Below are 47,583 nucleotides of genomic sequence, written 5' to 3' on the forward strand. Positions count from 1 at the left end.
AGCCATCATCGTGACGCCAATCCCCATGCCTAGCGTTACAGCCAGCTCAGGGCTGCGAACGAACTCCAGGCCCCCTATCCATGCAATAACTGGGACCAGAGCCCCCCATGCCACACTGATGACAACGCGCTTGCGTAATCTGATGCGCCTCATGCCGCCCCCTCCAGCTCGATGATCTCCACCCATGTGCCTGTCTCGGCCTTTCTGTCGATGATCGGCGGCTCCAGGATCACCCGCCGCACGTACTGGCCACGGTCATCAGGCAACACACCAGCGGCAACCAGGCCGTCCTCCAGGTGTTTCATGTTGAGTGAGAAATTGCTGGTGTCCCGGCGCCTCACCCCTTTCCCCAGGCGCGGCGTAAACGCCAGGTCTACCCGAACACTGATACGTCCCAATCCTGCGCAGCGGACAGCATTGCGGACCAGCAGGTGACACGCATCCACCTCGCGCTTGCGCTGTCCCCAGTGCTGCCGGGTGCCGACGTTGGTTGAGCCAGCCAAATAAGGGATGAATAGCCTCATCGGTCGTCTCGCTCCTCGCCCTGGTCGTCCATGTCCTTCGTCACCCACCACAGGTTGCCGAGCACCACGCCGAATACCGATACAGCAAACAGGACGGCCCACCCGATCCATGCCAATACGCTCATACCGCCTTCACCAGACCGCGGCGGGCCAGTTGGTCTAGGGTGCGCACGATGGCCTCATTCATGCGCGCGCGGCGCTCGTCTCGGTTCATGTCCCGCCCGTTGTCGATTTCGCCGTGGCAGTCCGAGCACAGTGCAGCCGTGAGGCAGTCGCTGGCCTTTTGACTCATCCCCCGTTCCTGGTTGCTGTGCGCCGCCTGAACGCCTGGCCTACCGCACAACACGCAGTTCTCGATCTCATGCACGTTCGCCAACCAGGCGCGGGAACGGTACGGCTTCAGTCTCGGGAACATCAGGCAGCCTCCGTTGGCATCAGCTCGATCATTTCCTCGACCTGCTCGGGTTCGAGGTGCGGCCAATACTCACTGGCGATGAAGCGGCACAGCGCCCTCATTAAGTTGAAAAACTCGGCTTGGTCCATCTCATCGAATGCAATTGAGTGCGGAGCCCGGTGCTCGAGCACACCAACACCCGGCACCTCGGTGCGCGTGATTTCGCAGCCCTCGCCGCTCTGCTGCTGGAGCCGCTTGATGGCCTGGTGGTGGTCCAGTCCCTCGAATCCCTCGATGTTTTCCGCCACCAGTCCGCCCAGGGCGTGGGCGAGTTGATGGAATTCCGGGTTCCGGGGCAGAAACAGATCAGCACGCAGCATCTCGCCATCCTTGTAGTTGCGCCCCCGCACAATGCTGGCGTCAGCCGCGCCGGCAGGAACGAAGGCGCCGACCATCTGCCCGGTGGCCGGGTCAATCAGCTTGCGGGCGCGCATGTAGATGCGTGGCCGTTTGCTCTTACCCATCAGGCCGCCCCCTGGCCGCCACCGCCGGGCGGCAGCCACTTGTAGACATGGGCCTTGCTGCGTCCGCCGGGCACCTCATAGCTGGCAATGTTCACGCCATCCTCGCGGCGTATCTCGCGGATGCGGGCGCTGATAGCCGGCTCGCTGTCCATCGTGCCGAAGCGCTCCAGGATGGCCTGGCGGATCTCGTGCAGGTGCAGCCAGGCATCGGAGTCCCGCAGGACCATGTAGGTCCTACCATGCTGGCAATTCGGGTTGGTCAGGCGGTTGCCGCGACGATCGGCGATGTTGGTCACGTTGCTCATGGTCATGGCCTCCTGTGGTCTGCTCAGGCCGCCCGCCCGGCAAGCCAGTCAATGAGTCGCTCACGTAGCGAGGGCCGGGCTCTGCGCTTGAGATCGGAGATGGCATAGGCATAGGGGGCGCCGTCAATCAGACACAGCACCTCTCCGGTAGATGGGAAAAACCGGCTGGGCGTAATGCCTTGCCCAGCAAGCCGGGTTAGTTCTCGACGGTTGAAAAACTGCTTGGCGGGTATGCTCATAGTCAGATCTCCGCCATCGCCGAGCGTCTGGCCGGCTTGGGTTGTGGCTTGGATGCTTCGGCCAGCTGGGAGATCGCCTGGTGGTCAAGATCGCCGAAGCGGGCGTGAGCCAACTGCGCGAAGGCGTAGACGGTGCCGATGTCGCCCTCTCGCTGCTTTCCGATTATGATTTCGGCCACGCCGTGGCTGAGCTCGTTATCGGGGTGATAGACCTCGTCCCGGTAGAGAAACAGAATTAGGTCAGCATCTTGCTCGAGGCTGCCGCTCTCACGTAGATCAGCCATCATCGGTCGCTTGTCACTCCGCTGTTCTAGGGAGCGGTTGAGCTGCGATAGCGCGACTACCGGGCAGCCCAACTCCTTGGCCAGCAGCTTCATCGAGCGGCTCAGTTCAGAAACTTCCTGCTCACGACTGCCATGCCGGGCGTCCGGCCGGGCCAGTTGAAGGTAGTCCACCATCACCACGCCAAGCTCGCCGTAATGGTCTCGCCAGCGTTTAGCCGCACCGCGGATCTGGCTAGGCGTCATGCCGGCCCGATCGTCCACAATCAGAGGCGCTTCCTTCATCGCGTTCACGGCGCTGGTCAGCTTGGGCCAGTGCTCGTCGGTCATGTGGTTCCGTGGGTCACGAATAGCGTTCAGCGGCATGTCGCCAGCAGCAGCGGTCATGCGGTTGCGGAGTGCCCGGCGGTCCATCTCCATGGAAAAGACCAGCCCCGGGCGTCGATCACGGATGCAGCACGCACGCAGAATGTTGAGCGCGAAGGCCGTCTTCCCCATCGAGGGCCGGCCACCGACCAAGATCAGCTGCCCGGGGTGCATGCCCATCGTTCGCCGGTCTAGATCAGATAGGCCAAAAGACAGGCCCATGGCATCGGATTCACCATTCCACTTGCGGTCAAGCTCATCGATCATCTCGCGAAGATCATTACTCATCGGGCTGGCCTGGTCGGCATCGGCGCGTACCAGGCGGGACAGCCGACCCTGAGCGTCATCGACGATGCTGGTGAGTGGGGTCACCTTGTCACGGGCCATGGCGTCCACGTTGCCCAGCTCACCAATCAGCCGACGGCGCCCCGCCAGATCGGCCACCACTTCGGCATAGGCCAGGCCGTTGGACGCGCTGGGGGTCTGCCGGGCAATCTCAGCGAGGTAGACCAATCCACCCACGTCATCGCTGGCGTTGTCCTGCTCGAGGCGCTCAGACACGGTCACGACATCGCAAGCCTGGCCGGCATTGCGAAGCCGGTTCATGGCCGACCAAATCACCGCATTCTCTAGGCTGGCGAAATCCTGATGGGTCAGTATGTCGGCCGCCCGGTCAATCAGCTTGTTATCCAGCAAGCAGGCGCCAATGACGCTCTGCTCAGCTTCGGGGCTGTACAGGCTCATTGGGTGATCTCCTCGTGGTAACTCAGTTCCATGATCTTCACGAAGTTCTCTCGCTTGACGACCCATGCGAGCTTGAACCATCGGTTATCACCCATAAGAAACGGGGACTTACGGAGGAACTTGAAGAAGCGCCCCCACCACTCAATGCCCTCCTCACGGGTGGTGTACAGCGGCTTTCCGGTGCGCTCGTGCTTGATCGAAAATCCAGCCTTCCAGCGGGCAGCCAGATGGCGGGCACGCTCGGTGCCTTGCCAAAGATTCTTGGCGGGCTGAGGCTTGTCAGGCATGACCGCGGCCCACAGGTCGATGATTTCCATGTGCGGACAGTCGGGCAGGCTGTCGCCCTTGGCCTTCGGCTTCTCGTCACCGGATGCTTCGCGCTTCGGCTCGCCGATGCGCTCTCCCTCGTTAGAGGGAGTATTCATGTCTTTCCTTTCTTTATTAGATTCACGTTTTTCGTGAACAATCTCTTCACGTTTTTCGTGAACCATTCCCGGTTTTGGATCACCTCGGTTCACGGTTTTGGAAGCGCTATTTTTCTTCAGCCATTGGTCGTAATGCTTGTTGATACCAAGTGGCCCCTGGCTGTCGCCTACCCGGTACAGCACATTTCGGCGCAGCAGCTCAGCCACAGCCTCGGAGACCTTTGTGGGAGCCATCCCGAGTTCGCGGGCCATGAAGTCTACGCGGATGACCTTGTGCTTGACGTTCCAGCCGTAGGTTTCACGGGCGATTAACAACACAATCGGATACTCAGTGGACTTCAGGCGTGCACGCGCCATAGCGACGAGTAGCTCATTGGATATGCGTGTGAACCCATCCTCCACTTGCGGACTCCTGCCAGGCCCATCAGGGACTGGCGATTGGCCGTCATCTCGACGGTCAGGGAACTGGATAATTTCGGCTGTATCGGTCACAATGCACCTATCGTTATGTGGAAAAGCCCGGGATTGGTTTGGTCGCCTTCCGGGCTTTTTTGCGTCCGAAGATTCGCCCCTATCAGGGCCTCGCGTATCAATGACCGAGCTCACACCCGGCCACCCTCTACCACCCGCAACTCGGGCCGGCGGCGTCGCAGGGCATACAGCTGCCCCTCGACATCGGCCAGGCACTTCTCGAGCACAACGTCCTCGACACTCATCCCTCGAGCTGCTGACTCGCGGCGAGCGGCACGCTGTGACTCGGGCGACATACGCTCAAGCACCCGCCCCAGTGATTCGCGACTCAACATCGCGGCACCCCTTGGCCCTGTCAGGCCGTTTCAGATTGATCGATGCTGTTGCCAGCCAGCTGACGCTCGGCCATCTCGGCAAGCAGGTTTTCCAGCTCGTTCTGCTGGTCTGCCGCCGGCTCCTCACCATTGGCGAGCTTGGCGAGTAACTCGCGGCGGCGTTTCTGTATTACCTCGATGCCGATCAGCGTCGCCTCATGGACCAGCGGAGCCAGCCGGCCGCCATGGCGGCGCGCCGCCTCGGCCTGGATGAGCTCGAATTCGGCGTCCGTGAATCGAGGCTTCACCAAATGCTCCAGGTGCTCGCCGTCCGGTTTGCAGCGCCTGTCGGTTTCAAGGTGTGAAAGCATGGGCAAGATCCTTCTGGTGACCGCGGCCTTCACAGGCTGGCGATGGATGAATCAGGCAGCCTGGTCGCCACCAAAAACGGCAGGACACAGGTCAGCGGCCTTAAACTCTCCGGCGGTGAGTTTTTCAGCGCGAAGCGCAACAACCGGCGACATGCCATGCACACCGCGCACCCAGCCGGATATGGTCGTTTGGTCCACCCCAAGCGCCTCAGCAGCCCGAGTCTGGGTACCGAAATGACGTACCAGCTTTTCGAAGACTTCTTGCATGGCTCGGCTCCTTATGGGGATACCCATAATAGTAAATACGGTTATTCCCCTTTGCAAGCATATGGGCACGCCCCTAATACTTCGCAAATGGAATTCAAAGACCGCCTGAAGAAAGCCAGAAAAGCCCGGAAGGTCAGCCAGGTAAGGCTTGCAGAGATGACAGGCCTAGATCAGACGACCATATCGAACCTCGAAACGGGCAAGGTTCAATCAACCAGCAAGGTCGTGCAGATCGCGCACGAGCTGCAGGTGAGCTCGCGTTGGCTGGCCACAGGGGAAGGCGACATGGAGGATAACGTCGCCGAATTCAGGTCAAAGCAGGCACCGAAAGGTGACGAGTTGGAGATGCTCGACACCATCGTGACCGAGGGTGACGAGCCGTTACGGCCTGACGAGGTGATGCTGCCAGTCTTTCGCGAGGTAGAGTTCTCTGCCGGCAGCGGCAGCACGCAGGTAATCGAGAACCACGGGGCTCAAGAGAGGTTCAGCCTCCCTCGCCTATCACGAGCGGGTGTGCAGCCTGAGAATGCGGCACTAGCGATCGCCAAGGGTGACTCGATGGAAGACACCATCCTCGACGGCGCCACCCTGGGGATCGACAAAGGCACCCGCCATGTCATAGACGGCAAGATCTATGCGCTCGACCACGGCGGCATGCTGCGCGTGAAACGGCTATACCGGATGCCGATCGACCGTATTCGACTATCCAGCGACAACAGCGACGAATATCCCGATGAGGTCTACCATGTGCACTCAGAAGAGGCCCCGCGCATCATCGGGCGTGTGTTCTGGTGGGAGAACTTTGACTGACCTGTTTCGCTCAGACAGCTAATCGCAGGGGAAGCAACTTGCCTGAGAGCAGTTACAAAGACGTCGCCATGACCACAGCCAAGACGTTCTTGGATCATATAAACCGATTCAAGAGCACGTTTTTCTGCCCTTGCTGTGGTAAGCAGGAATGGGGGATTCAAGTCATGTCTGTTGATCCGTCTCTTGTAGATAACCAAGGAGACTCGGAACCAGACCTCGACTTAGTGATGCCACGCCATGTGCCCGGCATATCGATTCCGAAGGTCTTTGACCCGCCACTGTTACAGGCCCTTCCAGCTATATGTCAGTCCTGCGGTTATGTGGCACTCTTTGATGCAACCATAGTTTCTGCCAGGGAAGGTAACGATGAATGAGGCCAAGGTGATAGGATTGGATGGTACACCTTACAAACCTCATGGCCGTGGAGGTGGCGGAGGAGGAGAACCACCGATGAGTGACCTGCAACATCGTGTCGAGCAGCTTGAAACCGATATGCGCTCAGTACGCGAAGATGTAGCGGTAATGAAGTCCAATTATGCGACCAAGTCGGATATTTCGGAGCTTCGAGCGGAGCTTCACTCATCGCTACGCCAGCAAACCATGTGGAGTATTGGCACCATCATCGCCATGGCAGGCCTGGTCTTCGCCATCATGCGCTTCCTGCCGGCCTAAGCCGCCAGCCCCTCCTGTATTACTCCCACCCACCCCAGAGGTGGGCTTTGTGTCATTCAGCCAGGAGTAGACGAGTGAGATTTATTGGCCGCATTATCAAGTACTTAGGTATTGCGATTTCATTGTGGGTGCTATTTGGTGCGGCCAGCCTGATCTATCAGCTATGGGGGATCATAGCTCTACTCGCGGCGATATTCTTGTTCCCTGCGGCTGCTGCCATATTCCCATTTTATGCTGGCTTTGCCTTAGATAACTGGGGCTACCTGCAGTGGGGGCTGATTGGCGCTTTCCTGACCTACATCGGTTTCTTCATACAGGGCATCGCATCACCGGATACTTGACCCCCCCTTCCTTCCAATCTAACTACGCTCCAGCCAGCCCGTCACAGCGGGCTTTTTTTGTGCCCCCATGAAAAATATGGGTATTCCCCTTGACTGATAATATGGTTTACCCCATATTTGCACTCGCAGACACGGCGCAGCCGGTCGAGGCCCCACCAGGGCCGAAGCTCTTTAAAAACCGGATAAGCCCAGCCGCCCGTAGCGTTGAGAGCGTGAGAGGTCGCTGGGAGTACGCGAGGCCGGCGCTGTCGAAATACCGGCACATCTCGCAGCGCCTTCATCGAGGGCGCTGCCGGATGGCCAATAGGAGAAATCAGCGATGAGCACATACAGCGATGACAGCAAGCACCTGCAACTCCAGATTGCCGCCCGGCAGGCGGCGGAGGATGAGCGCCTGGCGGCTGAACAGTTCGAGCGGGGCGTCATCAGCGAGCAGCAGCTCGTGAGTGCGATGGATGCGACAGAGATGGCAGTCAAGCACGCGATCCGGCATGGCGTGTCACGCCGGGACCTGCCGGCCGCATAAGCAAGACGCAGGCCATCGAGCGAATCGGTGGCCATCGGGAAGCCGGTTTCGCCCAAAGGGGCCAGGTGCTTCGCAAACCTGAATAACCGGCGGGAAGCGACGGAGCCGGTTTCCCGATGCGGAGCGGGCCAGGCCGACCCAGCGCGTAACACCTGGATGAAGGCATACCGCTGGAACGCCGCATCACTCCCTCAGTTCCCCTGCGTATTGCCCGCCTTCCCGGCGGGCCTTTTTTCGAGTCTCTAGCAAATGCCTGGCCGTCGCTCAGGTATCCGCTAGGTACCCTCGACCAGAGGAGATAACGACATGGAGCCGAAGACCAAACAGGACCGGCGCGACGAGATCGACCGCGCCGCATCGGAGCACAGCCGGATCATCGAGATTGACCGTTGGCACGAACGACAGCGGCTCGAACGAGAGCTGCAGGAGGTATGGGATGAACCCGCTTAGAGACGCCGCCATCTGGGCAGTCGGGTTGCTGCCTACTTCCGCGCCGGAGTGGCTGGTCGGAACGACGGTATTCGTTGCCCTGATTGCCGCATTGGCGGCCATCACCGTGCCGCCATGTCTTGTCGTCGGCTATTGGATCAGCAGGAGGTCACGGTGACGTTTCATACCCACATTGCCGGCATCCCCTGCCTGTGTGAGGTCACGCACTACAGTACCGCACGCCCGATGCGCATCACTGGTACAGGGTTCGGAGACGCCGAGCCACCAGAGCCGGTGGAATTCGAGTACCGCATCCTCGACCGCCGAGGGCGTTTGGCCGAATGGCTGGAAAGGAAGGTGACTCAGGAGGACGAAACACGCTTGCTTGCTGAGTACCGCGCCGAAGAAAGCGAAGCCGCATAAGAAGGCCCCGCCAGTTCGCACCTGACGGGGCCTATTGCTGTGACCGAAGCCGAATCGAATCACAAAGAGAGAATATCACTATGACTATGACACTTGAAGCAGCTCGCCAGGAGCTGGAAGCCAACGGCCGAGTATCCACGCTCAACATGCCCGAGGATGTCTGGCTCGAGCTGCGCACACTCGGCATCGGCGCCAGTGAAGCAGCCGCCTCCGTCGGGGCCAGCGAACACCGCACCCCATATGAGATCGCCGAGCGGAAGCTCGGCATGGTGGACGACGAGCCGGAAGCCCGGTATCGGCGCCGGCAGAAGATGGAGATGGGCCACGTCATGGAGCCAGTCACCGCCGCTCGGTTCGCCGAGTTCACTGGCCTCAATGTCCAGAACCACAACTGGACGCAGGCTCACCCTGACCACCCCTTCATGCTGGCCAACATTGATCGCCGCATTGTCGGCGTTACCGATGCCCAAGCCGATTGGCTCGAGTTGCTCATGGGGCGCGCCGTTTCCGGGCCGGGCGTAGCGGAACTCAAGAACGTGGAGTTCGCGAAAGGCTGGGGCAAGCCGGACAACGTGAATAGCACGGGCGGACTCTGCACGTCTGGCGAGGTGCCGGAGGACTACTACATCCAGATCCAGCACCAACTGGCGGTCACCGGCTACGAGTGGGCCTTCCTGGTCGTGACCATCGCAGGCTGGGAAACACGCTGGTACCCGATCCCCCGCGACGAGGAGCTGATCGAAGACCTGATCGCCTTGGAGGGCGACTTGTGGGCCACCATCCAGCGCGGCGAGCTGCCCGAGATCGACGTCGATCATCCCAAGGCCATCGATATTCTCAAACGGCGGTATCCAGGAACCGACGGCAGCCTGGTCAATCTGGCCGAGCTTGATCACTGGCGCAAAGTCGAGCAAGAGGCCAAGGCCGAGATCAAGAAGCTGGAAACCACTGCCCGAGTAGCCCGCGCCCACCTCCTGGCGGGAATGGGCAACGCCGCCGTGGCCACCTTTGGCGACAACGAGGTCATGCGCCGCAAGGTCGTCAAGCGAGATGCCTACACCGCCGAGGTGGCAGCCAGCGAATACGTGGATATTCGCTACGGGAAGATGAACAAGGCCGAAAAGGACCAGTTAGCCGCCCAGGACACGGAATCCATTGACCAGCAAGGAGAAGCCGCATGACTGCCGACACTCAAACCGCCGAAGCTGTACAGCAGCAGAACCTGCAAGAGCCTGACTTCCATGCTCCTGCTGAAGCCAGCTCCGGTAATGGCGTCGAGTTGGCCACCAACGAAGTGCGCAACCAGTTCATGAAAGCCATGACACCGCGCAACTTCGATGATGTCTGGCGAATGTCCGACATGATCGCCCAGAGCGACCTGGCGCCGAAGGATTACAAGGGCAAGCCCGGTAACGTGATGATTGCCTGGCAGACCGGCGTAGAGCTGGGGATTACCAGCCCATTGCAGGCCATCCAGAACATCGCGGTCATTAATGGTCGCCCCACCATTTGGGGCGACATGATGCTCGCCATCTGCCGGGCGGCACCGGCCTGGTCCGAGGCCGACTTCCAGGAATGGATTGAAGGCGAAGGCGCTCATGCTGTCGCGCATTGCACCGTACGGCGCCGTCCGAACGGCAATGTCGCCCACTACACCTTCAGCATGAAGGACGCTCAGGACGCCAGCCTCGTCGGTAAGCAAGGGCCCTGGCAGCAGTACCCGAAACGGATGATGCAGATGCGGGCCCGGGCCTTCGCGCTGCGCGACACCTTCACCCCGGAGCTGAAGGGCATTCGTATGGCTGAGGAGGAGCGCGACATCACACACGAGGCCAACGCCTCATCTGAGACAGCGTCGAGCGGTGGCCAGCAGCAGCGTGCCCATACCGCCAGCCGTGTTGGAAGCAAGCTGGCTCAGCGCCGCCAGAAGACTCAGCAACGTCAACAAGCTCAAGAGGTCTACGAGGCACAACAGGAATCCGAGGCCCCAGCTCAGCCCCTCAACTGCGCCCAGGTCTGCGAGCAGATCAAGCAAGCGACCACCATGGCCGAGCTCAACGAAGCGGCGGACTTGGCCCAACAGCTCGCCGAAGACGACAAGGGCGTCGCACGCGATGCCTATGAGGTTCGCCGGAGCGAGATCCGCCAGGCTCAGGCCGCCCAGTAATCAACCAGATTCGGGGCTTTCCAGCCCCTTCATACCATCCGCTGACTGAACCGAGGCTGCTCGCCAGGACGGGCCGGCCGGTCATAGCAGCAATATCCACTAGCAGCGGCGACGCGCCGACTCCCCGCCCCACCCGCGGCGCCACTCTGGCAGTCCGGCCGGAGCGCTGTGGGCGGGCGTACCGCTGCGCGGTAGGCGCGGGCAATGCCGGCCACCCCTCCGAGATGGGGCATCAATTCCATCGCCCTGCCAGCCGGCGGGCGGTCTTCATTCGGGGTACGAAATCATGACAAAGCGATACTTCAAGATTACCAAGCTGTTGCCCGGCAACCCGCTCCACGACGAGCAGGGTTACACCGATCCCATTGAGGCGATGAAGGCCCACCTCCGCCAGAAGCAAGCCTTCCACAACTCGGCCTCTGAGCTCGCCAAGCAGTTCGGCGGGGTGGCCGTGAACTCCACGGGGATGACCAGGGTTTCGCTGCACGGCGTCTACTTCGACCGTGAGCCGGATCACCCGGAGCTCTGGACGAAGCCCGACCCCAAGGCCCGCTTCTCCCGGCGGCCGCGCGCCAAGGGCGCCCGAAACGTGAAGGGTGACGAGCTGAAGCAGGCCCACAAGGAGCTGCTGGATCGCTGGAGCAAGGAGACGCCGGAGCCTCTCGAGCTTGATGGCCAATGGCTGTGCGGCGGTTACGCCACAGCTGACTTGATGTTCTCCGGTGCCGGCATGGTCGTAGACCTGGAGAAAGGCGAGCTTTACGTGGCCGCCGGTCAGCCGCCGGAACGGGGCGCGGAGTTCGTTGAGGTCGCCGGCGGCGAGTACCAGCAGGCTGAGGCGGCTACCAGCAACCAGAAGGCCGCGGACTACCTGTGACCCACCACCGGCCCGCAGGGCCAAGGAGCGAGAGATGAGCTTGCTGGACGTCGTGCTCGATCACGAATCGTCGGGATCATCGCGCTGCGACGACATGCTGGGCTTCGTGCAAATGCCCAGTGGGTATGCGCTGATGCTCAACCCCGACCGCACCCACTTCTACTGGCTGAACGAGGACGGAGTGGAGAACGGCATCCACTGGGACAAGTGGGCCACGTATCGCGGAGCCAAGCAGCACAAGGAGACCGGAGCCACATGAACATGATGCTCGCCATCGCCTCGATGCTGAACGCCACCGCTAGGGACTGGCAGGTGCCGGAGCATCTCATTCCACCGCCGCCCCAGCCGATACCCAGCGCCCAGGGCGGCAGCGTCAAGCGCCACCAGCGGGCCGCCGCCAAGCGCCGACAGCGCAGACGGGCGCGACAACTCAAGCACTTCTGACAGGCCACCACCCGGTGGCCTTTTCCATGCCAGGGAGAGACGCATGATTCCACCAGTCCTGCGCTATCACGGTGGCAAGTGGCGCATGGCCGACTGGCTGCTATCGTACTTTCCGCCGAGCAGCGCTTACGACACCTACATTGAGGCATTCGCAGGTAGCGCCAGTGTCCTAATGCGCAAAGCACCCAGCACGTTCGAGATCTACAACGATCTGGATGGTGAGGTCGTCAACGTATTCCGCGTATTGCGTGATCCTGAGCAGCGAGACCGCCTGACCGAATTGCTGACCCTTACACCATATGCTCGCGACGAGTTCGAGTTAGCCTATCAGCCTCACGACGACCCCGTTGAACGCGCCCGTAGAACCATCTTCCGGGCATTCTCGGGTTTCGGGTCCGCAGCAGTCACCAAAGGTCGCACTGGGTTTCGGAGCTTCTCGGGCTCTAGCGGCCGAGGCGTCAACCCAGCCCACTACTGGAGTCGATACCCGGCGAACCTCGCGGCATTTGGCGAGCGCCTAAGCGGGGTTGTGATCGAGAACCGTCCGGCCCTGGACGTTATACTCGAGCGAGACCATCCCCGCTCGCTTCACTATCTTGATCCGCCCTATCTGCACGCGACTCGAGCGATGGGCCAGGACAAGTCCACCTACCGCCACGAGCTGACCACATCCGAGCACGAGCACCTACTGCAGGAATGTCGTCAGCTCGAGGGTTTCGTCGTGTTGTCCGGCTATCCCTCAGATCTCTACCGAGACGTGCTGACAGACTGGACGATGATCACTCGAGATTTCGCAGCCAGTGGCCAGAAAGGGACCGTGATCAGGACCGAATGCATTTGGCTCTCCCCTCGCGTTGTGGAGCACCAACACCAGGGCGACATGTTCGCCATGGCCAACTGATCGATGGAGCTGACCCATGCCAAAGCGAAACCGCAACCGCAAGCTCACCCAACGTCAGAAGAACACCATGGCCTCCCGGTCGCAGCGGGCAGTGAGCGCCGTCTACATCTACCGACGCGGAAGCTGGGAACAAGGTGGTGATGACGACCCAGGTGACCGATACGGCTTCCTGGCCCCAGTCCACCCGGGCAAGCGCCCGACAGTATTGCGGATGGCCCACCTGGCCCCGCAGCACTGGGAAATTACCTGCATCGTCTACTGCCGAGCACAAGACGGTAGCAAGTATCGCGAGTTTGCCTCGACGCGGACCAGCCAGAGATTCGCCGCTTGGCTCGAGCGACGGGACGAGAACGGCAAGATCGTTCATGACGAAGACGGCCAGTCCATCTTCGACGACCAACTGACACCCATCATTCGCGACACCATGGAAGCCGCCGAAGCTGGCTGCAACCCGAACCACATCGCTGATCGAGGCGTCATCTTGCGCCCCTGGTCACGCAACTGGCCCAGCGTCATCCCGGTGCTCAAGCGTCTGCGTGATGAGCTGGATCTGACCGATGGCGAGATAGAGGAATTTCAGGAATGGGAAGCTGCATGAAAGATGACGCATACGAGCTACTCGCCCAGCGATACGCCGAGCTCGAACAGGAAAAGGCCGAGTTGGCCGAGCTACTCGATCGAGCTGAAACAGAGCGCGACGCGCTGGCGGCGCATCAAGCCGACCTGGTACGCGAACTGACCAGTTGTCAGGCCGTGCTCCATTCCCTCGCCCACTCCGGTGAGGTGACATCAGCGTATGCCGATGACGCCAAGGCAGTGCTCACGAGGACCAAAGACATCTCCCTCGCACGCCGGGATGCCGAGCTCATCCTATGGCTGGCAGATGGCCTAGAAGCGGCCGAGGCCCCAAGCGCTGAGAGTGGTGACATGTGGGACGCCAGCCAATGCGCCGACTGGATCCGCGAGCAGGCCGATACTGCCGAGCAAGGTGAATCATGACGGCAGCATTACAGAACGCGACCCGCGCGCCGATAGTGTATCGGAACACCAAAACACCGCCCCAGGGAGCCGCCATGAGCATCGACGTACCAGCCGAGCCACTCGCCGCCCGTATCACTCGGCTCAGGAATGAAGCCGGTCTCACCAAAGTCGAGCTCGCACGAAAGGTCGGCGTCTCTGACGTCGCTGTCGCCTACTGGGAGTCCGCCGCAATCAGCCATATCGGGCACCACAACCTGATGAAGCTCGCCCTCGTTTTCGATGTCACGGTATCTGAGCTTCTGGATGATCCGCTACTACGCCGGAGGGACGCCCAGGTGGCCTCGCATGCGTTGGCAAACCACGCCAAGAAGGTGGCGCGGGAGGAAGCGAAACGCACCTCTTCAGGAGGCGAGTAGCCCAGTCCTCTCAATCCTCACCGAATAACGCCGCCCACTGAGGCGGCGCTTTTTTTTCTAGCCCTTTTCATTATATAGGAGGAGATCATGGCCGTTGAGCAGACAGACGATCCACGCTATGTGCAGATAGGAAAGCGCCGGGCAGCAGCCATTTGTGGCGTCAGTACCAGCGAGTTCGACCGCCTCCGCCGTGAGGATCCCCGATGCCCCAAGGGGTTCAAACGCACTGACGCTCGTAATGCCACTGTATTCTTCCGACTAAGCGACGTTTATCGGTATAGTAGCGAGCTGATGGACGAGGCCGGGTAACTCCCCGGCCTTTGAGCATTTTGTACCCTCACCTGTACCCTAACTGTCTAAAAAGGCCTAAGAACACCGTCATATAGCCTCCGTTAGAAGTAGACTCCGGGGCACCAGCGCACGCCATGCCGAGCACCTCGGCCTCCCCGATATCCATTGCCCTGACACAGTCCTGAGACCGACCTTTTCGGTTCGCTTGCCCGATTCCGCACTCGTCATGCTTTTCCCCGACGCCCTTGCGCGCTACTCTGCATCAAGTCGCCCATTAGGGGAAACACTGAACAAATGCCTGCGCATGCAAATCGCTGCGTTGTGCGGTGCTCGAAAGCTCGCCTAACCTCATGTTATGTCTCGCTTTCTGTGCTCCTGACGCCTTGCGCTTCACTATGCTCGGCTATTTTTCAGCATTTCCTTGGAGGCGGCCCAGGCGCTGACGAAAAAAACGACGAACAGCGCCGAATAACATGGAACGTAGGGGGACAACATGAAGCCATGGATCGCTGGGGCACTCTGCCTGGCGGTGGCAACGAGCGTGCATGTCATTGGACAAGGCAAGGACCAGACCGAGCAGTGCGACAGGGTATCCAGCCTCGCCGAACAAGTGATGCAAGACCGTCAAGCAGGCACCTCCAAGGACAGCCTGCTGAACCGCCTCGGCCAAGCCTCCACCACGCGCCGCCTGATCGATATGGCCTTCGAGCAGCCTCGATACCACACACAGACGATGCAGGACCGAGCCCGGCAGGAGTTTTCCCTCTCCTATTATCGAGACTGCCTGCAGCGCGCTGACTCATGACCACAGCAACTCGCCTCGACGAGCGGATTCCCTGATCGCATCCATGCTAGAATATGGCGCAACTCGCCCAGGCAACACGGCAAGCCCATGATCTTGAAGAGAATTGCATGACAAGCGCAGCCCCGTTCTCTCACGGGTCAAGACATCGCCATATGACCATGCGCACCGGCCCTACCCAGGCGCACGCCCGGCAACGTGATGGGGCGGCCTCGCCATGATGCTGGCGCGATTGCGCGACCCCTACTTCACGCACCGCCACCGCCGAACACTTCATGTCATGCGCGTCGCCCTGGCGCTCTGCATCACCTTCGGTATCATCCAGCTCTTTGCCATCCCGCACAGCGGCTGGGCACTGGTTAGCACGGCGATGGTGATGGGCAACCTGCCCCACATCGGCGGCGTGCTAGACAAGGGGCGGCAGCGTCTGCTCGGCACCATTCTGGGGGCCTTGTGGGGCCTGTTGCTGATCCTGCTGCCCGACCGCCTGTCCTTGCTGGTACCGCTCGGCAGCCTGCTGGGTATCGCCGTTGCCACCTGGGTGACCTTTGGCAAGCGTTATGGTTATGGCGGCCTGATGTTCGCCATCACGCTACTGCTGGTCGCCGGGGGTGGCAACCATGACCTCACCGTCGCCTTGTGGCGCAGCTTCGATGTCCTGCTGGGCACCCTGATCGGCATCGCCGTCACTATCCTGGTGCTGCCGCACAAGGCCACCGACATGCTGCGCTTCATGCTGGCCGACAACCTCGACCGTATGGCACGACTCTTTCATGCGCATACCTCGGCCACCTCGGCCCCGGACCTCGATACACGAGAGCTGCTGAAGCACTGCAGCGGCCTGCTGATCAAGCAACGCGGCCTGGTCGACGCCATTCATCGCGAACGTCGCCTGCGGCGCGGCGAACTCGATGACCTCATTTCCCTGCAACGCCGGATGCTGTCTACCATCGAGCTGCTGCTGGAGACCCACTGGAATACCCGAGCCGGTCATGAGCGCATCGATGCGATGCAGGGCCTGCGTGATCAGCAACACACCCTGGCACGCAACCTCGGCACCCTGGCCTTCCAGGTCCGCACCGGTCACCCGGTCGATGTCGACATACCGCCTTTCGAGCTCCAGCGCCACGCGGAACTCGCCGGCGATGCCTATGCAGAGGATGGTCGCAAGCTGTTCAGCCCTAGCGGCTACCTGTGGCTCAATCGCGAACTGGCCCGCTTGAGCGGCGAACTGATCGAACGACTCGGTGGCCTGGAACGCCTCCCCAGCCGCCGTCTACGCAAGCGTGCCCGGCGCCGTGGCCTTGAGGCCCCGCATCGGGACAAGGCTCGCACGCCCCATCAAGGAGAGTCGGATGACCGAGAGCCATCATGACGTGCTGATCATCGGCGGCGGCGCCGCTGGCCTGGCCCTGGCACTGGAGATCGCCGATCGACGCGCCGTGACCCTCTTGCAACCCACCCCGGACACACGGGGCGCCAGCCGCTGGGCCCAGGGCGGCATCGCCGCCGTGCTGTCACCCAGCGACGATGTCGACGACCACGTCGCCGATACCCTGGTGGCCGGAGACGGGCTCTGCGATGAGGCTGCCGTGCGCTTCACGGTGGACCAGGGACCCGCTGCCATCGCCTGGCTGCTTTCCCTGGGCGTCCCCTTCACCCCGGACCCCGACCCGAGTGCCGGCTACCCCTACCACCTCACCCGGGAGGGCGGCCACGGCGCGCGCCGCATCATTCACGCCGATGATGCCACCGGCCGAGCGGTAATCGAGACCCTGGAACGCCATGTCGGCACACACGCCAATATCACGGTACGCCACGACCTGAGCGCCATCGCGTTAATCGCCGACACTGCCGGCCACTGCCGGGGCGCTCGCTGTCTCGACGAGGCCAGCCAGCTTCATGTTCTGATGGCTCGGGACACCGTGCTCGCCACCGGCGGTGCCAGTGGTCTGTACCGGCATACCACGAGCCCTCACCCCGCGAGCGGCGAAGGCATGATGATGGCCGCCGAACTCGGCGCGGAATTGATGAATCTAGAGTTTCAGCAGTTCCACCCCACCTGCCTTTACGACCCACAGGGGGCCCCCTTCCTGATCAGCGAGGCGGTCCGTGGCGAAGGTGGCTACCTGCTCGGCGCCGGTGGCGAACGCTTCATGCCGAACATCGACCCACGGGCCGAGCTCGCCCCACGAGACATCGTGGCCCGCGCCATCGACACCGAGATGCAACGCAACGGCCTCGATCACGTCTGGCTGGATATTCGCCACCTGGGCGAGGAAGCGATTCGCCACCACTTCCCCACTATCCACGCCCACTGTGCCTCTCGAGGCCTCGATCTCGCCCGCACGCCGATCCCGGTCGTACCGGCCGCTCACTACAGCTGTGGCGGCGTCAGCACCGACCTCTCGGGCGCCACCACGGTACCTCGCCTGTATGCCATCGGCGAGGTCGCCTGCACCGGTCTGCATGGTGCCAACCGCATGGCCAGCAACTCCTTGCTGGAGTGCCTGGCCTTCGCCCGAGGCTGTGCGCGCCACCTTGCCGAGCGGCACTCCGACAGTACCGCCCCCTTGATCGAGCACCCACAAGGGACAGCGCCCCCCTCACGCGAGATGATCGCCGAGCTAGGGGATGCCCTGCGCAACGTGATGAGCGCCAGGGTCGCCATCGTGCGCAGCGATGCGGGGCTTGCCGAGGCGGCTCGACGACTGGCCGAGCTCAGCGAACGCTACACCGCCCACCTGGCCCGGACGGCGCCGGACCCCGACGCGGCAAGCCTCTGGCATGCGCTTCGTCTGGCGAGATTGACCGTGGCCAGCGCACGGATGCGACGTGAATCGCGCGGCCTGCACCACAACCCGGACTGCCCCCTGCACGCCGACGCCGCCCCGTCGCCATCACGCATTTACCTGAGTGCCCTGGAGGCAAGCTGAGGGCGGTCGGGCAGAATCCGCAAAGGCCGTAGAGGACAAGACTCAATCAAGCGACAGCAGGACGCGACGTACCTCGCGAAGCCTGGCCGGCTCGGCGCTGTCCGGCCACAGCCAGAAGCGCTTCCGGTCACCACGCAGCCCGATCAACCATGGACCCAGATAATCACAACGCAGGTCGATCTCGCGCCAGCCATCATGGGGGCTGTCGCGCCAGCCCCAGGCAGGCGGCGCCCCATCCCGCGGCATGAGGCATAACTCACCGTATGGCATGCCTCTCAGGACACGTGCCAGTACACCGGTGACGATCAGAGCACTCGAGACAGCCAGCCAGGCCGGAGCCCACCAGCCCAGCACTCCAATCACGCCGACACCCAGGCCGACGTGGAGTCCCACCGACAGCCTAGAGACCGCGATGGGCAGTATTATCGGTGGTCTCGGCATGCTCGACGATCATCTTCACGATACGCCGACGCTCGGGCTCCTCGGGCCAGTCGCGACGCATCAACCAGAAGAACAGATCCTGATCCTCCTCGCCGATCAAGGTGCGGAAAGCCGCTTGATCCCTCTCATCGAGGTCGTCATAGCGCTGTTCGAGAAAAGGCACCAGCAGCAGGTCGAGTTCCCACATGCCGCGCCGGGAATGCCAGTAGAGACGCTTGCGCTGGGCGCTCGCGGCGGACGCATCATCGTTCAAGGTCGGCCTCGTTGCATCGAGTGAGTGTTCTCACAGTATACCCGAGGCTGGCCGACGCAAGCAGCATGGCAACATCCGTTCAGCTCGGCCAGGAATTCGCAAGCAACAAACGCACCACCTTCGCCTGGCCAAGGTCCCCGCTTGTGTCTAAGGTTGTAGTGCGTTGTTTTATCGAGAATTGCACAGTATGCTGGAGCAAACAATTCACTCGGCACAAGTCGACCCCGCCGGGCATCACGGAGAGAGCCGATGACCAAGTCCGAATTGATCGAACAGATTGCCATGCGACAGCCGGAGCTGTCGGTCAAGGATGTGGAAACCGCCGTGCGCATGATACTCGACGATATCACCGGCACCCTGGCCGATGGCGGTCGAGTGGAGATTCGCGGCTTTGGCAGCTTCTCGCTGCATTATCGCGAGCCTCGCATCGGACGTAATCCCAAGACCGGCGACCCGGTCGCGCTGAATGGCAAGTTCGTGCCACACTTCAAGCCCGGCAAGGAGCTGCGCGAGCAGGTCGATGCCAGCCGCGCCCTGGGCTACTGAACATCGGCCATTGCCCGGCTGACCACTCTCAACCATTTGACACGGGAACAAGCACATGCGTTGGCTCAAAGGCCTGATCATGGCCATCATCCTGCTGGCGGTGTTGCTGGTCGGCATCCTGTTTGCCGTCAACAACCAGCAGGCCCTGCCCCTCAACCTGGTCTGGGTCGAACTGCCCGCGGCCTCGCTGTCCGTCTGGCTGCTGGCCTCGCTGGCCATCGGCGTGCTGCTGGGCATGCTGGCCATGAGCGGCGTCTACCTGCGCCTGCGTGCCCTGCTGACCCGCGCACAACGCCACAATCAGCAACAACGCAAGGAACTCGACCGGCTACGCATCCAGGAGATGAAGGAACTCCCCTGACATGCCCGACGTTCTGCTGCTAGCCCTGTTGTTGGCAGCGGTCGCCATCGGATGGTGGCTGGGCCGCCGTGAACGCCGAGGCACCAGCGCGACGGGATCGTCGCCTACCCTGGCCCGGGATTACTTCGTGGGGCTCAACTACCTGCTCAATGATCAGCAGGATCGAGCCATCGAGACCTTCATCGGTGCCCTCGAGGTCAACAGCGACACCATCGAGACCCATATCGCGCTGGGCAACCTGTTCCGCAGCCGCGGCGAGGCCGACCGCGCCGTGAAGGTCCACCAGAACCTTCTTGCTCGCCCGACCCTCTCCGGCGACCAGGGAGACCGTGTCCAGCTGGAACTCTCCCGCGACTTCCTGCACCTGGGGCTGCTGGACCGCGCCGAGCGCCTGTTGCAAGGCCTGGTCAAGGATGCCCAGAGCGACGAGCTGCGTCAGTCGGCCAAACGGCTTCTGGTCGACCTTCTTGAACGCGAAGGAGAGTGGCAGGACGCCCTGGACGTCGCCCTGCCAGCGCTGGTCCGGCAATATGACGACATTCGTCGCGCCGCTGCCCACTGGCTCTGTGAACTGGCCGACACGGAACGCCACTCGGCAAGCCCCGTGCTGGCTCGCCGGCATCTCAAGCAGGCCTTGTCGACCGATGGGCGTTGCGTGCGTGCCAACCTGCTGCTGGCCGACATGGCCCTGGATACGGGCCAGTATCGACAAGCCATCCGTCTACTGAGTCGCATACCGGATCAGGACAAGGCTTTCGTTCCCACCATGCTGGAACCCTTGAGCCGCGCTTATCGACTGTTGGACGACGAGACCGGCCTTATCCAGCATCTCGAGTCACTGCTGGACAAGACCCCCTACACCAGCGTGATCATCCTGCTGGCCGAAAGCCTGCGCCGCCATCATGGCGACGCCAACGCCGCTTTGGACCTGGTGGCTCGACAACTCAACCGCGAACCCAGCCTGGGTGCCGTCGATTATCTGATGCGGCTCTATCGCCAGGACACCGCCGCTCACGATGAGCGCCTCGATCTCCTGCAACACCATACCGGCACCCTGCTCAAGGCCTTTCCTCGCCATCGATGCCGCCGCTGCGGTTTCAGCGGTGAGCAGCTCCATTGGCAATGCCCGCGATGCCGAAGCTGGGGCACCACCAAGCCCATTACCGGCATCGAAGGCGAATAGGCCTCATCTGCCACTTATCATTACCCAAGGGCAAGCTCACGCTCGATGGCCACCAGGGCCGCCATGGGATCACTAGCCTGCGTGACCGGTCGCCCCACCACCAGGTGCGTACTCCCTGCCGACATGGCAGAGGTTGGCGTCATGATACGACGCTGATCGTCGGCGGCAGCCGTGGCCGGCCGGATGCCCGGTGTCACCTTGAGAAAATCTGGCCCGCACGAGTCGCGCAACGTCTCGGCCTCCAGGGATGAACAGACCACACCATCAAGTCCGCAATCCCTGGCCAGGGTCGCCAGGCGTGTCACCTGCTGCTCGGCCGAGGTCGTAACCCCCACTTCGGCCAGATCCTGGTCATCCATGCTGGTCAGCACGGTCACCGCGATCAGGTGGGTCGACAAGGCATGCTGCTCGAGGCGCTCACGAGCGGCCTCCATCATCCGACGACCGCCGGCGGCATGCACATTGACCATCCATACGCCCTGTTCGGCTGCCGCCTGCACAGCACCCGCCACCGTGTTGGGAATGTCATGAAACTTGAGGTCAAGAAATACCTCGAAACCCCGCCCATGCAACGCTTCAAGCACATCGGGACCGCTTCGGGTGAACAGTTCCTTGCCGACCTTGAGCCGGCAGCGCGCCGGGTCGAGCCGGTCGGCCATGCACAGGGCGGCATCCAGCGATGTGTAATCGAGCGCAATGATCAAGGGGGAGTCGGTCGACACGAGTGGCTCCTGGGCTGCGAGGGGTGATCCGAGGCAGTATATCAGCCATTCACCTCACCGCACCTGGCCGATCTCGCGCATCTCGTGTCCTCGATCTCCGTACCATCATTTCTGCTTTCACCTACGCACGCATCGGGCCGCCGGCACTAGCTTGAAGCATGGGCATATCGCCCTCTCTGCCCATTTGGCTATCAAGCGACAAACGTCACGAGGAGACCGGCATGCATACCGACATCAAGGGATTGACCGCCAGCCTGGGCCTGGCACTACTGCTGGGCATCGCGCCCCTCGCCCTGGCCGAAGACGCCACCGACCCCGCCACGACCGAATCCACCACGACATCCGACAGCGCCAGCCAGATCGCCCCCGTCGACATCAATACCGCTGATGTCGCCCTGCTCACCGAACTGCCCGGTATCGGCGACGTCAAGGCCAACGCCATCATCGCCGAGCGAGATGCCAATGGCCCCTTCGAAAATGCCGACGACCTGACCCGGGTCAAGGGCATCGGGACGGCAACCGTTGACGCCCTCGAGGATGATGTCACTTATTGACGCCCGCGCGACGTCACCGGCCGGGCCGGTGACGTCGACACGACCTCTCTACAGGCGTAGCCCTCCATCACATTCCACTATCCGACCGCTGAAGTAATCATTCTCGAAAATGAAGGCCACGCTTTCGGCAATGTCTTCGGGTTGCCCCAGTCGCTTCAAGGGAACCCCCGACGCGATGCGTTCCAGCATGTCCTCGCGGATCGATGCGGTCATCTCCGTCTCGATGAACCCCGGCGCGACACCCCCGACCCGGATGCCATGACGTGCCAGCTCACCGGCCCAGGTCACTGTCAGTGCCGCCACGCCGGCCTTGGCCGCTGAATAATTGCTCTGCCCTCGATTACCGGCCCGGGAGATGCTGGAGATATTGACGATCACGCCTTCCCGTCCCGCCTCGATCATGCGGGCCGCCGCTTCACGTCCGCACAGAAAGACCCCGGTCAGATTCACATCGATGACGCTCTGCCATTGCGACAGCGACATGGTGCTCTCCACCCGGCCGTCCCGAGCCTTGACGAGCATGCCGTCGCGAACGATACCGGCATTGTTGACCAGGCCATCGAGATGGCCGAGCGATGACTCGATATCGGAAAACGCCTCGCGCACCGAGTTTTCCTCGGCGACATCGGTCACGAATCCCTGTGCCTTGATACCGGCATGCGCCAGGCTGCCCAGCGCCTCATCGAGTCGCTCTCCGTCCATGTCGAGCAATGCCAGGGTCGCGCCGCGGCGTCCCAGCCGTTCGGCCATTGCCAGGCCCAATCCCTGTGCACCGCCGGTGATGGCGATGATCCTGTTGTCGAGTTGCATGCGCGCCCTCCAGTTGGATGAATCAATATCGATGTCAGAGTCTACGTTGCCCACCCAACGACGGCATCCCTGGTATTGACCGGTATCTTGATTTTTCGCCTCTCGCCCCCATGTCGTGGTCAATCGCCATACTGGAGTCACCATGCCTTTTCTCGTCATCTTTACCGTTTTCGCGTTGCTCGACTTCATCCTGCTGTTCTCGGTCGGCAGCCAGATCGGGCTGCTGACCACTCTGGCCCTGGTATTGGGCACCGGTTTCATCGGCCTGCACTTGATCCGCCGCGAAGGCGTTGCCACCTTCGCCCGAGCCCAGGAGCGCATGGCACGGGGCGAAGTCCCGTCCGGTGAACTGCTCACCGGTGCCGCGCTGATCTTTGGTGGTGCCCTGCTGATGGCCCCCGGCTTCCTGTCGGACACCCTGGGCTTCATGTGCCTGATCCCCGATGCTCGACGACTGATGGGCAAGCTGCTCGGCAAGCTCGGCCTGCGCATGGGCGGTGTCCATGTCCAGGGGGCCGCTTACCGGTCCCGCGACAACGCTGACGCCGACTGGCAACAGGCCGGCACGCACCAGCGCGAGACGCATGGCACGCATTCCGGAGACGCTTCCGGCACCCCGCTCGAGGGAGATTTCATCGAGCGCGACGAGTACCACCGCCGTTGATGAATTTTTTTGCCGCCGGGGGCTTGAAAGACGTCCAGCAAGCCCCACTTATCCGACAGCAACGAGTTCCGATCCCGGTTCGCCGGGGTCTTTCACACGGAAGGCGAAAGCCGCCTTCACCCCGCGGGGCCAACCGCGGGTGGATGATGTCAACCGCCGCGGCAGCGACGCCCGGCACAGCAACCATCAGGAGAACGTGAGCAATGAACATCCGTCCCTTGCACGATCGCGTCGTCATCCGTCGCGTTGAAGAAGAGCAGAAGACCGCAGGCGGCATCGTGCTCCCGGGCAGTGCCCAGGAAAAGCCGACTCGGGGCGAAGTGCTCGCCGTCGGTAACGGCCGGATTCTGGAAAGCGGCGATGTCCGTCCGCTCGACGTCAAGGTCGGCGATACCGTGATCTTCAAGGAAGGCTTCGGCGTCGAGAAGCAGAAAGTCGACGGCGAAGAAGTCCTGATCATGAGCGAATCCGACATCCTGGCCGTCGTCGAGGGCTGAGCCGCGACGCCGAACACGCTCGAATTCTGACGTTCACGAACTCACAGGAAGCATACGAAAATGGCAGCGAAACAAGTCAAGTTCTCCAGTGATGCACGCACTCGCATGGCGAAGGGCGTCGACACCCTCGCCAATGCCGTCAAGGCGACGCTGGGCCCGAAAGGTCGCAACGTGGTGCTGGAAAAGTCCTTCGGCGCACCGACCGTGACCAAGGACGGCGTGTCTGTCGCCAAGGAAATCGAACTCAAGGACCGGTTCGAGAACATGGGCGCGCAGATGGTCAAGGAAGTCGCTTCCAAGACCTCTGATGTCGCGGGCGACGGTACCACCACCGCCACCGTGCTGGCCCAGTCCATCGTCACCGAAGGCCTCAAGGGCGTCATCGCCGGCATGAACCCGATGGACCTGAAGCGTGGCATCGACCAGGCCGTCGACGCCGCCGTCAAGGAAATCGGCGAGCTGTCCGTGCCGTGCACCGACTCCAGCGCCATCGCCCAGGTCGGCACCATCTCCGCCAACGGCGACAAGCGCATCGGCCAGATCATCGCCGACGCCATGGAGAAGGTCGGCAAGGAAGGCGTCATTACCGTCGACGAAGGCCGTGGCTTCGACGACGAACTGGATGTCGTGGAAGGCATGCAGTTCGATCGCGGCTACCTTTCGCCGTACTTCGTGACCAACCAGGACACCATGGCCGTGGAACTGGAAGACCCGTTCATCCTGCTGGTGGACAAGAAGGTCTCCAACATCCGCGAGCTGCTGCCGACGCTGGAAGCCGTCGCCAAGGCCGGCAAGCCGCTGGTCATCATCGCCGAGGACATCGAGGGCGAAGCCCTGGCGACCCTGGTGGTGAACAACATGCGTGGCATCGTCAAGGTTGCCGCGGCCAAGGCGCCCGGCTTCGGCGATCGCCGCAAGGCCATGCTGCAGGACATCGCCATCCTCACCGGTGGCACCGTGATCTCCGAGGAAGTGGGCCTGGATCTCGAGCAGACCACCCTGGACCACCTGGGCACCGCCAAGCGCGTGACCATGTCCAAGGAGAACACCACTATCATCGATGGCGCCGGCAAGGACGGAGACATCGAAGCTCGCGTCAGCCAGATCCGTGCTCAGATCGAGGAAACGTCCTCCGACTATGATCGCGAGAAGCTCCAGGAGCGCGTCGCCAAGCTGGCCGGCGGTGTTGCCGTGATCCGCGTCGGTGCCGCTACCGAAGTGGAGATGAAGGAGAAGAAGGCTCGCGTCGAGGACGCCCTGCACTCCACTCGCGCCGCCGTCGAGGAAGGCGTGGTGCCCGGCGGTGGTACCGCCCTGATCCGCGTTCTGACCAAGATCGCCGGCCTCAAGGGCGAGAACGAGGACCAGACCCACGGCATCGCCATCGCCGTGCGCGCCATGGAAGCCCCGCTGCGTCAGATCGTCGCCAACGCTGGCCAGGAACCCTCCGTGATCCTGAACCGCGTCAAGGACGGTGAAGGCAACTTCGGCTACAACGCCCAGACCGGCGAGTTCGGCGACCTGTTCGAAATGGGCGTGCTGGACCCGGCCAAGGTCACTCGCAGCGCCGTGCAGTCCGCTGGCTCCATCGCCGGCCTGATGATCACCACCGAGTGCATGATCGCCGACGACCCGGACGAGCAGGACTCTGCCGGTGGCGGCGACATGGGTGGCATGGGCGGAATGGGAGGCATGGGCGGCATGATGTAATCTGCCCCCTGCCCCAGGCCTAGCCTGAGACAGCCCCTCGCCGGGAGACCGGCGGGGGGCTTTTTAGCTTTAAGCCATAAGCCGTAAGCTATAAGACGATCCTGATCGGACCATTACCCGGGCGCATGACTTGAACCCTGGGGGGGGGCTTACAGCTTATAGCTTACGGCTTACCGCTTTTACCCACTCAATACACTACGCCCTCATCTCGCATAGAACCGACCCATGCTATCGAACATCCGCATCGTTCTCGTTCAGACCTATCATCCCGGTAATATCGGCGCCTCGGCGCGGGCCATGAAGACCATGGGCCTCACCGATCTGGTACTGGTCAATCCTCGCTGTTTTCCCGACCCCGAAGCCTCCCGACTCGCCGCCGGCGCCGAAGATGTCGTCGACAAGGCCCGTGTCGTCGGCTCGCTGACCGAGGCGGTGACCGACTGCGTACAGGTGGTGGGCGCCAGTGCGCGGCTACGCAGCTACCCCCTGCCCCACTACGACGAGCCTTCGGAAATGGCCGCCAGCCTGATCGACAACGCCAGGGATGCCCCGGTAGCACTGGTCTTCGGGCGCGAACGCTTCGGCCTGACCAACGACGAGATCCGCGACTGCAGCCACCAGGTCAGCATTCCTGCCAACCCGGACTATGGCGTGCTCAATCTTTCCCAGGCCGTTCAGGTGCTGGCCTACGAGACCTTCGGTGCCTGGCGCCGTCGCCCCGACAGCGATTACCAGGCCCCCCGTCACGCTTCGGTACCGCTTCCCACGCGACAGCAACTCGGCCACTTCCATGACCACCTTTCGCGGGTCATGCAAGCCAGCGGCTTCATCACTCAACCCCATGCCCGTACCGAAGAGCAGTTGCGCGCCCTGTTCGACCGTGCGCAGCCCACAAGACGCGATATCTCGCTGCTGCGCGGCCTCTTGAGTTCACTGGAGCAAGGCATTCACGACGAATGAGGCGCACGGTCAGCGAACCGTCACCGAAACGACACGTCGATGTCATCTCGGTGCGCGACAGTAATCCTGTCCGAGGATGGGACCAGGCAAGGGACACTGCCATTGTCGCGCCAGGGACGCTACGGGGCAGGACGCCCTTCAGGGACACCGGCATCAGGACGATGCCCAGGGAGGATGAGGATGGCTCGCCACGGTGACGATCACCGTGGCGTTTTTCTTGGTGGATTTCGGCGCATGATGGCAGAGTGCTGTTCAGGCCAATCAGGAGAGACGCCATGAGCACGGACCCTGAGACTTCCCGGGAGCAACGCCATCAGCTCGTCCACGACGAACTCCCCTCTGAACACGACGACCCGTTGATCCGCACCCTGCATCGTGTCATCCGCATTGCTGTCAAGGTGCTGGCTGTCCTGATGGTGCTGGTGATTCTCTGGGGCGTCTTCGACGTCATCTACGTCCTCTACCAGCTACTGACCTCCCCGCCTTTCCTGCTGATGGAAGTCAGCGATATTTTCCGGCTATTCGGCGCCTTCATGGTGGTGCTGACATCGAGATCTTCATCAACATCCGTCTATACCTCGGCACCAACGTCTTGCCCATCCAACTGGTCATCGCCACGGCGCTGATGGCCATCGCCCGGAAGGTGATCGTATTGGACATCAAGACCGTCTCGGCCGAGTACGTGCTCGCCATCGCCGCCGTGGTCCTGGCACTGGGCATCACCCACTGGCTCGTCACCCGAAAGCACTGACTCTCAGATGGGCGTCAGCCAGTCGCCGAATGCCGCCAGGTCATCGCCCAGCTCTCCTCGAGTGACCCGATGGTAGAGCCGTTGCAGGCGGGCAGTGACCGATTCGTCGGGAATGGGCTCGCCGGGGAGTGGCATCCCGGCCATCACTCCGACCCGTCGACCATCCAGCTCCCGCAACGGCAGGATCTCGGCGGCGGTTCCCGTCACGAAGGCTTCGTCGGCGGTATAGATTTCGTCGCGGGTGATACGCCGCTCCTGCACTTCCATGCCCAGTACCTCCCGGGCCAGTTGGATCACGCTGTCGCGGGTGATGCCCTGCAGACAAGAGGTGGTCTGCGGGGTATGCAGGACGCCGTCGCGCAGCAGGAAGACGTTGGCCGCCGAGGCCTCGGCCACATGGCCCTCGGTATCGAGCATCAGCGTCTCGTCGAACCCTGCCTTCACGGCACTGTTCAGTGCCATGATCGAATTCACGTAGTTGCCGTTGGTCTTGGCGCGACAGGCACTGACATTGACGTGATGCCGAGCCCATGACGAGGTAATGGCCCGCAGACCGATGGCCGCCGCCTCGGGGGAGATATAGGCCCCCAGGTCCCAGGCCGCGACCATCACATGCGTCGTCAGCCCCTGAGCACGAAGCCCCAGGCCCTCGGCCCCCAGAAACACCGTGGGCTTCAAGTAAGCATCACGCAGCTTGTTGCGGACCAGGCACTGACGCTGAGCCTCGAGCAGTGCTTCGCTATCGAACGCCAGCGGAATGTCGAGGATATGGGCACTGTCGATCAACCGACGCGTATGCGCCTCGGCTCGAAAGAGATGCGTGCCGGCCGGCCCGGCATAGGCGCGCACACCTTCGAAGCAGCCCATGCCATAGTGCAGGCTGTGAGTCAGCAGATGGGTCGTGGCCTCCCGCCAGGGCAGCCACTCGCCATCCAGCCACAGCCATCCATCACGATCATAAAGGGGCGTCATGCTGTCCTCTCCTCACATCTCGCTGTCGGAAAACCAGCGAGCGCACCAATCATCGATCATACCGCGCTGGTGAGGCTGCAAGGCCTGATAGCCCCAGGCGGCGATCTCGTCGTTCTGCGCATCGGGCACCGAAATCGCGCTGCCACTCAGCGCCTGTATCACCGCATGGCCGCAGAACGGCACATAGCCGTCCGAATAGCCGCCCTCGTGGACCATCACCAGTCGCCCGCCGCAAGTGCGTTCGGCCAGTGCCATCAGGTCCCGGGTCATGTCACCGAAGGCCCGACTGTTGAGCATCATCTTGCCCAGGGGATCCTTGGCGCAGGCATCGTAGCCGCAGGCCACCACCACGAGATCCGGCGCGAAGGCTTCGATGGCCGGCAACACCAGCGAACGCATGGCGTACTCATAGGCACCGAGGCCGCACCCCGGCGGTAACGGCAGGTTGAGATTGGTCCCGGCACCCTCGCCTGCCCCTTGCTCCTCGAAGGCACCGGTTTCCAGCGGATAATTGCCGTCCTGGTGCACCGACACGGTCAGTACCTCAGGGTCGGCATAAAAGGCGGCTTGCTGGCCGTTACCGTGATGCACGTCCCAGTCGAGAACCGCCACCCGGCGCACCAGGCCCAGTGCCCGAGCCCGCATGACCGCCACCGGGATATTGCCCAGCAGGCAGAAGCCGCGACCACGATCCGCTTCGGCATGATGGCCCGGCGGACGGCACAAGGCATAGGCATTATCCACTTGCCTTCGCGCCACCGCCTCGACGGCGGCGGCGGCCAGACCCGCGGATTGCCGAGCCGCCGCCAGGCTACCCGGCAGATAGGGCGCGCCCTCGCCGGCATCACCGCCCTGATCGCGATCTCCCGCGTCGAGTCGGTCTAGATAGGCCTCGGTATGGAAGCGCCGCAGGTCGCTGTTCTCGGCCGGACTCGCCTTGAGGACCTCGAGTTCATCGATCAGCCCCGAAACCTCCAGCAGGTTCTTCAAGCGTCGCTTGCTTTCCGGACTCTCGGACGCCGGCTGAGGCTGGCGAAAGTCGCCGAGCGAAGCGAAGACACCGATGGCCCCCGGGTCATGCCAGAAACAACGCTCATGCCAGAAAAACCCCGTACTCACTCGGTACCTCTCCGACCTTCCCAGACCGCGATGGCCGCCGCCAGGTCCTCCAGCGAGGCCCCCACCGACTTGAACACCGTGATGGCCTCGGAATCACTGCGCCCGCCCTGGCGACCCGTCAGCAACTCGGCAAGCTCCGCACGGATGTCATCGAACGCGAAGGCCCCCTCGTCGACCGCCTGATGGATGTCGCCCGCCTCGCCACGCGCACCGGCGTAGGTATCCACAAAGACCTCGCCACGCCGCAGGCATTCGCCATCGGTCTCGCGCATGCTGGGCCGAAAGGCGCCGATCAGATCGAGATGGGTCCCGGGCGTCAACCACTCGCCACGCACCAGCGGCTCGGTGGACAGCGTCACGCAACTGATCAGATCGGCTTCACCGCACGCCGCTTGCAGATCGGTGACCGCCTCGGTATCGAAGCGGTCGGCGTACGCCTCGGCCAGACAGCGCGCCTTGTCCGGCTGGCGTCCCCAGATGCGGACACGCCGGATGGGCCGCACCGATGCATGCGCCTCGATGACCATCGGCGCCAGCTTGCCGGTCCCCACCACCAACAGCGTCTCGGCATCGTCACGGGCCAGCTCGCGAGCGGCCAGCGCCGAGGCGGCGGCGGTTCGCCGACGCGTCAGCTCGCTACCGTCGATACAGGCCAGCGGGCGCCCATGGTCCCCCTCGCTGAGCAGATAGACCCCGGCGATTGCCGGCAGGCCATGGGCGGCATTCTGGGGAAAGACGTTGACCATCTTCACCCCGATGTAGCCGTCCTTTTCCCAGGCCGGCATCAGCAGCAAGGTCGCTTCGCCGTCATGACGGTGCATGGCATGGTGGTGGCGCGGAGGCGACTCCACACCCTGACGGAAGGTATCGGCCAACCGATCCACCAGGACAGGCCAGGCCAGGCTGGCAGCCACTTCCTCGGCGTCGATGATGCGCATATCACTCCTCCGGCAATGCCGCCACGACCATGATCTCGACCTTCCACTCGGGCTTGGCCAGTTGCGCTTCCACCGCCGCACGCACTGGCGGCCGACCCGGGGTCACCCAGGCATCCCAAGCGGCGTTCATGTCGTCGAACTCGGCCATGTCGCTCACCCAGATCTGGGCCGACACCAGATACGCCCTGGAGGTACCGGCTCGCTCGAGGAGGTCGTCGATGCGCCCCAGGACCTGCTCGGTCTGGCCACGCATGTCGGCACTAGCATCGCTGGGTACCTGCCCGGCCAGGTAGACGGTGCCGCCGTGAATGGCGATCTGGCTCATGCGGGCATTGCTGTCGTGATGGGTCAGGCTCATCTCGTTCCTCTCTGGATCATTGGTCGGCCCCCTCTCGGGCACCGGTGAAGCCGGCCATGAAGGCGGCCAGATTATGACTCAGGTGTTCAGTGGGATAGCCACCCTCCTGCACCAGCACCGTGGGCAGGTTGAGTGCGGCGAGCCGACGCCCCACCGCCATGAAGTCCTCGCTCTCCAGGGCCAGCCCGGCCAGGGGGTCGGCCTTGTGGGCATCCAGGCCGAGCGCCACCACCACAGCCTGGGGCGCGTAATCGTCGAGACGCCCGAGCAACGTCTCCAGGCTGTCGAGAAAGGCCGCACCGTCACTGCCCAGGGGCAGCGGCAGATTCACGTTGGCCCCTTCACCCTCCCCCTCGCCGGTCTCGTCGGCCCCGCCCCAGAAGAACGGATAGAAATCCGCCGGATCGGCATGCAGCGACCCGGTCCAGACATCCCGGCGAGCATAGAAGATGTCCTGGGTACCATTGCCGTGGTGCAGGTCCACATCGACGATGGCCACGCGAGCGAAACTCTCGCGCAGTACCGTGGCCGCCAGCGCGGCATTGTTGAGAAAGCAGAAGCCTCCGGCACGGTCCGGGCCGGCATGGTGCCCGGGAGGGCGGCACAGCGCATAGGCATGGTGTTCGCTGCCATTGACCGCCTCGGCCGCAGCCTGGGCCGTGGCCGCGCTGGCCAGGATACCGGCGAAGCTGTCGGCGGTGATCGGGCAGGCCATGTCGTGCAGGTGCCAACCCGCCTGGCCGACCGGATGGCGTGGATAATGATGGCCTCCGCCGCAGGGATGCACATTGGGCGCGACGATTTCGGCGGCATCCGGCAGCGCCTGCCAGCGCTCATGAATGGTCGCCAGGAAATCGAGATAGCGTGGCGTATGAATCCTCGCCAGGCGGGCCCTCAGGCGCTCGCTGTCGACGGTGCCGGGGGCGGTCAACGACATGCCGACATCGGCCAGCCCTTGCGCCAGCAACTCGGCGCGCACCGGCCCTTCCGGAGACGGGGCCGGCTTGCCCCGCAGCAGAAAACGCCCCGGCGCATGACGTTCCTGGTCCGGATGATAGAAAAGCCTCATGGACTGCCTCCTCGCATCGTCCCTCAGCCAAGCAGCGAGGGAATCCAGGTGGAAAAGAACGGGAAGGCCGCCAGAAGTACCACCACGGCAATGAAAGCGCAGTAGAACGGCAACGAGGCCAGGATCGCCCGTTCATAGGGCACCTCAGCGATGCGCGCCGCCGTCATCAAGGTCATGCCCACGGGTGGCGTGACGTTGGCGATGTTCAAGGTGACGATCATGACGATGGCGAAATGCAGCGGATCGAAGCCGAGCGACACCATGGCCGGAACCACTACCGGGCCGATCACCACCAGTGCCGGCAACACGTCCATCACCGTACCGAGCACGATCAGCAACAGACACACCAGCATGATCTGCACGAAGGGCACGTCACTCAGCGTGGTGATGAGTGTCGCGGCCTCCCGGGCGATGCCGGAGCGCGTCACGAACCAGCCGAGTACCGCCGAGGTCGCCAGCAGGAAAAACACCACGCCGGAGAACTTCACCGTGGTCACCAGGGCATTCCATACCTTCTTCAGGGTCAGGTTACGGTAGAAGACGAAGCCGATGAAGATCGCGTAGACGGCGGCGAACCCGGATGCCTCGGTGATGGTCGTCATGCCCGAGAGAATGCCGCCGAGGATGATCAACGGCACCAGCATGGCCGGCAAGGCCGAGAAGAACGCCAGGATGGCCACGCGAATCGACGTGCCCGCCTGCTTCGGGTAGCCCCGCTTCCAGGCCAGCACGATGCTGGTCAACAGCAGCGCCCCGGTCATCATGACACCGGGCAGGATGCCGCCGGCGAACAGATCGATGACCGAGGTATCGCGCAACAGGGTGGCATAGACCACCATCACCACACTCGGCGGAATGATCGGCCCGATGATCGACGAGCAGGCCGTGATGGCGGCGGCATACTCGGCATCATATCCCTGCTTTTTCATCTCGGGGATCATGATCTTGCCGATCGCCACGGTGTCGGTGATGGCCGCCCCGGTCAGCCCTGCGAAGAACAGCGATACCGTGACGTTGACATGGGACAAGGCCCCGCGAATGCGTCCAAACAGGGCATTGTTGAAGGCGATCAGCTTCTGGGTCAGCCCGCCCTGGTTCATCAGCTCGGCAGTAAAGATGAAGTACGGCACGGCGATCAGCATGTAACCGGACACCCCGGAGAACATGCGATCGGCGATGATACCGACAAGGCGCTCGCCGCCGAGCGAATAGACGCCGGCGACACCAGAGATCGCCATGACCACGGCGACCGGCGCACCGATCAACAGGACGACGACAAAAGCGATGATGGCAGGCGTCATGAGCGGGATTCCTCGTCCTGGCCGTGGATCGCCTCTTCGATCACCGCGGCCTCATCCGTGAAGTGCTCCAGCAGGCTGAAGCCATGTACCAGGTGCAACAGGAAGATGACACCGGCCAGAGGCACGGCAACGGCCGTCCACTTGCGCGAGATCTGGATGGCATCCGACACCATGTAGACCTGAGTGGCATTCTGGAAGAAGCTCCAGCCGTACCAGATCACCAGCAGCGAAAAGCACGCGATCACCACAAGTGTGAGCATGGCGGCGAGCTTGACCAGCGCCTCGGGCAGCACCCGCATCAGCAGCGTCATGGCGACGTGCTCGCCGGCATGCAGGGCGATGGTCGATGACAGCATGCCGATCCAGGGAAGAAATAGCCGAGCCAGCGAATAGGTCCAGCTCAGGGCGCTACCGGTGAACAGGGTATAAAGAAAGCCCGTGAAGGAAATCGTCAGCATGCCGAGGATGCAGATAACACAGACCACAACGGCGACCTGGTTGACGGCATCACTGAGACGGCGGGCCTGAGTCAATAGCGACATGATCGGTACCCGGATGAGCGAACAGAAGGGACGGTAGCCATGGCGGCGTCCAGCTCCGCCACGGCTACCGCTCGGCCTGGCGAGCCTTACTGGCCGTAACGCTGGAAGGCCTCATCCGGCAGGGAGTCGCGAAGCGCCTCCACCTTGGCCAGCATGTCCTCGACCAGTTGCTCGTCGGCACCGAAGTCCTCGACGATCCATTCCTTCCAGGCCGGACGAGCAATCTCGGCCATCCGCTGACGTTCCTCGGTGGGCATGATGTAACACTCTTCGAACAGCTCGCAGGATTTTTGCCAGCTGGCCGTGGCGAGCATCGCCGAAGCACCGTGACTCAGCGCTACCGCTTCCCTCGCAGCATCGGTGACGATGCGTTGATATTCTTCAGGCAGCTCCTGGAACCAGGTCTCGCTGACCACCCAGGACGCACTGTTGTAAACATGGCCGGTCAGGGTCGTGTAATCGGTCACTTCGTCCAGACCATAGGTGGTATTGATCACCGGCGCGTTGAACTGTCCATCGGCCAGGCCGGTTTCCAGGGCGGTAATCAGCTCGCCCCAGGGCAAGGGGGTGGCCGAGGCACCCAGCGCCTTCATGGTCGCCACATGGGCCGGGTTTTCCTCGGTACGAATATTGAGCCCCTCGAGATCTTCGACGGTCTTGATCAGACGCTCGTTGTTGGTGAAGGCCACGAAGCCGCCACCGTCATCGAAGGTGCCGAGATAGCGCATGTCGGCCGCCTCGATGGCACCGGACATGAAGTCCGCGAACCACTCGCTGTCGAAGAACGCCCAGGCCTGGCGCCAGTTGTCGAACAGAAAGGGCGCCGTGACGATCTGGTAGTCCTCATAGAAGGAAGACATCGCCCCGGAGGTGAGCACGCTCGATTGCAGGGCGCGCCCACCGGCCTGCACCTGCGAGCCGGTTTCGACCTCGGACCCCATTTGACCGCCGCCGAAGAGACTGACCGCCAGGTCACCGTCGGTTCGCGATTCGACCAGCTCCTTGAAGTGCACCAGTGCTGGATAGATGCTGTTGTTCTCGAGATTCTCGGGGATCAGGGTGGCGATGGCCATCTCGTGGGACTGTGCCTGAGCCTGAGCACTGGCCATGGCCATCGGCAAGGCGGCAAGCGCCGCCAGGCGAGCAAGTGAATTCCTCTGCATCGTATCGTCCTCGCGTTTTTGCTGTTGTTCTCGTTCGCCGGGAGCCGGCTCCCTGAACGAACCTCTATACAGCAATGTAGGAAGCGATACGCCTTCGCGCTTGCCTGCGAATGAGACATCCTTGCCCCAGGCTCACGAGTCTCGGCTCAACCCCGTTCGCTCGACGGCGATGCCTCGAAGGCGCGCCGATAAGCGCGCGAAAAGCTTCCCTGGTCACGAAACCCCACCAGGGCAGCGATCTGCCCGAGACTCAGGCCACTGTGATTGACCAGTGTCCGGGCATGCTCGAGGCGACGCTGCTGAACATAGGCCTGGGGCGTCATGCCGATGCATTCGCGAAAGCGGGCATGGAAATGTCCGACACTCAGTGCGCACTGAGCGGCCAGATGCTCGACGCGAATCTCCTCGGCCAGATGGCGATCTATCCAGTCATCCAGGCGGACCATGTCGAGCCGACCATCGCGCCCCGATACATACGCCTCCCCCTCCTCGGACAAGGGCTGCGACTCCAGGTGGAGATAGAGCGCCCGCAGCAACAAGGCGGCAATTTCGCTGTGCAGGGCCGGGCACGACTCTAGCTGCTGCATCAGGCTGTCGGCCAGACGATTGAGGCGCGGCGGCACACCGAAGAATCGCGGGCGGTCGAACAGCCGCTCCATTTCAGCGGCATCACGCAACGACGGCAGCGTGGCAACGGGAATATCCAGTACGAAGGTGCGGTTCCGCCCATCGCCCAGATACTCATGATGATGGGCACAGGGAATCAGGCAGCCTCGGCTGCCGGTGATCCGCTCGCCGTTGCCCTCGATGGACAGCTCGGTGGCCCCTCGCGTCGCCAGGATCAACTGATGATGCCCATGCGAATGGGCCACATGTTCGCGTGCGAGATTGGTAGCGCGTAGATCGATCAGCGACATCGCGCGGACCTCGGCATGATGGTGGTGAACACCTTCTCACCATGACGCCGTGCCGATATCAGTGCAAGCGACCCACGCCAGGCCCCGTCAACGCTTGGAATCCCTTGTCAACGCGATCGCGCCTCCTTCCCGCCGCACCGAAAAAACGTCCCGCCCGGCGCCTGAAAATCGGAAAAAAAACCCACTGGCCAACCTGCGGTTCTTTGCTATTGTCGGCGCTCTATACCACCCGCTTCACTTTTCCCGAACCTCCACCCACTCATGACCCAATGCGAGGAGCACGCCGATGGGCTTCACCCCTCTGCCGGAGACCGTCCCCACCACCATGTCGGCCATGTTGCTGACCGGACACGGCGACGTGGACCAGCTGGTCTACGACGAGTCCGTGTCCACGCCGCGTCCCGGTCCCGGCGAGGTGCTGGTGAAGGTCACCGCCACGGCCAAGAACAACACCGACCGCAAGGCGCGCGAAGGCCTCTACCCCACCAAGGACAAGGGTGAGGTGGCCTCCTTCGCCATGGGGGGCTCGCCGACCCTGACCTTTCCGCGCATCCAGGGCGCCGACATCGTCGGCCAGGTCGTGGCCGTGGGTGACGGCGTCGACGCATCACGCCTCGGCGAGCGAGGCTTGCTGGACTTCAATCTCTATGCCGACGAACGCCGCGACATCAACCTGACGCCGGACTACTACGGCCATGGCGCCGACGGCGGCTACGCCGAGTACGTCGCCGTACCGTCCGACCAATTTCATCACGTGCCCAACCCCGAGCTGAGCGATGCCGAACTGGCCGCCATGGGCATGTGTTCCTATCAGACGGCCTACCACATGATGACCTCGGCGGGCATCAAGGGCGGCGAGCGCGTCCTGGTCACGGGCGCCAGCGGTGGCGTGGGTACCGCCCTCATCCAGCTCTGCCGAATCGTCGGCGCCGTGCCCTATGCCCTGAGCCAGCGCGACAAGGCCCAGCCTCTGCTGGATCTCGGCGCCGAAGCGGTGCTCGATCGCTCCGACATGAGCGATTTCACCGAACAGGTCAAGGCCGTGACCGGTGGCGCCCCCATCGACGCGGTGATGGACCTGGTCGGCGGCGAGATGACGGACCGCTTCATCGACACCATGATCTTCGACATGAAGGCCCGCGCCAGCTACCCTCGGCTTTCCATCGCCGGCGCCAGCGGCGGCAACGTCAGCGAGATCATGTGGACGCGCATCTATCTCTACCAGGTGCAGATCTTCGGCGTCTCCCACGGTACCCGCGAGGAAGCCGAACAACTGGTCGCCTGGATTCGCGATGGCCAGCTCAAGCCGGTACTGCATGCCGCCTTCAAGCTCTCCGACCTGCACGACGCCGAACGCTACTTCGTCAATCGCGGCAGCAACTATCTGGGCAAGATCGTCATCGTGCCGGACAGCGAGTGGTCACGACACGGCGCCCCCCACGCCCTCGAGGGACACCAATGAGTCAGACACCCAGGCCACAGGAACTCGGTATCCGCCTGATGGACACCCACGCCGGCGGCGATGTCAGCCGCATCGTGCTCGGCGGCATCACTCCCTTGCCCGGCGATACCGTGCGTGCGCAGATGGAATACCTGCGCGACGACGCGGATGGACTGCGCAAGCTGCTCCTCGAAGAGCCCTACGGCATCCCCGAAATGTCGGTGGACCTGATCGTGCCGGCCAGCGACCCTCGGGCCGAAGCCGGCTACATCATCATGGAAGTGATGGGCTACCCCATCTACTCCGGCTCCAACACCATCTGTACGGCCACCGCGGTACTCGAGGCCGGCCTGGTTCCCAAGCAGGAGGGCCGGCAACGCTTCATGCTCGAGGCCCCCGCCGGGCTGGTGCAGATCGAGGCGCTGATCGAGAACGGCGTGGTCGAGGCCATCACCTGCGAGGGCCTGCCCAGCTATATCGACACCCACAAGGCCAGCATCCACGTGCCCTCGATCGGCGACGTGACTTATAGCGTGGCTTACAGCGGCGGCTTCTATGCCCTGGTCGATGCCACCGAGTTGGGCTTCATGCTGGTCGAGGAAGAAGAGCGTCGCCTCGCCGAATGCGCTCACAAGATCGTCGAGGCGATCCAGGCCGAGCGCGGTTTTTCCCACTACACTCTGGGCGATGTCGGCCCCCTGCCCTTCCTCCACTTCATGGGACCGGTGGAGCAAGTCGCCGATGATTTCTACCGCTCACGCTCGGCGACCTACGTTCACCCCGGCGTGATCTGCCGCAGCACCACCGGCACCGGCACCTCGGCCCGATTAGCGCTGATGAACCATGAAGGCCGCATCCGGCCGGGCGACAAGCTCGAGACGGTCTCCCTGCGCGAGACCGGCTTCATCGGCGAGTTCACCGGCACCCGCCAGGAAGGCACTCACCAGGTCGTGGAAAACACCATCACCGGCAAGAGTTATGTCCTGGCACGTTCCGACATCGTCATCAACCCCGAGGATCCCATGGTGAAAGACTGGAGCTTCCATCATATCCTCGGCTCACACCACCACGACGCCACCTGAACCATCGGCACCAGCCGGCGTGTTCTTACTCGCCCGGGTAGCCACACGGCCACCCGGCCACCATCAGGGGCCTGCATGCAAACGGTACTGATCCTGCTGGACGTCCAGAACCTCTATTACACCAGCCGCCAGGCCCATCGACGCAACGTCGACTACAACGCGCTCTGGGCCCGAGCCACCAAAGGGCGTCAGGTGAGCCGGGCCATCGCCTACGCCGTCGACCGTGGCGACGAGAAGCAACGCCAGTTCCAGAACATCCTGCGCGCCATCGGCTTCGAGGTGAAACTCAAGCCCTTCATCCAGCGCGCCGACGGCTCGGCCAAGGGCGACTGGGACGTGGGCATCACCCTGGACGCCATCGAACATGCCGGCGAGGCCGACCTAGTGGTGCTGGCCTCCGGCGACGGCGACTTCGCCTTGCTGGTCGACAAGCTGCACGACAAATTCGGGGTGGAGGTGGAAGTCTTCGGGGTTCCCGCCCTCACCGCCGACGCCCTGATCCGCTCGGCCTCGCGCTTCATTCCCATCGAAGGTGGCCTGCTGCTGGGCCAGGCGTGATCACTGATCGACGCCCCACCCGCGGCATCGGTCAGGCGTTTGTTCTAGCCCCGCCGGTGGATGGCTGCTATACCGTGAGACAGGAAGCAGGCATCCGACTATTCATCGACTTGCTCACTTGGTCATTGGATTTCGACATTTCCTCAAAAGCGTCGCTAGGCGACGAACGGGATTATGACCTCTCAGCTGCCCGCCACACTCGGCCACATCGTGGCGATCGGCGGTGCCGAGGATAAGACATCCGATCTCGAAATCCTGAAGCAGGTTTTCGCTCTCGCCCCCAGCGGTAGTGACGACGTCACCGTCATCGCCACCGCCAGCAGCATCCCCGATCAGGTACTCCCCGAATACGAGGCCGCCTTCACACGCCTCGGCGCCCGCCGTGTCCATGCGCTCGACATCCAGGACCGCCGGCAGGCCGCCGACCCTGGCAACGTCGAACTGATCGAGCGCAGCGGCGTGATCTTCTTCACCGGCGGCGACCAGCTGCGCCTGACCACTGTGCTGGGCGGCTCGGCAACGCTGAAGGCCATTCGCGACCGCCTGCTGGCCGGTGCCGTCGTGGCGGGCACCAGCGCCGGCGCGGCGGCCATGCCGGGCACCATGATCTACGATGGCAACGCCATGGATGCCCTGCGCAAGGGAGCCGTCAAGATGACCTCCGGTCTCGGCTTCGTCGATGGGCTCATCATCGACAGCCACTTCCTCGAGCGCGGGCGCTTCACACGCCTGATGGAGGTCGGGGCAAGCAACCCGGAGCACCTGGGCGTGGGGCTCGGCGAGGATGCCGCCGTGATCATTCACCCGAGCCAGATTCTCGAAGCCATCGGACCGGGGCATGTCATCCTCATCGACAGCCGCAACCTGGCAAGCTCGAACATCACCGAGCTGTCGATGGGCGAGGCGGTGGCGATCGAGCACATGGTCATGCATGCCCTGATCAGCGGCCACGGCTTCGACATCGAGGCACGACGCTACCTGGCGCCCGCCCCACTCAAGGCCAGCCTGGCGGAGACAACATGAAGATCCTCGAACACCGGGCCCTGCGTGGTCCCAACTACTACAGCCGCTATCCGACGTGCCTCATGCGCCTGGACATCGGCGAGCTCGAGGAGCGCCCCAGCGACACCGTCCCGGGTATCGGCGAACGCCTCACCGAGCTCATCCCGACCCTGCAGACACATCGCTGCTCGGTCGGCCGCCCCGGCGGCTTCCTGGAAAGGCTCGCGCGCGGCACCTGGGCCGGGCACGTCGTGGAGCACGTGGCGATCGAGCTGCAGAACCTGATCGGCTTCTCGGTCGGCTACGGCAAGACCATCGACAGCTACGACACCGGTGTCTACAACGTGGTCTACCGCTATCGGGACGAGGCCTGTGGCCTGGCGGCCGGGGTCGAGGCGGTCGAGTTCGTCGCCCGGTTGTTCGACGGGGACGAGATCGACATGGCCACGATCATCGCCCGCCTCAAGACGGTGCGCGACGCCCACATGCTGGGCCCCTCCACCGCGTCGATCGTCGACGCGGCCAAGCGCCGCAACATTCCCTTCGCTCGCCTGAGCGAGGAGACCAGCTACATCCAGCTGGGGCATGGCCACCGCCAGCAGCGCCTCCAGGCGACGGTGACCTGTCGCACCAGCCTGCTCGGCCACGGCATCGCCGGCGACAAGGACTGGACCAAGCAGCTCCTCGGCGATGCCGGCATCCCGGTCCCTATCGGGCAGGTTTGCGAATCGCTCGATGAGGCGCTCGAGGTCGCAAGCAGCATCGGCTATCCCGTCGTGGCGAAGCCGCTGAGCGGCAACCATGGCCGCGGCGTGAGCACCGACCTCCAGGACGAGCAGGCGCTGCGCGACGCCTACGAAACCGCCTCCCGACAGCATCGGTCGGTCATCGTCGAGCAGCACATCAAGGGCGAGGACCATCGCCTGCTGGTGATCGACGGCAAGCTGGTGGCCGCGGCCCGGCGGCGTCCCGCCCACGTGGTCGGCGACGGCGAATCCACGTTGCAGGAACTGGTGGACCAGGCGAACCGGGACCCCCGCCGCGGCATCGGCCACGAGAACCTGCTCACCCGCATTCAACTGGATGACCAGTCACTGCGGCTGATTGCCCAGCAGAACCTGACCCTGCAGGGCGTGATCGCCCAGGACGAGATCGTCTACCTGAAGTCCACGGCGAACCTGAGCTCGGGGGGCACGGCCACGGACGTCACCGATGATGTCCACCCCGAGGTGCATTATGCGGCGGAACGCATCGCCCGACTGATCGGGCTCGACATCATCGGTATCGACCTCATCGCCGAGACCCTGACCCGGCCGCTGGAAGAGCAGGCGGCGGCGGTCGTCGAGGTCAATGCCGGGCCAGGGTTTCGCATGCACCTGTCTCCGACTCACGGGCAGGGGCGAGATGTCGGCCAACACGTCGTCGACATGCTGTTCCCCGAGGGCGGAGACGGCCGCATTCCCATCACCGCGGTGACCGGCACCAACGGCAAGACGACCACGGTGCGGTTGCTCTCGCACCTGCTGCGCCACGCCGGCAGGAAGGTCGGCATGGCCTGTACCGGCACCATCGAGATCGACAACCACGTGATCATGCGCGGCGACTACAGCGGCCCGCAGGCGGCCGCCATCGTGCTGCGCGAACCCACCGTCGAGCAGGCCGTGCTCGAGGTGGCGCGAGGCGGCATCATGCGTCGCGGCCTGGGCTTCGATGAGTGCGACGTCGGCGTGCTGCTCAATATCGCCAGCGACCACCTGGGCGAGCACGACCTCCATACCCTCGACGATCTGGCCCGCTGCAAGACGGTGGTCATCGACGCCGTGCGCGAAGGGGGAACCGCCGTGCTCAATGCCGACGACCCTTATGTGCTGGAGGGTCAGCAATGGGCACGCGGCAACATCATCTTTTTCACCCTGGATCCCGACTCGCGCGTCGTCCACCAGCACGTTCGCGAACATGGGGTGGCCTTCACCGTCCACCGCGAGCGCATCGTGATGCGCCAGGGCCGCGTCGAAGCCGAGATCATCCCTGTCGATGACGTGCCCATCACCTTCGAGGGACATGCCCGCTTCAACGTGGCCAACGCCCTGGCCGCCAGCGCCGCCGCCTACGCGCTGGGGCTCGACATCGCCGCCATCCAGACCGGGCTGCAGACCTTTCATCCCACCCCCGGCCAGAACCCCGGGCGCACCAATCTGGTGGCGGCCGATGGGGTACAGGTGCTCATCGACTACGGCCACAATGTGCCGGCCCTGGAGGCGCTCGACGAGCTCGTCGGCAGCCTCCCGGCGCGCCGCCGCATTGGTGTGGCAAGCGCCCCCGGCAATCGCCGCGACGGGGATATTCTGGCCCTCGGCGCCCAGCTCGCCAGGATGCACGACGCCATATTCATCTGCGAAACCCATCCGCGCGGACGGGCCATTGGCGAGGCCGCCGGCTTGCTGCACGATGGCGCGGCGGCGGCGGAAACCGCCTGCGAGCTCGAGACCGTCCTCGACGAGCACATGGCGATCGAAAGAGCCTTCGATGCGGCCCGAGAGGGCGACCTGCTGGTCTTGCTGATCGATGACATCGACGGCGCCATCGAACGCCTTCGGGGGCGGCGCTTCTCGCCTGCCACCCCGAGCGAATCGGGATGAACGACGACGTCCACCGAGGAAGCTCGCCATGACGCCTGGAAGCAATCGGAGCAGACCACTGCTGACCCTGCTGCGGGTCGGCCGCCTGTACGCGCCGGAACCGCGCGAGGAGACCGACCTGCTGATCGCCGACGGCCGGATCGCGGCGCTGGGCCGCGACCTCACCATACCGGCAGGTTGGCCCGTGCACCTGGTGGAGGCGCGCGAGCTGACCGCCGTCCCCGCCTTCATCGATCAACATGTGCATGTCACCGGTGGCGGCGGTGAAGGGGGCTTCGTCACCCGCTGCCCGGAGATCACCGCCGCCGAGATCGCCGCCATGGGCATCGGCACGGTGGTCGGTGTACTCGGCACCGACAGCCTCAGCCGCTCGCCGGCGGACCTGCTGGCCAAGGTCCGCGGCCTGCGCGCCGAGGGCATCGCCGCCTACCTGTACACCGGCGCCTACCGCGTGCCGCCGCCGACCCTCACCGGCGATCTACAGCGCGACCTGGCCTGGATTCCCGAGGTCATCGGCCTGGGCGAGCTGGCGATCTCCGATCACCGCTCCAGCCAGCCGCGCCAGGACGAGATCGAGCGGCTGGTCAGCGAGGTGCGCGTCGGCGCCCTGCTGGCCGGCAAGCGCGGTATCTGTCACTTTCATGTCGGCGACGGCGACCGCGGCCTGGAGCCGCTGCGCCGCTTGCTGTCCGAGACCGAGATCCCCGCCGACCAGGTGATCCCCACCCACGTCAATCGCCGCCGCGCCCTGCTCGACGAGGCGGCGGACTACGCGCTCGCCTTCGGCGCCAGCGTCGACCTGACCGCCTTCGAGGATCCCGGCGCGGAAGGCCTCTCCGCCTTCGACGCGGTGATCGTTCTGCTCGGGCGCGGCGTGCCGAGAGAGCGCATCACCATCAGCTCCGACTGCAACGGCAGCCTGCCCGAGTTCGACGCCCAGGGCGGCTACGTCGGCATGCGCGTGGCCCGCAACACCGCCCTGATCGCCGACTGGCAGCGCCTGGTACGCGAGAACATCCTCCCGCTCGAGCAGGCCCTGGACCTGATCGCCGGCAACGTCGCCCGGGTGCTCGGGCTGCAGGCCCGCAAGGGGCGCCTGGCCGTCGGCTTCGATGCCGACGTCACCCTGCTCGATGGCGAACTCCAGCCCAGGAAGACGTTCGTGGCGGGACGCTGCGTCCATGAGGGGTAGGACGGCGCTCAATGTCGCATCAGTCGCATGGCATGACGTTACGAGAATGCCCTCCTCATGGCGAAGCCGCATCATGGTGCGCCACAAATTCAACAAATTATGGTTCCTGCCATGATCTACACCTCCGCCATCCTGCTGAGCCTGATCGGCTACTTCGTCATCGGCCATCTGGCCGGGCGACGGGTCAAGCACCTCGACGACTATCTGGTCGCCGGACGCAACGCCCCGACCTTTCTGATCCTCGGCACCCTGGTCGCCAGCTACCTGAGCACCAGCGCCTTCCTCGGCGAGACCGGCTTCGCCTACCAGGGCTATCCCTTCGTGATGCTCATCTTCGCCGCCATCAGCACCTCGGGCTGCCTGCTCGGCGCGCTGGCCTTCGGCCGCTACCTGCGCCGCAGCGGTGCCCTGACCGTGCCGGAGTTCTTCGGCAAGCGCTTCGCCTCGAAACGCGTACAGCGGATCGCAGGCCTGACCACCGTGCTCGGCCTGGGCGCCTACCTGCTGGGCGTGATGCAGGGCGCCGGCATCATGTTCGAGGAACTCACCGGCATGCCCTACTGGGTCGGTCTGGTGCTGGTGTGGCTGACCTATACCGGCTTCATCCTCTACTCCGGCTCGCCGGGCGTGATGCTGACCGACACGATCATGTTCGTGATCTTCTCCGTGGCGGCGCTGGGCGGCTCGCTCTACATCATCCACGACCTGGGCGGCTGGCACGGCGTCGTCGAGGGGCTGCTGAGCCAGGGCGACAAGCCCGGCATCGCGCTATGGCATGGCGTCCTCGAGGGTGAGGATGCGACCTTCTCCACGCCGGGCGAGGCCCTGACCTGGGGCCTGACGCTAGGCCTGGTGTGGGCCGCCGTGCTGGCGGCAAGCCCCTGGCAGTCCAGCCGCTACCTGATGGCGCGCAACGAGCACGTGGTCATGCGCTCGGCGATGCTCACCGCGGTGTCGCTGGCGGTCTTCTACGCGCTGATGATGATGACCGGCGCGGCCATCAACCTCTACGACCCGACCCTGAACGGCGAACGCGCCATGGTGTGGGCGGCCCTCAACGTCCTGCCGGCCTGGCTGGGCGTAGTGATCCTGACCGGCGTCTTCGCCGCTGGCCTGTCCTCCTGCTCGACCTTCCTGTCGATCATCGGCTTCAGCATCTCCAACGACATCCTGCCCGCCAACCGCAGCGAGGCTTCGGCCATGCGCGCCAGCCGCCTCGCGGTGCTGGGTGCCGGCCTGGCCGCCCTGATCCTGGCCCTGTTCCAACCGCCGGCGGTGATGGCCGTGGTATGGTTCGCGGCGACCCTGTTCGCCTCCTCCTGGGGCCCGGTGGCGCTGATGAGCATCTGGAGCCGCCGGATCACCGCCGCCGGGGCCGGCTGGGGCCTGACGGTGGGCTTCGTCGGCAACCTCATCCTGTCGCTGATGGTCCAGGCCGAGTGGATCGCGCTGCCGACCTACCTGCACCCGGTGCTGCTCAGCACCCTGATGGCACTGGTGGCCATTGCCGTGGCCTCGTCGCTGACCCGGGTCAGCCAGGCCGAGCGTGATTACCGGGCCTTCCTGCATCGTACCGACGAGCACGAACCCAGCGGCTGGGCCGCAGGTTCCCGCAGCATCGCTGTGTTCACCATGCTGGCGGGCGTCGGCGTCGGCGCCTTCCTGTGGCGCCAGTACGCCGATACGCTGGCCGGACTAGCCGGCCGCTTCGGCATCCCCGAGTCCGCGGTCACCGGCGCCTACGCCCTGGCCGTAGGTTGCGGCGCCATGCTGGTGATCGCCGGCGCCGTGGGCTATCGCGTGGTGCGCAGCCGCCACCAGGATGCCCGTCAGTCGAGTGCCGCCAGCGCCTGAACGCGCCGCGCCCTCTCCACCGAGCCCATCGCGCCCAACGGCCGATGGGCTCGTTCGTTTTGCCCCCCCCATTCGCCTGACCGACGCACCGCTCACCGTATCCCCTCGCGTCTGCACCTCTCACCAGCGCCCACGGCAGTCAACGCCCGAGCCGGCTACAATGCACCGCAGCATGGCGACCGAGAGCGGAGGCCACGGCGATGGCGAACGGCACACCCGCGGCAGACAGGAAACGTATCGACCTGGCCCTGCAGGGCGGCGGCTCCCACGGGGCCCTGACCTGGGGCGTGCTCGACCGCCTGCTGGAGGACGAGCGGCTGGAAATCGACGCCATCAGCGGCACCAGCGCCGGGGCCATGAACGCCGTGATGCTCGCCGACGGCCTGCACCGCAACGGCCGCGACGGCGCCCGTGAGGCGCTGCGTGACTTCTGGGAGGCGGTGAGCCGCATGGCCCGCTTCTCCCCCCTGCGGCGCACCTTCTGGGACCGCATGATGGGCAACGACAGCCTCGATTACTCCCCCGGCTACCTGTTCCTGGAGGGGCTGACCCGGCTGGTGGACCCGGGGCGACTCAATCCGCTGGGCATCAATCCCCTGCGCGACCTGATCGAGAAACAGATCGACTTCACGCGGGTCAACGCCTGCGGCCAGGTCAAGGTCTTCGTCACCGCCACCAACGTGCGCACCGGCCGGGCAACGATCTTTCGCCAGCCCGCCCTCTCGGTGGATACCCTGATGGCCTCGGCCTGTCTGCCGACGCTGTTCCCGCCCGTGGAAATCGACGGCGAGGCCTACTGGGACGGCGGCTACAGCGGCAATCCCGCCCTCTATCCGCTGGTCGACAACCGTGGCTGCAGCGACCTGGTGGTGGTGCAGGTCAATCCGCTGGTCCGCCGCAGGCTGCCCGACGGCGCCCGGGAGATCATCAACCGGGTCAACGAGATCACCTTCAACTCCAGCCTGGTCAAGGAACTGCGCAGCATCCGGCTGCTCCAGCGGCTGATCGAGGCCGAAGGCCTGGAACTCGAGCGCGTCCGCGCGATGCGCCTGCACCTGATCCACGCCGAGCAGGAGGTCCAGGAACTCAGCGCCTCCAGCAAGATGAACGCCGAATGGGAGTTCATCTCGCGGCTCCATGAACTGGGTCGGCGTTGGGCCGACCAGTGGCTGAACGACAACTTCGACGCCATCGGCCAGCATTCCACCTTCGACCTTGATGCCATCTTCGACGATACCTTCGCCCCCCTGCCACGCCGGGATGGCGACAGCTAAACGGTCCCCCATTCCCCTTTGGCTGCAACAACGTTGAAGCCCCCCACGCCACGCGGACCGAGCCGCCACTACAGTGGGACAAGAGTCTTGTTGATGGAAGCCTTTCCCATCAACAGAAACAGGCTCTTCACTCTCGATACCGCTGAGAGAACACAGCCCCGCATGACAATTCAAGACATGGATATGTGTAATGTTAAAAACTGCAATGATGCTTATATCGATTATCACCTTGAGTGGCTGTAGCGCTCATGGTGCCTGGTACGGTGAAACCAAGCCATCAATGAGATTTGCTGAACTCCCCAGCAAATCAACTTTATATGTCTGGAGTCCAAAGAACAGTGCGGCATTCGTGAACGCTCAAGGTAATGGGTGCATTCAGGGGGCAGATGTTTTGGCTCTTCATCTATTTCAGTGGGTTAGGTGTCATTTCCAGCCCGCCGAAATGAAACAGGATCGCCGTCTTGAAACG

At 63.5% G+C, this 47,583-nt stretch carries 61 protein-coding genes; 37 read left to right on the top strand and 24 right to left on the bottom strand.

All coding sequences use genetic code 11. The features are described from left to right. Positions 1-149: 149 nt before the first annotated feature. The 11 genes from RSO41_RS13430 to RSO41_RS13480 are packed head-to-tail and all read right to left on the bottom strand — an operon-like array spanning position 150 to position 5,252. Entirely contained in the window at positions 150-524 is a 375-nt protein-coding gene (locus RSO41_RS13430; protein ID WP_315619655.1) for a hypothetical protein, read from the bottom strand. Then, the gene (locus RSO41_RS13435; protein WP_269777401.1) at positions 521-649 is read right to left on the bottom strand and encodes a hypothetical protein; all 129 of its coding nucleotides are present in this window, start codon (positions 647-649) and stop codon (positions 521-523) included. The genes RSO41_RS13430 and RSO41_RS13435 overlap by 4 nt, the downstream gene beginning before the upstream one ends. After that, positions 646-939 carry a nuclease domain-containing protein gene (locus RSO41_RS13440; RefSeq protein WP_315619656.1) on the bottom strand — a complete coding sequence of 98 codons (294 nt, stop codon included), beginning with the start codon at positions 937-939 and terminating at the stop codon, positions 646-648. Before RSO41_RS13440 ends, RSO41_RS13435 begins: the two co-directional genes overlap by 4 nt. Further along, positions 939-1,412 (bottom strand): hypothetical protein, encoded by a 474-nt coding sequence (locus RSO41_RS13445; protein WP_315619657.1) that lies wholly within the window; start codon positions 1,410-1,412, stop codon positions 939-941. Before RSO41_RS13445 ends, RSO41_RS13440 begins: the two co-directional genes overlap by 1 nt. A gap of 29 nt (positions 1,413-1,441) precedes the next feature. Then, the gene (locus tag RSO41_RS13450; RefSeq protein ID WP_315619658.1) at positions 1,442-1,747 is read right to left on the bottom strand and encodes a hypothetical protein; all 306 of its coding nucleotides are present in this window, start codon (positions 1,745-1,747) and stop codon (positions 1,442-1,444) included. A gap of 23 nt (positions 1,748-1,770) precedes the next feature. After that, complete coding sequence (locus RSO41_RS13455; protein ID WP_315619659.1) at positions 1,771-1,986, bottom strand: hypothetical protein; 216 nt, start codon at positions 1,984-1,986, stop codon at positions 1,771-1,773. A 2-nt stretch (positions 1,987-1,988) separates the two neighbouring features. Next, positions 1,989-3,377, bottom strand: coding sequence for a replicative DNA helicase (gene dnaB / locus RSO41_RS13460; RefSeq protein WP_315619660.1), 1,389 nt, complete (start codon positions 3,375-3,377; stop codon positions 1,989-1,991). Next, positions 3,374-4,489 (bottom strand): replication protein, encoded by a 1,116-nt coding sequence (locus RSO41_RS13465; RefSeq protein WP_315619661.1) that lies wholly within the window; start codon positions 4,487-4,489, stop codon positions 3,374-3,376. The genes dnaB and RSO41_RS13465 overlap by 4 nt, the downstream gene beginning before the upstream one ends. Next, the gene (locus tag RSO41_RS13470; RefSeq protein ID WP_315619662.1) at positions 4,405-4,608 is read right to left on the bottom strand and encodes a hypothetical protein; all 204 of its coding nucleotides are present in this window, start codon (positions 4,606-4,608) and stop codon (positions 4,405-4,407) included. Before RSO41_RS13470 ends, RSO41_RS13465 begins: the two co-directional genes overlap by 85 nt. Positions 4,609-4,628: 20 nt before the next feature. Next, complete coding sequence (locus RSO41_RS13475; protein ID WP_315619663.1) at positions 4,629-4,958, bottom strand: hypothetical protein; 330 nt, start codon at positions 4,956-4,958, stop codon at positions 4,629-4,631. 51 nt (positions 4,959-5,009) lie between these two features. Beyond that, positions 5,010-5,252, bottom strand: a complete 243-nt coding sequence (locus RSO41_RS13480; RefSeq protein WP_315619711.1) for a Cro/CI family transcriptional regulator — start codon at positions 5,250-5,252, stop codon at positions 5,010-5,012. A 60-nt stretch (positions 5,253-5,312) separates the two neighbouring features. Between RSO41_RS13480 and RSO41_RS13485 the strand changes: the two genes are divergently transcribed. The 18 genes from RSO41_RS13485 (at position 5,313) to nadB (ending at position 18,241) form a co-directional block, all read left to right on the top strand. Beyond that, positions 5,313-6,035, top strand: a complete 723-nt coding sequence (locus RSO41_RS13485; protein ID WP_315619664.1) for a helix-turn-helix transcriptional regulator — start codon at positions 5,313-5,315, stop codon at positions 6,033-6,035. A 450-nt stretch (positions 6,036-6,485) separates the two neighbouring features. Beyond that, a complete protein-coding gene (locus tag RSO41_RS13490; RefSeq protein ID WP_315619665.1) occupies positions 6,486-6,707 on the top strand; it encodes a hypothetical protein in 222 nt (73 codons plus the stop codon). 74 nt (positions 6,708-6,781) lie between these two features. Then, positions 6,782-7,048: a hypothetical protein gene (locus RSO41_RS13495; RefSeq protein WP_315619666.1), complete on the top strand. Its 267-nt coding sequence runs from the start codon at positions 6,782-6,784 to the stop codon at positions 7,046-7,048. Positions 7,049-7,367: 319 nt separating this feature from the next. Then, positions 7,368-7,574, top strand: a complete 207-nt coding sequence (locus RSO41_RS13500; RefSeq protein ID WP_315619667.1) for a hypothetical protein — start codon at positions 7,368-7,370, stop codon at positions 7,572-7,574. Between the two features lie 306 nt (positions 7,575-7,880). Next, positions 7,881-8,024, top strand: a complete 144-nt coding sequence (locus RSO41_RS13505) for a hypothetical protein (protein ID WP_315619668.1) — start codon at positions 7,881-7,883, stop codon at positions 8,022-8,024. A 153-nt stretch (positions 8,025-8,177) separates the two neighbouring features. Continuing rightward, the gene (locus RSO41_RS13510) at positions 8,178-8,426 is read left to right on the top strand and encodes a hypothetical protein (protein WP_315619669.1); all 249 of its coding nucleotides are present in this window, start codon (positions 8,178-8,180) and stop codon (positions 8,424-8,426) included. A gap of 80 nt (positions 8,427-8,506) precedes the next feature. Then, positions 8,507-9,607 carry a lambda-exonuclease family protein gene (locus RSO41_RS13515; RefSeq protein WP_315619670.1) on the top strand — a complete coding sequence of 367 codons (1,101 nt, stop codon included), beginning with the start codon at positions 8,507-8,509 and terminating at the stop codon, positions 9,605-9,607. Further along, a complete protein-coding gene (locus RSO41_RS13520; protein ID WP_315619671.1) occupies positions 9,604-10,593 on the top strand; it encodes a hypothetical protein in 990 nt (329 codons plus the stop codon). Before RSO41_RS13515 ends, RSO41_RS13520 begins: the two co-directional genes overlap by 4 nt. A gap of 286 nt (positions 10,594-10,879) precedes the next feature. Then, positions 10,880-11,470 carry a hypothetical protein gene (locus tag RSO41_RS13525; protein WP_315619672.1) on the top strand — a complete coding sequence of 197 codons (591 nt, stop codon included), beginning with the start codon at positions 10,880-10,882 and terminating at the stop codon, positions 11,468-11,470. A gap of 34 nt (positions 11,471-11,504) precedes the next feature. Continuing rightward, a complete protein-coding gene (locus tag RSO41_RS13530; RefSeq protein ID WP_315619673.1) occupies positions 11,505-11,729 on the top strand; it encodes a hypothetical protein in 225 nt (74 codons plus the stop codon). Next, a complete protein-coding gene (locus RSO41_RS13535) occupies positions 11,726-11,914 on the top strand; it encodes a hypothetical protein (RefSeq protein ID WP_315619674.1) in 189 nt (62 codons plus the stop codon). Before RSO41_RS13530 ends, RSO41_RS13535 begins: the two co-directional genes overlap by 4 nt. Positions 11,915-11,957: 43 nt before the next feature. Further along, on the top strand, positions 11,958-12,815 hold the full coding sequence (locus RSO41_RS13540; protein ID WP_315619675.1) for a DNA adenine methylase: 858 nt from the start codon (positions 11,958-11,960) through the stop codon (positions 12,813-12,815). Positions 12,816-12,831: 16 nt separating this feature from the next. Next, positions 12,832-13,413: a hypothetical protein gene (locus RSO41_RS13545; protein WP_315619676.1), complete on the top strand. Its 582-nt coding sequence runs from the start codon at positions 12,832-12,834 to the stop codon at positions 13,411-13,413. Continuing rightward, positions 13,410-13,814, top strand: a complete 405-nt coding sequence (locus RSO41_RS13550; RefSeq protein ID WP_315619677.1) for a hypothetical protein — start codon at positions 13,410-13,412, stop codon at positions 13,812-13,814. The genes RSO41_RS13545 and RSO41_RS13550 overlap by 4 nt, the downstream gene beginning before the upstream one ends. A 74-nt stretch (positions 13,815-13,888) precedes the next feature. Continuing rightward, positions 13,889-14,212 (top strand): helix-turn-helix transcriptional regulator, encoded by a 324-nt coding sequence (locus tag RSO41_RS13555; RefSeq protein WP_315619678.1) that lies wholly within the window; start codon positions 13,889-13,891, stop codon positions 14,210-14,212. Positions 14,213-14,996: 784 nt separating this feature from the next. Continuing rightward, positions 14,997-15,308 (top strand): hypothetical protein, encoded by a 312-nt coding sequence (locus tag RSO41_RS13560; protein ID WP_315619679.1) that lies wholly within the window; start codon positions 14,997-14,999, stop codon positions 15,306-15,308. Between the two features lie 214 nt (positions 15,309-15,522). Continuing rightward, on the top strand, positions 15,523-16,680 hold the full coding sequence (locus tag RSO41_RS13565) for an FUSC family protein (RefSeq protein ID WP_315619680.1): 1,158 nt from the start codon (positions 15,523-15,525) through the stop codon (positions 16,678-16,680). Next, entirely contained in the window at positions 16,661-18,241 is a 1,581-nt protein-coding gene (gene nadB / locus RSO41_RS13570; RefSeq protein WP_315619681.1) for an L-aspartate oxidase, read from the top strand. The genes RSO41_RS13565 and nadB overlap by 20 nt, the downstream gene beginning before the upstream one ends. 42 nt (positions 18,242-18,283) lie before the next feature. Here the strand turns inward: nadB and RSO41_RS13575 are convergent, their stop codons facing one another. Together RSO41_RS13575 and RSO41_RS13580 are read right to left on the bottom strand one after the other, a co-directional pair. After that, positions 18,284-18,682 carry a hypothetical protein gene (locus tag RSO41_RS13575; RefSeq protein ID WP_315619682.1) on the bottom strand — a complete coding sequence of 133 codons (399 nt, stop codon included), beginning with the start codon at positions 18,680-18,682 and terminating at the stop codon, positions 18,284-18,286. Beyond that, positions 18,642-18,935, bottom strand: coding sequence for a succinate dehydrogenase assembly factor 2 (locus RSO41_RS13580; RefSeq protein ID WP_275288282.1), 294 nt, complete (start codon positions 18,933-18,935; stop codon positions 18,642-18,644). Before RSO41_RS13580 ends, RSO41_RS13575 begins: the two co-directional genes overlap by 41 nt. A gap of 177 nt (positions 18,936-19,112) precedes the next feature. On the opposite strand from RSO41_RS13580, the gene RSO41_RS13585 reads away from it, so the two are divergent. From RSO41_RS13585 to lapB, 3 genes are read left to right on the top strand one after another with little or no spacing between them, the layout of a single operon-like run. Further along, positions 19,113-19,481, top strand: coding sequence for an integration host factor subunit beta (locus tag RSO41_RS13585; protein ID WP_315619712.1), 369 nt, complete (start codon positions 19,113-19,115; stop codon positions 19,479-19,481). Between the two features lie 55 nt (positions 19,482-19,536). Then, positions 19,537-19,842, top strand: coding sequence for a lipopolysaccharide assembly LapA domain-containing protein (locus RSO41_RS13590; protein ID WP_275288281.1), 306 nt, complete (start codon positions 19,537-19,539; stop codon positions 19,840-19,842). 1 nt (position 19,843) lies between these two features. Continuing rightward, the gene (lapB, locus tag RSO41_RS13595) at positions 19,844-21,025 is read left to right on the top strand and encodes a lipopolysaccharide assembly protein LapB (protein ID WP_315619683.1); all 1,182 of its coding nucleotides are present in this window, start codon (positions 19,844-19,846) and stop codon (positions 21,023-21,025) included. 20 nt (positions 21,026-21,045) lie between these two features. On the opposite strand, the gene pyrF is transcribed toward lapB, so the two are convergent. Beyond that, positions 21,046-21,747 carry an orotidine-5'-phosphate decarboxylase gene (pyrF, locus tag RSO41_RS13600; RefSeq protein WP_315619684.1) on the bottom strand — a complete coding sequence of 234 codons (702 nt, stop codon included), beginning with the start codon at positions 21,745-21,747 and terminating at the stop codon, positions 21,046-21,048. A gap of 221 nt (positions 21,748-21,968) precedes the next feature. Between pyrF and RSO41_RS13605 the strand changes: the two genes are divergently transcribed. Continuing rightward, complete coding sequence (locus tag RSO41_RS13605) at positions 21,969-22,301, top strand: ComEA family DNA-binding protein (protein ID WP_315619685.1); 333 nt, start codon at positions 21,969-21,971, stop codon at positions 22,299-22,301. Positions 22,302-22,349: 48 nt separating this feature from the next. Here the strand turns inward: RSO41_RS13605 and RSO41_RS13610 are convergent, their stop codons facing one another. Next, entirely contained in the window at positions 22,350-23,111 is a 762-nt protein-coding gene (locus RSO41_RS13610) for an SDR family oxidoreductase (protein ID WP_315619686.1), read from the bottom strand. A gap of 142 nt (positions 23,112-23,253) precedes the next feature. Between RSO41_RS13610 and RSO41_RS13615 the strand changes: the two genes are divergently transcribed. The 6 genes from RSO41_RS13615 to RSO41_RS13640 all read left to right on the top strand — a co-directional run bounded on the left by RSO41_RS13615 (position 23,254) and on the right by RSO41_RS13640 (position 27,693). Further along, entirely contained in the window at positions 23,254-23,775 is a 522-nt protein-coding gene (locus tag RSO41_RS13615; RefSeq protein ID WP_315619687.1) for an FxsA family protein, read from the top strand. Positions 23,776-23,978: 203 nt separating this feature from the next. Next, positions 23,979-24,272, top strand: a complete 294-nt coding sequence (locus tag RSO41_RS13620) for a co-chaperone GroES (protein ID WP_013332630.1) — start codon at positions 23,979-23,981, stop codon at positions 24,270-24,272. Positions 24,273-24,332: 60 nt separating this feature from the next. Then, positions 24,333-25,982, top strand: a complete 1,650-nt coding sequence (gene groL, locus RSO41_RS13625; RefSeq protein ID WP_315619688.1) for a chaperonin GroEL — start codon at positions 24,333-24,335, stop codon at positions 25,980-25,982. Positions 25,983-26,207: 225 nt separating this feature from the next. After that, positions 26,208-26,942: an RNA methyltransferase gene (locus RSO41_RS13630; RefSeq protein WP_315619689.1), complete on the top strand. Its 735-nt coding sequence runs from the start codon at positions 26,208-26,210 to the stop codon at positions 26,940-26,942. 275 nt (positions 26,943-27,217) lie between these two features. Beyond that, positions 27,218-27,568 (top strand): phosphate-starvation-inducible PsiE family protein, encoded by a 351-nt coding sequence (locus RSO41_RS13635; RefSeq protein ID WP_315619690.1) that lies wholly within the window; start codon positions 27,218-27,220, stop codon positions 27,566-27,568. Further along, positions 27,535-27,693, top strand: coding sequence for a phosphate-starvation-inducible PsiE family protein (locus tag RSO41_RS13640; protein ID WP_315619691.1), 159 nt, complete (start codon positions 27,535-27,537; stop codon positions 27,691-27,693). The genes RSO41_RS13635 and RSO41_RS13640 overlap by 34 nt, the downstream gene beginning before the upstream one ends. Positions 27,694-27,696: 3 nt before the next feature. On the opposite strand, the gene RSO41_RS13645 is transcribed toward RSO41_RS13640, so the two are convergent. From RSO41_RS13645 to RSO41_RS13685, 9 genes are all read right to left on the bottom strand, one after another. Next, complete coding sequence (locus RSO41_RS13645; protein WP_315619692.1) at positions 27,697-28,665, bottom strand: branched-chain amino acid transaminase; 969 nt, start codon at positions 28,663-28,665, stop codon at positions 27,697-27,699. 12 nt (positions 28,666-28,677) lie between these two features. Beyond that, positions 28,678-29,784, bottom strand: coding sequence for a class II histone deacetylase (locus RSO41_RS13650; protein WP_315619693.1), 1,107 nt, complete (start codon positions 29,782-29,784; stop codon positions 28,678-28,680). After that, positions 29,781-30,722 carry an ornithine cyclodeaminase family protein gene (locus RSO41_RS13655; protein ID WP_315619694.1) on the bottom strand — a complete coding sequence of 314 codons (942 nt, stop codon included), beginning with the start codon at positions 30,720-30,722 and terminating at the stop codon, positions 29,781-29,783. The genes RSO41_RS13650 and RSO41_RS13655 overlap by 4 nt, the downstream gene beginning before the upstream one ends. 1 nt (position 30,723) lies before the next feature. Further along, positions 30,724-31,080, bottom strand: coding sequence for a RidA family protein (locus tag RSO41_RS13660; protein WP_315619695.1), 357 nt, complete (start codon positions 31,078-31,080; stop codon positions 30,724-30,726). Positions 31,081-31,096: 16 nt separating this feature from the next. Next, entirely contained in the window at positions 31,097-32,149 is a 1,053-nt protein-coding gene (locus RSO41_RS13665) for a histone deacetylase family protein (RefSeq protein WP_315619696.1), read from the bottom strand. Positions 32,150-32,172: 23 nt separating this feature from the next. Further along, the gene (locus RSO41_RS13670; protein ID WP_315619697.1) at positions 32,173-33,450 is read right to left on the bottom strand and encodes a TRAP transporter large permease; all 1,278 of its coding nucleotides are present in this window, start codon (positions 33,448-33,450) and stop codon (positions 32,173-32,175) included. After that, positions 33,447-33,992 (bottom strand): TRAP transporter small permease, encoded by a 546-nt coding sequence (locus tag RSO41_RS13675; protein ID WP_315619699.1) that lies wholly within the window; start codon positions 33,990-33,992, stop codon positions 33,447-33,449. The genes RSO41_RS13670 and RSO41_RS13675 overlap by 4 nt, the downstream gene beginning before the upstream one ends. A gap of 86 nt (positions 33,993-34,078) precedes the next feature. Continuing rightward, positions 34,079-35,155 (bottom strand): TRAP transporter substrate-binding protein DctP, encoded by a 1,077-nt coding sequence (gene dctP, locus RSO41_RS13680; protein WP_315619700.1) that lies wholly within the window; start codon positions 35,153-35,155, stop codon positions 34,079-34,081. Positions 35,156-35,301: 146 nt separating this feature from the next. Continuing rightward, a complete protein-coding gene (locus RSO41_RS13685) occupies positions 35,302-36,072 on the bottom strand; it encodes an AraC family transcriptional regulator (protein ID WP_315619701.1) in 771 nt (256 codons plus the stop codon). Positions 36,073-36,358: 286 nt separating this feature from the next. Between RSO41_RS13685 and RSO41_RS13690 the strand changes: the two genes are divergently transcribed. The 9 genes from RSO41_RS13690 to RSO41_RS13730 all read left to right on the top strand — a co-directional run. Continuing rightward, positions 36,359-37,534, top strand: coding sequence for an alcohol dehydrogenase catalytic domain-containing protein (locus RSO41_RS13690; RefSeq protein WP_315619702.1), 1,176 nt, complete (start codon positions 36,359-36,361; stop codon positions 37,532-37,534). Then, entirely contained in the window at positions 37,531-38,595 is a 1,065-nt protein-coding gene (locus tag RSO41_RS13695) for a proline racemase family protein (RefSeq protein ID WP_315619703.1), read from the top strand. Before RSO41_RS13690 ends, RSO41_RS13695 begins: the two co-directional genes overlap by 4 nt. A 75-nt stretch (positions 38,596-38,670) precedes the next feature. Continuing rightward, positions 38,671-39,153, top strand: a complete 483-nt coding sequence (locus tag RSO41_RS13700; RefSeq protein WP_315619704.1) for an NYN domain-containing protein — start codon at positions 38,671-38,673, stop codon at positions 39,151-39,153. A 174-nt stretch (positions 39,154-39,327) separates the two neighbouring features. Continuing rightward, positions 39,328-40,176 (top strand): cyanophycinase, encoded by an 849-nt coding sequence (locus RSO41_RS13705; protein ID WP_315619705.1) that lies wholly within the window; start codon positions 39,328-39,330, stop codon positions 40,174-40,176. Then, positions 40,173-42,794: a cyanophycin synthetase gene (gene cphA / locus RSO41_RS13710; RefSeq protein ID WP_315619706.1), complete on the top strand. Its 2,622-nt coding sequence runs from the start codon at positions 40,173-40,175 to the stop codon at positions 42,792-42,794. Before RSO41_RS13705 ends, cphA begins: the two co-directional genes overlap by 4 nt. 28 nt (positions 42,795-42,822) lie before the next feature. Continuing rightward, positions 42,823-43,986 carry a beta-aspartyl-peptidase gene (iadA, locus tag RSO41_RS13715; RefSeq protein WP_315619707.1) on the top strand — a complete coding sequence of 388 codons (1,164 nt, stop codon included), beginning with the start codon at positions 42,823-42,825 and terminating at the stop codon, positions 43,984-43,986. Positions 43,987-44,097: 111 nt separating this feature from the next. Next, complete coding sequence (locus RSO41_RS13720) at positions 44,098-45,840, top strand: sodium:solute symporter family protein (RefSeq protein ID WP_315619708.1); 1,743 nt, start codon at positions 44,098-44,100, stop codon at positions 45,838-45,840. Positions 45,841-46,040: 200 nt separating this feature from the next. Next, positions 46,041-47,114 carry a patatin-like phospholipase family protein gene (locus RSO41_RS13725; protein WP_315619709.1) on the top strand — a complete coding sequence of 358 codons (1,074 nt, stop codon included), beginning with the start codon at positions 46,041-46,043 and terminating at the stop codon, positions 47,112-47,114. A gap of 190 nt (positions 47,115-47,304) precedes the next feature. Beyond that, positions 47,305-47,583 (top strand): hypothetical protein (locus tag RSO41_RS13730; protein ID WP_315619710.1); only part of this gene is annotated, 279 nt, incomplete at its 3' end.

The organism is Halomonas sp. I1 (assembly GCF_032334135.1).
Taxonomy (GTDB): Bacteria; Pseudomonadota; Gammaproteobacteria; order Pseudomonadales; family Halomonadaceae; genus Halomonas.

What these genes read in the sequence shown, in the direction of transcription:
- nadB (WP_315619681.1), top strand. Translation starts at nt 16,661, where the DNA reads ATGACCGAGAGCCATCATGACGTGCTGATCATCGGCGGCGGCGCCGCT.
- RSO41_RS13670 (WP_315619697.1), bottom strand. Translation starts at nt 33,450, where the DNA reads ATGACGCCTGCCATCATCGCTTTTGTCGTCGTCCTGTTGATCGGTGCG.
- RSO41_RS13610 (WP_315619686.1), bottom strand. Translation starts at nt 23,111, where the DNA reads ATGCAACTCGACAACAGGATCATCGCCATCACCGGCGGTGCACAGGGA.
- RSO41_RS13665 (WP_315619696.1), bottom strand. Translation starts at nt 32,149, where the DNA reads ATGAGGCTTTTCTATCATCCGGACCAGGAACGTCATGCGCCGGGGCGT.
- dctP (WP_315619700.1), bottom strand. Translation starts at nt 35,155, where the DNA reads ATGCAGAGGAATTCACTTGCTCGCCTGGCGGCGCTTGCCGCCTTGCCG.
- RSO41_RS13540 (WP_315619675.1), top strand. Translation starts at nt 11,958, where the DNA reads ATGATTCCACCAGTCCTGCGCTATCACGGTGGCAAGTGGCGCATGGCC.
- RSO41_RS13455 (WP_315619659.1), bottom strand. Translation starts at nt 1,986, where the DNA reads ATGAGCATACCCGCCAAGCAGTTTTTCAACCGTCGAGAACTAACCCGG.
- RSO41_RS13535 (WP_315619674.1), top strand. Translation starts at nt 11,726, where the DNA reads ATGAACATGATGCTCGCCATCGCCTCGATGCTGAACGCCACCGCTAGG.
- RSO41_RS13550 (WP_315619677.1), top strand. Translation starts at nt 13,410, where the DNA reads ATGAAAGATGACGCATACGAGCTACTCGCCCAGCGATACGCCGAGCTC.
- cphA (WP_315619706.1), top strand. Translation starts at nt 40,173, where the DNA reads ATGAAGATCCTCGAACACCGGGCCCTGCGTGGTCCCAACTACTACAGC.
- RSO41_RS13430 (WP_315619655.1), bottom strand. Translation starts at nt 524, where the DNA reads ATGAGGCTATTCATCCCTTATTTGGCTGGCTCAACCAACGTCGGCACC.
- RSO41_RS13725 (WP_315619709.1), top strand. Translation starts at nt 46,041, where the DNA reads ATGGCGAACGGCACACCCGCGGCAGACAGGAAACGTATCGACCTGGCC.
- RSO41_RS13700 (WP_315619704.1), top strand. Translation starts at nt 38,671, where the DNA reads ATGCAAACGGTACTGATCCTGCTGGACGTCCAGAACCTCTATTACACC.
- RSO41_RS13575 (WP_315619682.1), bottom strand. Translation starts at nt 18,682, where the DNA reads ATGCCGAGACCACCGATAATACTGCCCATCGCGGTCTCTAGGCTGTCG.
- RSO41_RS13655 (WP_315619694.1), bottom strand. Translation starts at nt 30,722, where the DNA reads ATGCGCATCATCGACGCCGAGGAAGTGGCTGCCAGCCTGGCCTGGCCT.
- RSO41_RS13635 (WP_315619690.1), top strand. Translation starts at nt 27,218, where the DNA reads ATGAGCACGGACCCTGAGACTTCCCGGGAGCAACGCCATCAGCTCGTC.
- RSO41_RS13675 (WP_315619699.1), bottom strand. Translation starts at nt 33,992, where the DNA reads ATGTCGCTATTGACTCAGGCCCGCCGTCTCAGTGATGCCGTCAACCAG.
- RSO41_RS13545 (WP_315619676.1), top strand. Translation starts at nt 12,832, where the DNA reads ATGCCAAAGCGAAACCGCAACCGCAAGCTCACCCAACGTCAGAAGAAC.
- RSO41_RS13520 (WP_315619671.1), top strand. Translation starts at nt 9,604, where the DNA reads ATGACTGCCGACACTCAAACCGCCGAAGCTGTACAGCAGCAGAACCTG.
- dnaB (WP_315619660.1), bottom strand. Translation starts at nt 3,377, where the DNA reads ATGAGCCTGTACAGCCCCGAAGCTGAGCAGAGCGTCATTGGCGCCTGC.
- RSO41_RS13590 (WP_275288281.1), top strand. Translation starts at nt 19,537, where the DNA reads ATGCGTTGGCTCAAAGGCCTGATCATGGCCATCATCCTGCTGGCGGTG.
- RSO41_RS13485 (WP_315619664.1), top strand. Translation starts at nt 5,313, where the DNA reads ATGGAATTCAAAGACCGCCTGAAGAAAGCCAGAAAAGCCCGGAAGGTC.
- RSO41_RS13605 (WP_315619685.1), top strand. Translation starts at nt 21,969, where the DNA reads ATGCATACCGACATCAAGGGATTGACCGCCAGCCTGGGCCTGGCACTA.
- RSO41_RS13530 (WP_315619673.1), top strand. Translation starts at nt 11,505, where the DNA reads ATGAGCTTGCTGGACGTCGTGCTCGATCACGAATCGTCGGGATCATCG.
- RSO41_RS13475 (WP_315619663.1), bottom strand. Translation starts at nt 4,958, where the DNA reads ATGCTTTCACACCTTGAAACCGACAGGCGCTGCAAACCGGACGGCGAG.
- lapB (WP_315619683.1), top strand. Translation starts at nt 19,844, where the DNA reads ATGCCCGACGTTCTGCTGCTAGCCCTGTTGTTGGCAGCGGTCGCCATC.
- RSO41_RS13445 (WP_315619657.1), bottom strand. Translation starts at nt 1,412, where the DNA reads ATGCGCGCCCGCAAGCTGATTGACCCGGCCACCGGGCAGATGGTCGGC.
- RSO41_RS13555 (WP_315619678.1), top strand. Translation starts at nt 13,889, where the DNA reads ATGAGCATCGACGTACCAGCCGAGCCACTCGCCGCCCGTATCACTCGG.
- RSO41_RS13720 (WP_315619708.1), top strand. Translation starts at nt 44,098, where the DNA reads ATGATCTACACCTCCGCCATCCTGCTGAGCCTGATCGGCTACTTCGTC.
- RSO41_RS13480 (WP_315619711.1), bottom strand. Translation starts at nt 5,252, where the DNA reads ATGGGTATCCCCATAAGGAGCCGAGCCATGCAAGAAGTCTTCGAAAAG.
- RSO41_RS13505 (WP_315619668.1), top strand. Translation starts at nt 7,881, where the DNA reads ATGGAGCCGAAGACCAAACAGGACCGGCGCGACGAGATCGACCGCGCC.
- RSO41_RS13705 (WP_315619705.1), top strand. Translation starts at nt 39,328, where the DNA reads ATGACCTCTCAGCTGCCCGCCACACTCGGCCACATCGTGGCGATCGGC.
- RSO41_RS13500 (WP_315619667.1), top strand. Translation starts at nt 7,368, where the DNA reads ATGAGCACATACAGCGATGACAGCAAGCACCTGCAACTCCAGATTGCC.
- RSO41_RS13560 (WP_315619679.1), top strand. Translation starts at nt 14,997, where the DNA reads ATGAAGCCATGGATCGCTGGGGCACTCTGCCTGGCGGTGGCAACGAGC.
- RSO41_RS13565 (WP_315619680.1), top strand. Translation starts at nt 15,523, where the DNA reads ATGATGCTGGCGCGATTGCGCGACCCCTACTTCACGCACCGCCACCGC.
- RSO41_RS13440 (WP_315619656.1), bottom strand. Translation starts at nt 939, where the DNA reads ATGTTCCCGAGACTGAAGCCGTACCGTTCCCGCGCCTGGTTGGCGAAC.
- RSO41_RS13690 (WP_315619702.1), top strand. Translation starts at nt 36,359, where the DNA reads ATGGGCTTCACCCCTCTGCCGGAGACCGTCCCCACCACCATGTCGGCC.
- groL (WP_315619688.1), top strand. Translation starts at nt 24,333, where the DNA reads ATGGCAGCGAAACAAGTCAAGTTCTCCAGTGATGCACGCACTCGCATG.
- RSO41_RS13515 (WP_315619670.1), top strand. Translation starts at nt 8,507, where the DNA reads ATGACTATGACACTTGAAGCAGCTCGCCAGGAGCTGGAAGCCAACGGC.
- RSO41_RS13470 (WP_315619662.1), bottom strand. Translation starts at nt 4,608, where the DNA reads ATGTTGAGTCGCGAATCACTGGGGCGGGTGCTTGAGCGTATGTCGCCC.
- RSO41_RS13525 (WP_315619672.1), top strand. Translation starts at nt 10,880, where the DNA reads ATGACAAAGCGATACTTCAAGATTACCAAGCTGTTGCCCGGCAACCCG.
- RSO41_RS13615 (WP_315619687.1), top strand. Translation starts at nt 23,254, where the DNA reads ATGCCTTTTCTCGTCATCTTTACCGTTTTCGCGTTGCTCGACTTCATC.
- RSO41_RS13620 (WP_013332630.1), top strand. Translation starts at nt 23,979, where the DNA reads ATGAACATCCGTCCCTTGCACGATCGCGTCGTCATCCGTCGCGTTGAA.
- RSO41_RS13630 (WP_315619689.1), top strand. Translation starts at nt 26,208, where the DNA reads ATGCTATCGAACATCCGCATCGTTCTCGTTCAGACCTATCATCCCGGT.
- RSO41_RS13645 (WP_315619692.1), bottom strand. Translation starts at nt 28,665, where the DNA reads ATGACGCCCCTTTATGATCGTGATGGATGGCTGTGGCTGGATGGCGAG.
- iadA (WP_315619707.1), top strand. Translation starts at nt 42,823, where the DNA reads ATGACGCCTGGAAGCAATCGGAGCAGACCACTGCTGACCCTGCTGCGG.
- RSO41_RS13490 (WP_315619665.1), top strand. Translation starts at nt 6,486, where the DNA reads ATGAGTGACCTGCAACATCGTGTCGAGCAGCTTGAAACCGATATGCGC.
- RSO41_RS13660 (WP_315619695.1), bottom strand. Translation starts at nt 31,080, where the DNA reads ATGAGCCTGACCCATCACGACAGCAATGCCCGCATGAGCCAGATCGCC.
- RSO41_RS13695 (WP_315619703.1), top strand. Translation starts at nt 37,531, where the DNA reads ATGAGTCAGACACCCAGGCCACAGGAACTCGGTATCCGCCTGATGGAC.
- RSO41_RS13450 (WP_315619658.1), bottom strand. Translation starts at nt 1,747, where the DNA reads ATGAGCAACGTGACCAACATCGCCGATCGTCGCGGCAACCGCCTGACC.
- RSO41_RS13685 (WP_315619701.1), bottom strand. Translation starts at nt 36,072, where the DNA reads ATGTCGCTGATCGATCTACGCGCTACCAATCTCGCACGCGAACATGTG.
- RSO41_RS13435 (WP_269777401.1), bottom strand. Translation starts at nt 649, where the DNA reads ATGAGCGTATTGGCATGGATCGGGTGGGCCGTCCTGTTTGCTGTATCG.